The following is a 57,671-nucleotide window of genomic DNA, read 5'->3' as shown; positions in this document are numbered from 1 at the left end:
AGCTGGCTACAATGGTACAACTGCTGGAACGTCCGCGCAAGCTGATGATGCTGGTACCTGCTGGTCAGCCGGTAGATGATGTAATTGAATCCCTCATCCCGCTGCTGGAGCAGGGTGATGTGGTGATAGACGGGGGTAACTCCCATTATACCGACACTTTACGCCGGGTACAGTATCTCCGTGAAAAAGGCATCCACTTTATGGGGATGGGCGTTTCCGGTGGTGAACAGGGTGCCCGTACAGGTCCCAGCATTATGCCGGGCGGCGACCTCGATGCGTATGCCAAGGTGAGACCCATGCTGGAAGCCATTGCGGCCAAGGTGAAAGAAACACCCTGCGTGGCCTACCTCGGTAAAGAAGGCGCCGGTCACTACGTGAAAATGGTGCACAATGGTATTGAATATGCCATTATGCAACTGATCAGTGAAAGTTATGCCCTGTTGCAGAAAGGCGCAGGACTTAATAACGATGAGCTGCACCAGGTATTTACAGACTGGAACAATGGCGCATTGCAGTCATTCCTCGTGGAAATCACCGCAGACATCTTCAAACAGCAGGATGATAAAACATCCGCCCGTTTGCTGGACGTGATCTCCGATAAAGCCGGCTCCAAAGGCACCGGTAAGTGGACTTCACAGGACGCGATGGAACTGCCCGTGGCTGTTCCCGTGATCGATACGGCGGTAGCCATGCGTACCCTCTCCGGTTATAAAGACCAGCGCCTCGAAGCTGAAAAGCTATACACCGCGCCGGACCAGACCATCCACGTAAGCCGGGAAATGTGGATCAAACAGGTGCACGATGCCCTGTATTTCGCCACTATCCTGAGTTATGCACAGGGACTGGCCATGCTGCACGAAGCTTCCCGCGACCTGCAGATGGAAATTCCGCTGCCGGAAGTAGTGAAAGTATGGAGAGGCGGTTGTATCATCCGTTCTTCCCTCCTGGAAGTGTTCACACAGGCCTATCAGCAAGATGCCAACCTGGCCAATATCCTGCTGGACAAAGGCGTAGCTTATCTCGTACAGTCCGTGGAAGCCAACACGCGCGCCGTGGTGGCCCAGGCAGCGCAAGCCGGTATCCAGGCAGCAGGATTTATGTCTGCCCTGTCTTACTTCGACGCTTTCCGTACCGGCAGAATGGCTACCAACCTGATTCAGGCCCAACGCGACTATTTCGGTGCCCATACTTACCAGCGGACAGACATGCCGGGTACTTTCCACACCGAATGGCAGCGTAACAACTAATAAAGTTCATTATTAATTTAATATATGCAGATCCATAAACGCCCTCCTGCTTCCATCCTCTTTATTTTCGGCGGCAGCGGCGATTTAAACTACCGAAAACTAACACCTGCTTTATACAATCTTTTCCTCGACGATTGGATGCCCGAGCAATTCGCTATTGCCGGTTTGGGCCGCAGCCCTTATTCCGACGACGACTACCGCGGTCACCTGCTGGATGGTATCACCAAATTCTCCCGCAGAAAAGGTGAACAAAACGGTCACTGGAAAGATTTCAGTCAACATGTGACATATCTCCAGATGGACGCGGAAGATGCAGCGGCCTATTCCAAACTGGCCGACTTCGTGAAGCAGAAAGAAGAGGAGTGGGGCGTACATCCCAATGTGATCTTTTACCTGGCGGTAGCGCCGCAACTGGTGCCCAATATCGCTACCCGCCTTGGCAATCTCAATCTGTGCAGCGATAAACATTGCACCCGTATCGTGGTCGAAAAACCATTCGGTCATGACCTGCAAAGCGCCCATGAACTGAATGAGCTGCTGGCGTCTAAATTCACTGAAGAACAGATCTTCCGTATAGACCACTACCTGGGCAAGGAAACCATCCAGAATATCCTGGCTTTCCGTTTTGCCAACGCGCTCTTTGAGCCGGTATGGAACCGTAACTTCATCGATAATATCCAGATCACGGCTGCTGAAAGCGTAGGCCTCGAAGGCCGCGGCGGTTACTATGAAAGAGCCGGCGCCCTGCGCGATATGGTGCAGAACCACATCCTGCAAGTGCTCTGCATGATCGGTATGGAACCACCCGTGTCTTTCGATGCCAACGAAATCCGCAATAAAAAAGTGGACGTGCTCAACGCCATCCGCCGTATTACACCGGATAAAGTACACGAATATGCGGTACGCGGTCAATACTCTTCCGGATGGAAAAAAGGTGAGAAAGTAGTGGGTTACCGCGAGGAAAAAGGGGTAGACCCGAAATCCAATGTGGAAACCTATGCTGCGGTGAAATTCTATATCGACAACTGGCGCTGGCAGGGCGTGCCCATTTATGTGCGCACCGGTAAATACCTGAACCAGAAAGCGACCAATATCATCCTGCAATTCAAAGAAGCACCGCATTACGCGTTCCCGCAGGAAGCAGCCCAGACATGGCGCCCCAACAGGCTCACCATCAGCATTCAGCCGGAAATGGATATCCGTATCCGCTTCCAGGCCAAACGTGCCGGTCAGACCATGACACTGGACCCTGTAGATATGACCTTCAATTATGAAGATGCCAACGGCGAACATGCACCGGAAGCATACGAAACCCTGCTGCTCGACGTGATGGAAGGTGATGCCACCCTCTTCATGCGCGGCGATCAGGTGGATGCTGCCTGGAAAGTGATCATGCCGATCCTGGAAACATGGGAAAACCGCACCCCGCAAGATTTCCCGAACTATTCCCCGGATTCATGGGGGCCGGATGATGCGGATGCGCTCATCGCCAGAGATGGACATACATGGATTAACTTACCTTCTAAATAAGTGTCACGCAAAGGCGCAAAGCAGCAAAGACGCAAAGATCTTTTTAATTTTTTAATGGCTCTTTGTGCCTTGCTGCTTTGCGCCTTTGCGTGAAATAATTTACTACACTATGGAATTACACATCGCCAAAGATCCTGCCCAGCTTAGTGAAAATGTGGCTGCATGGATCAGCAACTATATACAGGAAGTATTACAGGACCAGGAAAAGTTCACCTTTGTACTGTCCGGCGGTAGTACTCCCAAACAGTTATACTCGCTGCTGGCAAAACCTCCTTATGCCGAAATTATTCCGTGGGAAAAGATACACTTCTTCTGGGGCGACGAACGCGCCGTTCCTTTTGAAGATGAACGTAACAACGCCCGCATGGCTTTCGATGTGCTGCTGGACAAAGTGCCGGTAAATCCGGACAATATCCACGTGATGCGCACAGACATCGCCCCCGAGCAGTCTGCCCAGGAATATGAGCAGATACTGCGTAAATACTTCAAAGATGAAGAGCTGACTTTTGACCTGGTGTTACTCGGCATGGGCGACGACGGCCATACTTTGTCGCTCTTCCCCGGTATGCCGGTGGTACATGAAGAAGAGGCCTGGGTGAAAGCATTTTTCCTGCCTGCACAGGATATGTATCGCATCACGCTCACCGCCCCGGTGGTGAATGATGCCGCCTGCGTGCTGTTCCTGACTACCGGTGCCAACAAGGCCCTCACCCTGAAGAGCGTGATAGAAGGCACTTACGATGCAGATAAATTTCCTTCTCAGCTGATCCGTCCGCAGGAAGGTGAACTGCACTGGTTTGTGGACGAGGCAGCTGCCTCCGCCATGGAACTGTAACCACGATAAACATGATCATTACTGATTCGCCTGATGGGTCAGGCATTTGAAAATAGTTGTGACTTTGTGACTAACATATGGTAGCAAACAAATTATTTTTTATTCAGTAATTAACCGTTACTTTAATGCGATAAACGCATCAGGCGAATAAGTAGTAATCATGTTATTCACAGTTTTATGTTTGATAAGCCCTTATATGATGCACATCTGCATATTATTGACCCCAGGTATCCTTTGATCCCCAACAACGGATACGTTCCCCCTACCTTTACCGTTGACGATTACCGCGAAAGAGTGGCAGCGCTTCATCTGAATGTAACCGGTGGCGCAGTAGTGTCCGGCTCTTTTCAGGGTTTTGATCAACAATATCTGCTGGCGGCCTTAAGCGCATTGGGGCCGGGTTTTGCAGGTGTTACACAGATCCCTGCCAATACTACCGACGAAGAAATAATAGCGCTTCATCATGCCGGCGTACGGGCGGTGCGCTTTAACATCCAGCGTGGCGGCTCAGAAAGTATTCAGTACCTGGAACAACTGGGAAAGAGAGTGTATGACCTTGTTAAATGGCATGTGGAGTTGTATGTCGACTCCCGGCAACTGCCCGGTATTTCCACCACACTGCATAAGCTCCCTAAGATCGTGATCGATCACCTGGGCTTGTCAAAAGCAGGGTTTAAATACCTGCTGCCATTGGTGGAAAAGGGCGCGATCGTTAAAGCTACCGGCTTTAGCCGCTGCGACTTCGATGTGGTCACTGCCATGCGGCAAATCACCGCCATCAATCCGGCTGCACTGGTATTTGGTACAGACCTGCCATCCACAAGGGCGCCTAAACCCTTTGCACTGGCAGATCTGGAACTGATCACCAAAAATTTCCCATTGCCGCTGGCGGAGAAAATTTGTCGCGATAACGCCCGCGCCCTGTATCATTCATGAATTTCCTGATTTCCTGATTGGAATTTTGGGATATTCACTATATCCCAAAATTCCAGGTGTCTGTTGTCACGGTATCCAGTTGCTCTTTCAGATGAGCAGGCATCTGGCCGTCGAGCAGGAAACCCTGTGGTGTGCTGGGATAGATATCTTCAAAAGTGCGGATCTGGTTCATAAATACCCGGCGGAAAATATGCCGGCGGGTAATTTTATGTGGTTCCGGAAGACCAATGGCTGCTGTCAGTTCCACGGCACTCTCGATGGTGTCGCGGTGATAGTTGGCCACCCGCTGTTTTTTGTCATCCACCACCAGGCCGGCGGCGAGCCATTTGTCCTGCGTAGCAACGCCGGTAGGACAACGGTTAGTATTGCACAGCAATGCCTGTATGCAACCAAGGGCCATCATCATGGCGCGGGCGCTGTTACAGGTGTCTGCTCCCAAAGCCAGTGCCCGAAGCAGGTGGAAACCTGTCAACACTTTACCGGAAGCAATGATTTTGATATGATGGCGTATGTTGAAACCAGTCAGCGTATCATGAACAAACGCCAATCCGTCCATCAGCGGCATGCCCACAGAGTTGGAGAATTCCGGTGGGGCCGCGCCGGTACCGCCTTCTCCACCATCTACCGTAATAAAATCAGGGTAGATATCTGTTTCCATCATCGCTTTACAGATAGCATAAAACTCCCGGTGCTGGCCGATACACAGTTTAAAACCCACCGGTTTCCCATTGCTCAGGTCGCGCAGCTTTTTGATGAAAAGCATCATCTCCCGCGGACTGTTGAATGCTTTATGGAAAGGAGGGGAGTAAACGGTAGTATAGGGTTTCACATGACGGATAGCGGCGATCTCGGGCGTGTTTTTGGCCGCCGGCAGAATGCCGCCATGGCCGGGCTTAGCGCCCTGTGAGAGTTTCAGCTCGATCATTTTTATCTGCGGCAGCACACATTTTTCTGCAAACAGTGTATCCGAGAAATTGCCATCATCATCACGGCAACCGAAATAACCGGTACCTATCTGCCAGATAATATCACCGCCCTGTTTCAGATGGAAGTCGCTGATGCCGCCCTCGCCGGTGTTGTGCGCGAAGTTGCCGATTTTGGCGCCGCCGTTCAAAGCCTCTACGGCATTGGAGCTGAGGGAGCCATAACTCATGGCGCTCACATTGAAGATACTGGCGGAATAAGGCTGCCGGCAATCACGGCCACCAATGATCACCCGTGGATCTTTGTTCATCGTATCAAAATCATGCGGCTGTATAGAGTGGGCCATCCACTCATATCCTTCCGCATATACGTTGAACTGTGTACCGAAAGGCTGTGAATCCAGCTCCCGCTTGGCCCGCTGATAAATAGTGGACCGGTCTACCCGGTTCACCGGACTGCCATCAATATCGCTTTCCACAAAGTACTGGTAGATCTTGGGGCGTAAAGCCTCCATCCAGTAACGCATACGCCCGAAAATGGGGTAGTTGCGGATAATAGCATGTTTGGTCTGCATCATGTCCATCGCCCCCATGATAATGAGCGGCAAGACAAGAATAAGCAACCAGTAAACCCAGGGGAAAAATAAACCAAGACCAATGATCAGAATCAAGCTTGCAATCGAACATCCAATAAACGCTTTTGCCATAAAATAAATCGTTTAATCGTTAGGTTACTAAAGTTAAATAAAATATCCTCAGGACAATGCTGCTATACTGCAATCGATTAACAACCGGAGAAAGGGGATTGTTGCCCCGAAGGGCGCTACGTACGCTTATTTGCATTTGTGACAGATAGGTTTTATATTACACGGATGCTGTGGAGGGTGTTAGACAAGACCGGTACCAATGCCATTTTCATCCACCTGTATTCATAACCATTGTAGCATTCATTTTTATCGTTTTTAATTTATTCAAAACATGATCAGGCATAAGTTTTTAGGGAAACTCATGACAACGGGACTGTTGCTCGCCGGCACCACCGTTTTTGCCCAGAACAAAAAAGCTGCTCCGTTTGACGCTGCCCGCTTGAAAACCAGCTGGGAAGTGGGAGAAAACAACTATCAGGGAAAAGCCAATTTCCTGTCTACGTTCACTTTTGTCAATACCAGCGACAAACCCTTTCCTGCCAAAGGCTGGGAGTTGTATTTCAACTTCGTCCGGACGGTGAAGGCCGGCGTTTTGCCGGGGAATGTAAAAGTGGAAGGCATCAACGGTGACCTGTACCGCCTTACGCCAACAGAAGGTTTTACCGGTATTAAACCGGGAGACTCCCTGAAACTGGGCATCGTAGGTGACGCCTGGGCCGTTAACTTCACGGACGCTCCGGCCGGTCTGTACCTCGTATGGGACGACCAGAAAGAGGTGGGTTTGCCGATAAAGGACTATTCCATCCGCCCTTCTACTACCGCCAAACAACTGATGCGTTATCCCGGTGATAAAACGGCCGTTATAACGCCAACGGATATATTTAAACAGAATGCTGCCGTGAAGGATATTCCTGCATCGCAGCTTCCCCTGATTTTCCCTACACCGGTGTCTGTTACCGCCTCCGGCGGGACGCTGGTGCTGGACGCTCCCCCGGTGATCAAAGCAGATGCCGGCCTGGAAGCTACCGGCAAATTCCTGGAAAATGAATTGACCACCTTACTGGGCAAACGCGCTCCGGGCAAAAAGACCATCACCTTCCAGCTGGATAACAGCCTGGCTGCCAACGCCTATACGCTGAAGGTAAGAGCTGAAGGAGCTGCCATCACCGCCGGTAGCGATGAAGGCGCCTTCTACGCCATCCAGTCCCTGAAATCCCTGATAGCGCCTGCGGCATGGTCTGCCGTGCAGAAATCAGTGAGCATTCCGGGCGTGCAGGTGAGCGATCATCCCCGTTTCAACTACCGCGCATTTATGATCGACGTGGCCCGTAACTATCACAACAAACGTGATCTGCTGCGTATCCTCGATGTGATGTCGCTGTATAAACTCAACGTATTACACTATCACTTCAGTGATGATGAAGGCTGGCGTCTGGAAATCCCTTCCCTGCCGGAATTAACGCAGGTGGGCGCCAAACGTGGCCACAGCACCGACTGGAAAAACATGTTGCCACCGTCTTACGGCTCCGGCCCTGATACCAGCAATGCTGCCGGTACCGGTTACCTCACCCGCGCAGAATTTATCGAGGTGCTGCGTTATGCCACGGAAAGGCATATACGCGTATTACCGGAAATAGAAACACCGGGCCATGCCCGCGCTGCGGTGAAATCCATGGAGTCGCGCTACTACCGCCTCAAAGCGGCTGGTAAAGACAAAGAGGCCACTGAGTATCTGCTCTCTGATCTGGAAGATAAATCCGATTACCGCTCTGTACAAAACTGGAACGACAACGTGATGAACGTGGCCCTGCCTTCTACCTACCGTTTCCTGGAGAAAGTGGTGGACGAGCTGCAGTCTATGTACAAAGAAGCTGGCGCACCGCTCACCGCGATACACATGGGCGGCGATGAAGTGCCTCACGGCGTATTTGAAAAATCTCCCGCTTGTCTGGCCCTCATGCAGCAAGACAAAAGCCTGAAAAATGTCAATGACCTCTGGTACTATTACTATCGCAAAGTAAATGACCTGCTGAAAGCCCGTGGCCTGGAGACTGCCGGCTGGGAAGAAGCCGGCATGCGTAAAACAACCATCGACGGCGAGGCTGCCAGCATCCCTAATCCGGACTTCGCCAACGATAATTTCCAGCTGAATGTATGGAACAACGTTATCGGCGGTGGACAGGAAGATCTGTCTTATCGCCTGGCCAATGCGGGTTACAAGGTGATCCTGTCTGGTGTGAGCAACTTCTACTTTGACATGGCCGCCATGAAATCTTTCGACGAACCAGGATTCTACTGGGGCGGCTTTGTAGATGTGGACAAACCATTCTACTTCATTCCTTTCGATTATTATAAAAACTCCAAGGTGGATGGCAGAGGCAATCCTGTAACACCTGCCATGTTTGTGGGTAAAGACAGGCTGACAGGTTTCGGCCAGTCCAATATCCGCGGTCTTCAGGGCTTGCTGTGGAGCGAAACCGTCACCACTTCCGACCGCATGGAATATATGATGCTGCCTAAACTGCTCGGCCTGGCAGAAAGAGCCTGGGCACAGGACCCGGCCTGGGCTACCGAGAAAGACACTGCTAAAGCCGATGCTATGTATGCACAGGCATGGAGCGTGTTTTCCAACGTCATGGGCAAACGTGAAATGCCAAGACTCGACCACTACAATGGTGGCTACAACTGGCGTATTCCTACTGCCGGCGTATCCGTAGACGAAGGCACGGTAAAAGTGAACGTACAGATGCCGGGACTGGTGATCCGTTACACTACTAACGGTGAAGAACCTACGTTAAAGAGCCCGGTATATAACGGTCCCATTCAGGCTGGTGGTAAAGTAGTGAAAGTAAGAGTATTTAATACCCGCGGCCGCAGCAGCCGTACTACTGCGGTGAAAGTGCCGCAACCGAGCGCACAGCTGAAAAACAACCGTAACTAGTTCACGCAAAGGCGCTAAGCAGCAAAGGCGCTAAGATCCATATAAGCGAACCAGGAAAGCAAAGGGAGGAGATCACATTTGATCTCCTCCCTTTGCTTTCTTATAATTCTTATTTAATTCTTAGCGCCTTTGCTGCTTAGCGCCTTGGCGTGAAATACCAGTCATCCTTTTTTTCTAACGCCGTTTTTCCTTTTTTGTATTTTGTTCGTTCAACCCATAACAACCAAACTGTGCGTATCATTCCACGTGTATTGGGCCTACTGTGCTGCATATCGGTGTCGCTGGCAGTAAAGGCGCAACAACAGAAGAAAAACGAATCATACCATCTGCGGATTAAGAAAGCCACTTCAGCTATAAAGATTGATGGTATCATTGATGAACAAGCCTGGCAGGATGCAGATATTGCCGGCAATTTCCATATGGTGCTACCGATGGATACCAGCGCGGCGCGGCTGCGTACGGATGTCCGCATGACCTATGATCAGCAGCATATTTACCTGCTGGTGGAAAGTTATACCCCGGATGCAGGGCCTTATATGGTGGAGTCGCTCAGGCGGGATTTTGCCTTTCTGAAGAATGATAATTTCCTGCTTTTTATGGACCCTTTCGATGATCAGACCAACGGTTTCTCCTTCGGTGCAAATGCTGCCGGAGCACAGTGGGACGGACTGATGTACGATGGTGGTAAAGTGGACCTGAGCTGGGATAACAAATGGACGTCCGTTGTAAAAAACTATAAAGACAAATGGGTGTTTGAAGCGGCGATTCCGTTTAAAACGATCCGTTATAAAAAAGGCATTACCCACTGGGGGATCAACTTCAGCCGTAATGATCTCAAAACTACTGAGAAATCGGCCTGGGCACCGGTGCCAAGGCAGTTTGCCACGGCATCGCTGGCCTATACCGGTCGCCTCGACTGGGACACCGTTCCGCCCGCCGCAGGCCCTAATATCTCCCTGATACCTTACCTGTTGGGCGGTATCGCCAAAGATTATGAAAAGGGCTCTCCTTCAAAGTTCCGCCGCGACGTAGGCCTCGATGCCAAAGTAGCCATTACCTCTTCCCTGAACCTCGACCTGACGGTGAACCCTGATTTCTCTCAGGTAGATGTGGACAAGCAGGTCACCAACCTGGACCGCTTTGAACTGTTTTTTCCGGAAAAGAGGCAGTTCTTTCTGGAGAACGGGGACCAGTTTTCCAACTTCGGATACAGCACCATTCGGCCTTTCTTCTCGCGACGTATAGGCCTCGGCGTGCCTATTCATTTCGGTGCCCGCCTCAGTGGAAAGTTGAATAAGGACTGGCGTCTCGGCGTGATGAATATGCAAACAGGCAAACAGGAAGAGACCGGGCTGCCGGCGCAGAACTTTACCGTAGCGGCTTTGCAGCGGCGCGTGTTTTCCCGTTCCAATGTGGGCTTTATATTTATCAATAAGGAGTCATTGAATTATGACCCGTCCAAAGTAGAAGATAAACCTGTTTATTCCCGGTACAACCGGAACGTGGGGCTGGAGTACAATCTGGCCTCTTCCAATAACTTCTGGACAGGCAAGGCCATGTTGCTGAAATCATATAGCCCGGGCAAGACCGGCCACGACTTCGCGCATGCCGCCAATCTGCAATATACCAGCAAGGTGTGGAACATCAGCTGGCAGCATGAGTATGTGGGCCGCAACTATAACGCTGAAGTGGGCTACGTGCCACGACAGGGTTATATCAAAGTGATGCCACAGGTGACCCGGCTTTTCTTCCCGCAGTCCGGTGTGGTGCTAAGTCATGGACCGCAGGTAACCACTACCTGGTTTATGGATGAAAACTTCCACCGTACTGATAACGAAACCATGCTGAACTATGGGATCGTTTTCCGTAAGCGCAATACCCTGAATATCTGGGGATCCAACACCTATATACAGCTGCTGAATCCTTTTGATCCGACCAACACCCGCAAGGACAGCCTGAAAACGGGCACCCGGCATAACTGGAATACTATCGGCGCCGATTATGTGTCCAAGCCACAAAGTCTTTTCACCTATGCTTTCTCCGCACGGTACGGCGGTTATTATGAAGGAGGCACCCGGCTCATGACCAACGCGGAACTGGGCTACCGTTTCCAGCCTTATGTGAGCATAGCGGTGAGCGCCAATTATAATGATATCCGGTTGCCGCAACCATGGGGCAATAACTCCTTCTGGCTGGTAGGCCCACGTCTTGATGTAACGATGACGAATACACTGTTTTTTACCGGCTTTATGCAATATAACGAGCAGCAGAAGAACATCAACCTGAATACCCGCTTCCAGTGGCGGTATCGTCCGGCTTCCGATCTGTTTATCGTGTATACCGACAACTATCTGCCGGAGCCGTTCTATGTGAAAAACAGGGCGCTGGTACTGAAACTGGTGTACTGGTTTAATATTTAGTAGTATAACGTAGATGCATACACGCTTTATAAAAAGAATATGTATCGGAAGATGTTGAACTTCTTGTAGGCAATATTTCTTTTCTGAAGCCGGTTGCCGGTGTTGAATGATCACCGGCAATCGGCTCTCCCCCAAAACATATATCCCTGTTATTCAATCGATTTCCTAATAAGTGTCGTAATTACCCCCATTAATACTCCTTTCTGCCGTTTTTTGTTAATAAGCAGATGTTTAGATCTCATTAACATTTCAATTCGCAATTCCATCTATCATTGTGATCGAAAAAACACAATGGCCGCATCCTAAAAAAACTAAAACAGCTCAAAACATCAGAGTTTTCATTTACTATCGTTGTGAATACAACCCCCTGCGGTTTTTACTGTGGGGATTTTTCATGTCCCTAAAATTATCGTGTATGCAAGGTCCCCGAAAACTGTCGCTTTTATTTTCAGTAGGATTCCTGATGATAGTGCAGCAGGCATCCGCGCAGGCGTTGACCACTATTTCCGGTAGGGTAAAAGGTGGCAACGGGCAACCGGTATCGGTTTCATGGTGGAGTGAGCCGGGCGTATCGCCGGCCAAAAGCCAGGACACCTTATTGCAGAAAGATTACTTCTGTTTTCGGCTGCCAACAGAACCGGTAGCGGTCCTGTTCTTTTATCTGGATGCAGGCGGGGCGCGCAATTTCTATGGCACACTGCGGCCAGGCGACAGTTTGATGCTTACCTTTGCTGAAGACACCATGATACTGGCGGGAAGCGGCGCGCCGGCTTGCCGGGCGCAATACCTGTCGCGGAGGGCACAGGAGCGGATATCCCAGCCCGTGAGGGATGATGTGCCTTCCCGGGTAACCTGGTACCGTCAGCAAATGACCGCCGCGGAAGATGTTTTGCAACGTTATCATGATAGCCTCCCTGCTGCTGAATATGCTGTTGTACGGGCCAACGTGCTGGGGGAGACGGCCGCCAAAATGATAGCCTGCCTGTGGCATGCATCGCCGGACGGGATTGCCCAGGCAGAGCAGTCTTCGTTGTACCAACAAGCCATCAGGCCGGCTTTACCGGCCATTGTGCCTTCCGACACTACGGCACTGGCTATACGTTATCTGAATTATCTGCTGCAAAAAGCGGAAGCGGATTATTTCATGCAGCAGCATAGTCAATGTACCGACCGGGAAATCTATGAATGGATCAAATCGCACTATACCGGTATTATGCGGGATAAGTTACTGGCGCATCAGTTGCTGCAAAGCCTTGCTGCCGGCGGGCAACAGGAAGTATTGGCCAATTGTGCACAGGATTATCTGTCTATGGTGCAACATCCGGCGTGTAAACAGGCGATAGCTGCCAAGTATGGCAAGATAAAGAAAGGTATCAGCAAAGGTATGCCTGCACCGGCTTTCAGCTTCCCCGACAGCACCGGCCACCCTGTCAATCTGAACTTTTTTACCGGTAAGGTAGTACTCCTGCATTTCTACGACGCCGATGATCAACTGTTGCCTTCCCTCTCAGAAATCAATACCTGCTTCAATAAAGAGGAGGTGGTATTCATTCATATCAACTGTAACAGCAACGCCTCTCCGAAGTATCCTGGTGTGCAATTGCATGCCGACGGGCAAATGGGCAACGTGCTGGAACAGTATAATATCAGTCGCTATCCTGCACTGATCGTGGTGGGCAAAAACGGTAATATCTACGCTACCAGGCCGCCGGACCCCACTGCTGATCACGGCGCAGCCCTCGCCGACATTATCTATGCAGCATTATTGCAGTAGCCCCATTTTTCTCCTTATATCCAATATTTTATCTGTTCACACGTTAAGAAAAAGTACGCAGAACAACCGCATCAGCGCCATTGACCCGCAGCCGATTTTTAGAGAGAAACCCGTTTAAATCAGTTTACTAATATTTATAATAAAATATATATATGGGAAATCTGGTTTAATCTTAGTTATTATCGTAAATTCAATATATAACCGTTAAGCCCCTCTATGCCACATGCCAAAGCGTTATTTTGATCGACTACAAACCATTGATTACCTAATCTGGATCAAAGGGACCGGTAAACCCGCTCAGTTAGCCAAGCGGCTTCGTATTTCCGAACGAACACTCTATGAATTCCTCAAAATGATGAAGGAGTTAGGTGCTCCCATTGAGTACGACCGGTACAAAGAAAGTTATTACTACTCAGAAAAAGGTGGATTCAACATCCGGTTCTCTAAGAACCTGGTGACCGCCGCTGGTACTGTAATGATGCTCCTCCTGATTAATCTCTGGTAAAAAAGTCGGCGCCCGATTTACCTGCCAGATCACCGGTAAGTAATCACTGCGCTTCAGCCGCCCCCAGTGGGCCTAAGATTTACGCCAGCAGGTCTACCACACCTGTTAGTACGAATCTTTTGTTACATCTTGAAAAAATGGACAGCCAACAGGGACCACATTCCTGTCCTGTCCATTTTTTTATTAAGCTTAAAATCTTTACAAGTGATTAACAAATTCCTGCTTTATTCCTCTCATATTTACTGAGATGAATAATAACCCCGTTAGCTCCCTTAACCGGTTCAAACCGGGGTCTTTTATAAAAAGCCTTTTTTTATAACGCGGTTTAGATTAGATTTTAGATTACACGCAGGTTTCTCTCCAGTCACCTGCTTCTTTCTTATATTCACAGACAATCTTATCGCAAATCGCTACCAAAACAAATCTTATGTCCCGTAATTATTTTACGCTCCGCTGCGGTAACCAGCATGAAAAAATACCGTACGATGAGCTACAATACCTCGAAGTAATGAACGACCACATCCTGCTACACCTGCAGGAAAAGCGCCTCGCTACCGTGGAAACGCTCGAATGGATCATGTCTCAGCTTCCCATGTCGGCATTCCAACGTGTACATCAGTGGTTTGTGGTGTCTTATCGCCACATCACCCAGCTGGGGGAAAATTATCTCATGATCGGCAATATCAAAATTCCGGTGAGCCAGGAAGCGCTTTCTCCACTCTCCGCCGCTATGGCCGGTAAGGTAACGGAAAGCTGAGCTGATCATCAGGATAACTTTAATTACGAATTATGAATTGCGAATTACGAATGGAGGGCCCCCTTCCAGCAAGGTTGTTTTTAGTAACCTTCCTATAAAGGAGCCCTCCATTCGTAATTCGTAATTTGTAATTCGTAATTATTACCGGATAGCAGACAGTATCTTGCCCGCCACACCATTGGCATCTTCATCATAAGCATGCCCGCCGGGCAATACCAGCTTCCGGTAATGCGCTATCGTAAGGTCGGACAGGTTGAAGTCCTTCTCTTCTGCTCCAAACACCAGCAAAACAGGTTTGTCGGTAATACGGTTGATCTCTGCGGTCACGTTCATCCCCTTACTGGACGACCGCCCCAGCATATCGGAGATATGTACTTCCATATCTGTAAAGCGGGAAGGAGATAAAAAAACAACCTGCGTTACCTGAGCGGAAATATTCTCCGGTAACTGATTGTAGATGAAAGGCAACACATCGGCGCCCAGGGAATACCCAATCAGTATCACCCCGTGGTTGCTGCTCCAGGTCGACTGGTAATGCCGGATCAGTTCTGCTACATCGGTAGCGGCCTGTTGAGGCGTCTTTTTATTCCAGAAATATTTCAGTGCATTCAGCGCTACCACCGGGTAGTTGTGTTGCTGAAAAGCATCGATCATGTTAACGGAAAACTTCTTCATCCCGCCATCTCCGGTAATGTAGAGGATAAGCGGGGCGGTACTGCCGGCGCCAGGTGCTTTTACCTGTACGGGCAGTTTGTTCACATTGGTCTGTGCGGGCAACTGTAAAGCGGAACATAGTAGTAATCCTATCAGCCACCATTTGCCAGTCTGTAATAAATCTCTGGTTAGCATATACAAAGATATCTCCTTCCTCCAAATCAAAATCTGTTCCGTACTCAGGGCTGCATCACCTTGCTCAGGGCGGCCGGTAACTGGATCAAATCAAAATCGTGTTCGTAAATAAGGTACTTGTTGGTCCACATAGTGGCATATTTGTCCTTGAACTCCCGCAACCCCTGATAATGCCGGAAGAAGCGGAGTTTTTCATAGGCGTATTTTACCATCTTTTCGGCAGTGTTCTCGGGCTGACTGATACCGGACATCGGTACCATGCCCAGATTGAGGTACTGTAGGCCTTTGGCCTGTGCATCCTGTATCAGCGCAATGATCAGCGCGTCCATCACGCCACCGGGCGCATTGGTGCGCTTGCGGATCAGATCATAGGTACACTCGCCGGGCGCATAGTCCGGGATGATATTGAGGAAGGCGGCAATGTTTCCCTCCGCATCGGTTACCGTGATCACGTCCTGGTCCCGCATGGCATCGGCATCGAAAAGTCCCTGTGAAAACGTCATTTCCTTCACCTCGTACTGCTGCAACCACTCGTCGCTGACCACTTTCAGCGCGGATAACATGGCGGTCGACTGAGGGGCTGTATGCAGCTGCGTCACATAGCCCTTATTAGCCAGACTGTTGAGCGCATTGCGCAGGGATTTTTTGTCCTTGCCGCTCAGCGTAAAGTCGCGGATATCCATAATGGCTTCCTGCCCAATCAACATCTTTTTCTTCTTCAACTGGCTGAAATAATAGGTGCTGTCTTCATCTACCCGGTAAAAGGCGGGCCGCAGGCCCATCTTCTTACATTGTTGCTCAAATTCTTCCAACAGCAGCAGTTTATTGTCTTCGCTGCACACCGGCTCTTCCAGCACAATCGCAAAACTGCTGGCTACGCGATAGGCGATAAACCCTTCATATTGATCAGAGACATACAGGATTTTATCTTCTCCCACCTTAAAGTAGTCCATAGGAGAATCGCCATACTGGCTCAGATAAAACCGTGCTTTCTCCAGTGTAGTGTTGTTATGCTTCGATACATGCAGGTAAGGTCTGATGATGGTATAAAACAGGAAAGCCCAGGAACTGACACCCAGTACCCGGATGGCCGACATAAACTCGCGGGCAAACCGTGTTACAGGCTGCAGTCCGTCGTCTTCCAGCAGCATAAAGCAGTGGAACGCATGGCGCAGCGACTGCTGCCAGGTGAAGTCAATACCAAAGTGCCGTACGTTCAGAAAATAAAAACCGATGGTCCCGAAAAACAATACCAACAGGAAAGTGGCCACCGCTGTCACGACCCCGATGTTCACCAGTTGCGGATTGCTTTTCACGCGGTATTGCCGGGCAGTGACCAACAAGAGGAAACTGGTCACCAGCGCAAGGCTGGCCTCTTCATAGTCCAACGCCTTACCAATGTGGCCAAATACCGATATCAGGGATACGGATAACGCTACGATCCATGCGCTACGCAGCCCCCTGAAAAGAAAAGTGGCTGTCACCAACAGAATAAGCCCGGAAAAGACTACCAGCAGATTGGAGGCATGGATGGACGTGCCGGGGATATACGCCCGCAGCAGATGCATACGGTAGGCTAACGGTGGCGTCAGTACAGAAAATATGTTGACCATCCCCAGGAGGAAAATCAGGATGGGAGGCAGCAGGCGCAGCACCAGATCACGGCCTTTCAGTGCGAAGGCCACCATACCGGCAGCCAGCGGCAACCAGAATTCGAACAGTCGGAATAACAACGTTATCTCCAACGCCTGGAGCGTGCTGTAACCGTAGTTGCTAAGCAGGTAGGCGAGCGACAGCTCGATGGCTCCCAGTCCACGCAGGAAAGGAGAAATAATCAGAAAGATAGTGGCCACGATATAACCCACGCAGGCCGCTTCCAGGGAAGGCGTTACACCCGTGGCCAGCATACTGAGGTAGAGATGTGCCACGCCGGCCACTTCTATCAGTACCGATGCCAGTACGGTGTAGGTAAAGGAGGGCAGCGACAAATGAAAAGTGAACATCTCATCCACCTTATGCGCAGTGGCCGGGAAGTACCTGATCAGCAATTGATAGGCTTTGCCCTTGGTTTGCATAGACCGCACCAGCCATACCACCAGCGCCAGCAACACGCAGATGGCTGCAAGGCCCCAGCCGGCATCTTTCATGCTTCCGGTGTGTAACATGGCATACATCACCACCGGGATGCCTACCAGAAAAACAGACAGGATTCCGATGAAACCATAGATACCGGAAGCCTGATGTATCTGTTGTTTGTGCAACTGCTCCCGCCGCAGGCTTTGCGGCACATAGGCCAGTGAACTGATACCGCCGGCAGGCAGGAATACGGACAACAGATTACGTTTCAGAAAAAGTTCGGTGCCCAGGTAAGTGCTCAGTCTGGAGCCTACCGCCCGAAAACTGAATACATACATCAGCGCCTGTAACAGTATATAGATACCCGTTACCGCAATGCCCATCATCACCCAAACCCGGTCGGCCCTTTCAATAGCCGGCACCAGTGACTTCAATTCGTGACGTTGGGAACGGAAAAAATAAATCGCTAACAGAATAAATAACAGGGCTAACATCTCCTTCCAGTGGAGCTTACGCAGAAAAGCCGCAGACAGAAACTTTTTTTCAAGAGGCATGGCAAATGGTTATACTTGATTTTGTTGTCAACCCACAAAGTTAACCCACACCTTTGGTGTAAGACGTGCGTAGTAAAGAGTTTAAGCGTATTTTAATATCTGCTTTATTCCATTAATACGATTTTTTCTGTATGTATAGTTTGCCCATTCTCATCCAGGAACTGTAGGAAGTAAATCCCCCTGGCCAGATAAGAAGGGATGTCCAGTTCGTAATAATTGCGCGTAGGCAGCGGTTGTTGATATTCCTGCGTGAGGATGCGTCTGCCGGGAACATCCAGCAGGGCGATGGCTTTCACATGGATGCCTGCGCCATAGTAGATATGGACTACACGACCGCGGACAGGGTTGGGCCAGACAGTAATATCCCCTTTCGCATTTTTGCCTTTCACCAAACGAACAGGCCCATAGAAGAAGCTGCCATCGGTCATGATAACTTTCAGCCGATAGAAAATAAATTGATCATTAGGTTGATAATCAGTGCCGGGGTAGCCAACCGGAAAATAGCTGATGCCACCGGGGGCGCTGCTTTTCACGAACCCGATAGAGTCGAAGTTGGCAGTGCCGGCATATTTACGCTCAATGGTAAAGCCGGCGCAGAAATATTCCCGGCCGGTAATCCAACGCAGCAGCACGCTGTCGGCATCGGTGCTGCTGCGGTTGGCTTCAAAGTATTGAAGCGTAGTTCTCTCCGGACTGTTAACGGTTTCTGCCACCAGGCTGGTGAAGTAATTAGTGGTGGCCAGGTGTTGAAATGATCTCACGCCATAGGCTGCCTGGTTGTCTGGCCCGGCGGTGGAAAAAATACTCGGTGATACGGGTGCGGCCCGCTGGGCGGCCACATCCCAGCCGGAGGGAAGGTAACGGGCCAGGTAACTGGTGTTGCGGTTAGCTTCATATACCGGACCTTCATCGCCGAAACCATGCACCAGCCAGAGATTGACAGATGCGTCCGGCCGGGACACATCTATCTGCCAGGTTTTATTGATGCTGGTAAGTAACAAGTTACGACCGGTGGTAAGGAAAAAGAAGGTACTATCAGTGACGCCTACACGAAAATCTGATGTGGCGCCTTTGTTAGCAATAGCAGCGGGTGTAAAGGAGGATGGCCGGGTGCCGACAGGGAATACTATGGTACCATCGGTGGTAGCCATCTGTTTACGGTACAGGAAGCCGCCACCGGTGACGATAAACCGTTGCGGGGAATAATGCCGGATATCTCCCGGCGTATGATGTCCTACTACCAGGTTCCATCCATTGAGAAAAACATGTCCTTTTCGTATATCCAGCACGTTGACCACCTTCAGATCACTGAGGTCGTCGAGTATCACACCTGGCGAGGTTTCCACGCTGAGGTTGGGGAAGCTGGTCCCGGTATTCATGACAGCGCTGAAGCCGCCGGTAATATGTTGGTACAGCGCCGGATCGGACTGCACGAAGCGGAATAGTCCGCCGGCAGCGCTGAAGCCGTCAGGGCTTTCATCATGGATATCGGCGTTGTTGCTGTTACGCCAGCGGAACCCGAAGAAGTTCACCACTGAGCCGGTGGTAGAGAGGATATTGCCTTCATTGACCATATCTCCGAAGATGCTGATGGTGTCTTTGCCGAAGATGCCTATCCGCGCATCGGCGTGTAGCCACGTAGCTGACTGTCCCGCTATGGTAGCGGGAAGCAACAGAAGAAGCGATATGTACAACAGGTACCGGATATAAATTTTTTTTAGGCCGGCTAATAACCGATGACCGTGAGAAAGACTTTATGTGTTTTATCAGTGTCTTGTGCCATCCCGTTGAGTATCGTTAATCCGGCGTTGCCGCGGACAATGACGATGTTGACGGTTGTCAGCGTGTAACTGGTCACAATGGGAATGGGCGCATCTGAAACGCCACTGCCGGTGCCTCCCAGGCCGGTAGCCTGAATGCTCAGGATATTGGTGAAGCCGGCATTGGAGATACTGGCCGTGACCGAGCCGCCGCCTGCGTTGTACAGTGTGTCTGACCATATTTTGATGGTATTGGTCAGTGGCGTCGATGAGCTTTTGTTGTAAAACAACGGCGCGGTAGCGGTGCGTACCACATTACCGGAAGCATCCACGCCGATGCCGGCGGCGCTGGCCGTTACCGGGGAAGCGCTGGTAAGGTTTTGCAGCAACACGCCCGAGCTGTTGGCCACACCGCTGGTGACGTGCAGGGTGGCAGCAGGCGAGGATGTGCCGATACCAACATTACCGGTGGATGAGATAGCGACTCTTTTGGTATTGTTGGTCCGCAATACAAGTCCGGTAGCATCAGTCGTGCCGATGAATTTCGTGAGCGTATCCGTGCCGGCGTTGCCGGTCAGTTTCCAGCTACTACCGGTCACGGCTGTACTATCCGCCAGCCGCGACCAGCTGCCGTTGCGCCGTATCATCACGCTGCTGGCAGGGATATAGTAAATCAGCATGCCATCGGGGGAAGCCGAGAGCGGCGACACGGTGGTGTCCTGTATGCGGGGAAGCAACAGGCCCTGTGTCTTCGCTCTGATTTCCAGCAATGCTGATTTGGTGGTGGCAGCCACGGTATCGCTCAGCAGCAGCTGTTGTGCCTGTAGCCCCTGCCACAGCAGCAACAGCGCGCAGGTGAGCGCGCAGCCATGCAATATGTTTTTCAGCATAATAACAGTTTAGCACCTGTAATGGGGTTGTCTATTTCTTGATGACCCACCAGTTGGTGCCGTCTGTCTGAATGGTTACATAAGTGTAATTGTTGTAGATGGTGTAGTTGCTACCGCCTTCTATCTGTCCGCTGGAAGGTTGGATGATCACGCTGTTGTCGATACTACCGCCGGTTTTTTTGATGGTGTATACCCGGCCAACGATGTTGGTGCCCGGCGGGAGCGTAATGGTAACGGAGCCGGTGGAGGCATTGACCAGTACGGTGTTGTCTGTTTCGGTGAGACTGCCGGAGCTGTTAACGGAACGGATATTCATCGACATGGACCCGCTCACCTGCAAGGTGGAGTTGGCGCTGGCAGCGCTGCCGATATTGGCGCCTTTGCCTACCGCCAGGGAATCGCGCAGTGTTTTGTTACCCGCAAAGGTCTGGGTAGAATCATTGACTACTCCGCGTGCGGTGGTACTGGCGTCCGGCACGTTGATGGTGATGCGGTTGGTGACAGAGGTGCTGTCGATGTTAACGTCTGTACCGTTTTTACCGGAGAGGAAGGAGATGGCCGGACCGGTTTGTCCGTTGATCTGCCGGATGCCCACGGAGAAAGCGGTGGAGTCTACCAACCTGTTTTCGATAGCGCCGGTAGTGGGATTACGAAACAGGACACTGGTAGTGGCGGTGCTTACATTGGGAGGCGCGGTGGCGAGGGTGACGTTTCCGGTGATGTTGGCGCCGCCGGCGGTGATACGCAGCCCGTTGCCTACAGTGGCTGCGCCGGTTACCCCGAGGTTGCCGGCCATGCTGGCGCTGTCGCGGAATGTTTTTACGCCGGCGAAGGTTTGGCTGGTCACGGACACGCCCCCGGGATTGGTAGCATCAGCGGCCACTAGTTGGAGCGTGCCTGTAGCCGGGTCCAGGGCGAGGCCGTTGGCATTGGTGGGTGTGTTTACGAATGCGCCGATGGTGATGGCCTGTTGTTTACTGCTGAATTTAGCCCAGTCGGCATAGGTGAGCAGCCCCGTTTTCTGCGTAGTACCGTTCACGATAGGTACGTTCATGGTGATGGTACTATCGGCGGCGGTGGTAGTAACGCCGTAGGCCGCGTTGGCGGTATCTGCTTTGATGGTAAACCCTTGTTTGGCTACGCCGTTGAGGGTGCGGATCGCGTCATTAAAAGCAGCGGCGGAGAGGTTACGCTGATTGACGGTGCCGGTAGCCGGATCGATGACGAGGACGCTGATCAGGGAAGTGCTGGTGGGCACCTGTTTAAGGGCCACGTTTTGGTTGGCCGCAATGCTGATGGCTTCGGTGCCGTTTGTCCTGACCGACAGTGGCTGGTTATCGGAGGTACCGATATAATTGGCGGAAGTGGTGCCGGCGTTGCCTTTGAGTTGCCAGCTGCTGCCGGAAACGGCGAGGCTGTCGGCCAGTTTGGCCCAGTATCCGCCGCGGCGTACCATCAGGCTTTGGGTGCCGGTGAAATAGATGATCATCCCATCGGGCGCGGTGGTGAGTGGCGCCAGGGTGGTATCCGGAATTCTGGGAAGGAGCAAACCCTGACGGAGGCTTTCCAGTTCAAGGATAGATGCTTTGTTGATGGTGGCCGGGTTATCTCCGATTTTGAGCTGCGCCCATACGGTCTGGGACGCTAACAGGAATAGGAACAGCGCTGCCAGACGAAAAGTTGTGTAGTTCTTTTTCATGCACAAGGAAATTGAGGGTGAGTGGATAATGGAAACAAAGCGGTATAGGGCCCGGATTTGGGGCTGTGTAGTGGGGCGGATGTACGAGATTTGCAGTAACTAATTCATTATAAATATACGCTTTCCCGTTAGGTTGCCATCAAAAAAAATATCCCGGCCGGAGCCGGGATAGCTGCAACAGGCAGGGCCGTTTGCTGTTGTCTTATCATTGTTGCGTGTTGTCGCCTAGTGCTCTTCTTTGTTGTAGGGTACCACGAGTACGGGTATACGCGCGTGACGGATAATATATTCCGCCGTGCTGCCTACCAGCATGTGGTTGAGGCCGGTGCGCCCATGGGTGCCTACCACCAGGATGGCGCTTTCTCCATTGTGAGCCTCATCAAGTGTTTCATTTTTTGGATTGCCGGTCGTTACACGGATGTTGATATTGGCAGCCGGGTATTTGTCTTTGTAAGACTGTAAAATGTCTTCTGCTTCTTTAATCCTGCCTTGTATGTCATCGGTAAATACGGGACCAGCTTCCGGCAGGCCGAGGCCTATGCCGATTTCGATCACGGTGAACAACGTAACGGAAGCCTGCATTTTTTCGGCCAGTTCAACGCCTGTGTTGATCACCTGTTCGGAGAATGGGCTGAGGTCGACTGCGATCAGAATTTCTGCCATATGCGGTGTATTTAATTGTGAATAATTATTCATCTATAGTGTCTATCAGGCTTTGATGGCGTCCCAACAGAGGTCGAAAGTAATGCTCATCCGGTTTTTGGTGAGTGCGGTGCCGCTGTAGTGGATCTGTTTTACCAACTCATTCATGGAGCCGATGATCACGGTGATCAGCAGGTCCTTTTCCACGTTTTTGATCAGTTGTTCCGCCTGGCCTCTTGCCATCAGCGCATAAAACGGTTCCGCCAGCTCTCTGGCCTTTTCCCGCGTGGCTGCGGTGATGTAAGGGGAGTGGTAACACTGCTCCAGAAAAATGAACTCTTCAAAATGCTGCAGCCGGTAACGGAGTATGTTCATCCAGATACTGCGGAAGCCGGGTTTGAACGGTTGCCGGGCATCATATCCCCGGAAGGACACGGTCACCGAGTTCTCCCGGCAGGCAGCAAAAAGCGCATTGATCAGCGCATCCTTGTTGTCGAAATATACATACAGGGTACCGGTGGCAATCCCGGCCTCTTTGGAAATATCCCCCATGGTCATGCCTGCCAGGCCCTTTTTGGCCACCAGCTTCAGCACGGCCCTGAAAATACGGGCATACTTCTTATCGTCTTTCAATTTCACAATACAAATATAAGTGAATATTTATTCACCATAAAAAAGCAGCACGGGATGTTTGTATTACCTGTCACGAAAAGAAAATGGGGATGTTTTCTGTTCAAAAAAATATATCAGGGAAAACATCAGGGGAAAGGAGATCGTCCGTAAAACAGCGGAAAAATAACCGTTAAGCAACCCGTTGTGATAAACCCCCGTAGTGTATACAAACGGGGGTATTGTTGTCTGTTGATTAAATCAGGCCTTGAAAAAGCGTTGGTTTAATCAGCATATTAAAATTAGTCAACCATTGATTAGAAAAATCCAACTGGCCTGGACAAGCCGATTGGGGTTTAGCTGAGATATTTGTTAGATGTATGCATTTCATTTGTTACTTTTTTTCATAACGCAGTGTTAGTACCGTAATATTACTGGCAATCCCCGCTGGTTTAGTTAATAGAATCTAAACGCCTCCGGATTAACAATTGGAAATCCTGTTGAGATTGGCTGAAACCCTTTGTGAATAAGGGTTGTTGGATTTTAGGTATTTATCCACACTTATTAACAGGTATCCACACACGTTATTCACATAGATGTTGATAACTGATGTAATCCTTGTCTGTGTTGATGATGGTATTGTTGGTTGACCATCAGCCGCCGGGAAATATCCGGTTTATCCACAAACGTTATCCACATACCCCTGCTGCCCGCGCTGAAAATGCAGTCTGACGGTAATTTGTTTTTTCCCTTTTGGAAGAAAACCCGGCAAATGCCTCACAGGAAGGCATCGCCGGCCATCCGGATACGGGGATGTCGTTGAAAAGGTGGTCTGTGGACCATCAACGCCCTCCCATACGGACACGCATCTCCGAAAGGTATTCACCGGCAGCGAATCGGAGTTGCCCTGTAGCCGCTTCCCGGGGAAAGCCCCGCCAGAAGGCAGTCGACGCCCGGTATACGGTCACGCACCTACGGACCGCCTGCGGAAACCAGACCGGCATGCATTCACGGAATCGATCAACCGGTGAGTGATAATTTGCTGCTGTCAGTTCCGGAAATAAACCTACTGTATAACTGACGCCCGGAAAAACGGTACCAGGGGCTGCGCAAACTGTTAGTAATTTCCTGCGGACGTATCAGACATTCCGCCTGGCTCCCCGCAACTGCAGCCCTATGGCATTGAGGAATCCCGGAAGAAGATGATTGCGGAGCATATGATGATTTAAAATGAGACAAAAAGCCCTTATTTTTAAACAGAACAGCAAACACGGTTTATGATGGACAGCGGCCGCGGGACAGACGACGTCAGCCGGAAGCGGCATATAGTGAAGACCAGGGAACGCGGAACGAATGCGCACAGCGATTCCCGGGTGCCGGCAAATACATTTAAAACAACATCACAAAATGACCAGAGAAGAATTGATTGAATTGGTGAAAAAAATAGCTGCTGCAGCGGGTACGGAAGAAGAGATCGACAACATGCTGAGTTTACTGGCAGAGCAGGTGTCTGACCCCCACGTCAGCGACTACATTTATTGGGAGGACCTGACAGCTGAAGAAGTGGTGGACAAAGCACTGAAACACAAGCCTATACAGCTTTAACGGCTATCGGACCATCCATTACTGCCTGGAAAATAATGCGTGGTGAGCCGGGTACTGCCATGATATCTCAGTAAAGGTGGGCATCTATATAAAACAAGCCATTACTGCAAAAAAAATACCCTTGCTGTGACAATGCAGCAAGGGCTTTAAAAACATTCACATGTCATCTGCAGAAAGATAAGCTACTGACAGATGTTGATAATCAAAATTGAAGCCTAGTAATATGTTGAATAAGATGATACTAACATTGGGAAGTTATCATGCAGGAGGCAAAAAGGATAACTTCTGGTATCGAAGATAGATATTACATTTTGTAAAATTGGTTAACCATTCGTTAACGTAAGCGTGTAGCCCTCCATGGTATCATTTCTTGTACCATTTTCCCTTTCCCTGATAGCATTTTCCAGCCGCTTGCACAAGCCACGGCTTATGTATATTTTTTGACCGGTGCTATAAAAAATCCAACGTTATGAAACGACTTGTACTGTTGTTATGGACGGTATGTTTATATCCTGCCCTTTTCGCTCAGGACATGCCCGATATGTGGACTAAATCAGGCGGTAACAATGCAGCCCATCCGGGCCTGAAATGGTTTACCGGCGCGAAGTTCGGACTTTTTATACACTGGGGACTGTATTCCAAACTGGGTGGCCGCTGGAAAGACAGCAGCTACTACGGCAGCGGTGAATGGATCATGAACCGGGCAAAAGCCCCCGCGAAAGAATATGCAGCCGTCGCCAAGACATTCAACCCACAAGGGTTTAACGCGGAGGAATGGGCCAATACCGCCCGCGAAGCCGGCGTAAAATATCTCGTGATCACGGCCAAACATCATGAAGGATTCAGCATGTACGATTCCAAAGTGACCGACTTCGATATCGTAGATGCGTCCCCGTATGGTAAAGATCCCATGAAAGCCCTTTCCAAAGCCTGTCGTGATAAAGGCATTCAGTTTGGCTTCTATTACTCCCAGTTCCTCGACTGGCACGAACCGAACGGTGGCGGCAATAGCTGGGACTTCAACACAAAAGAGAAAGACTACCAGCAGTATTATCGCACCAAGTCTGTTCCGCAGCTGAAAGAACTGCTGACCAACTACGGTCAGCTGGGATTGGTATGGTTCGATATGCCGGGGGGCCTCACACCGGAACAGACCAAACAGATGATCGACAGTCTGCGCCTGCTGCAACCCAACTGCCTGTTCAGCAGCAGAGTAGGCCATGGTCTTGGTGATTACCGCGACTTTGGCGATTCAGAAGTGCCGCCTGTCCCCATCACAGGCGCATGGGAATCTATCTACACCCACAACGATTCCTGGGGATATATTCAACACGATCTCAATTTTAAATCTCCCAAAGAAATCATACAACTCCTTTCCAATGTAGCCTCCAAAGGGGGCAACCTCATGCTCAATGTAGGTCCGGACGGCGAGGGTAAATGGCCTCAGTATTCCATCGATTATCTGAAAGCCACCGGTAAATGGTTGAAGCAATATGGAGAGAGTATCTACGGTACTACCTATGGACTGATACCAGCGCAACCGTGGGGCGTTACCACCAGCAAGCCCGGTAAACTGTTCCTGCATGTATGGGAGATGCCCGCCGACCGCCAGTTGCGGATTCCCGGTGTGGATGCCCGGGTGAAATCCGTTAAGGTACTGGGTACCGGCACTGCGCTGACGTTCAAACAACAGCCGAACGAAACCACCATACAACTGCCGGTAACGTTGCCGGATACACGTAATACGGTGCTGGTGATGGAATACAGCGGCAACCAGTCTGACCGCTCCCAGCTGCGCACACAAACTGTCAGCAGCCAGTACGCACAGGCGGAAATACCCACCGTATGGGCTGTTTATAATGGTGCGGCGAAAAACAAACTGTTTACCTGGTCGCATTATTTCGGTGACTGGAAGCATGATAACCTGGCGTATGATATGACTACGCCGGAGGATGCGCTGGTGTTCCCGCTCGATATACAGGATGCAGGAGATTATAAGATCATGCTGGAGTATGCCTGTGAAAAATCCAGCGCGTCGCAACAGGGGGTGGTAACACTTAACGGGCAACAGCTGCCTTTCCTGACACTGTTTACCGGTCAGTTCGATAGCCATCAGCCGATGATATTTATCCGGCATGCTATCGGTATCCTGCACGTGGATAAGCCCGGCATCAACAACCTGACCGTCAAACCCGTGTCAGGCAATAAAAAGGAATTGTTCCGGCTGCGCAAGGTCATCCTGCAGCCGGTGAAATAAGGACTGCTAAATTTATAGTGACAAATGAAAAAAAAGACACCCCTGCTATTGACCGCAGGCTTGTATGCCGCACTGGCAACGGCGCAGCCGAAGATGCCGGTCCGTGACTGGCTGATAGACCCGCAAGGGTTTACGGCCACGGCCACGGAAAAAGGAAAAGAAATTGTGCTCAGCAATGGTTTGTTGAGCCGCAGTTTTCGTACGGCCCCCAACGTTATTTGTACGGATTTCCGTAATCTGGTGAGCGGAGAGCAATTGCTGCGTGCGATAAAGCCGGAAGCACGCCTCTTGATCAACGGCCGCGCTTATCAGGTGGGCGGCGCCACGGGACAGCGCCAGAACGCTTATCTGTTGCCCGCCTGGCTCGACAACCTGCAGGCTGGCGCGCATGATTTTGTATATGCCGGCCATCAGATTGCAGACATACAACCGGCGCTCAACTGGAAAGCCGGCCGCTGGTGTGCCAACCCCCGGCAGGCTACCGGCAAAGCGGTGATCTTTGCGTATAAAGCCCAGGCACCGGAATTGCAGGGGGTAACCGTAAAAGTGCACTACGAAGTTTTTGATGGTATCCCGTTGCTGTCCAAATGGCTGGAGGTGACTAACGGTACCGGGCAAACGATGAAGCTGGACCAGGTGGTCAATGAAATACTGGCCACACCGGAAGAAGAGTCTACCGTGGTGGGAAGTCCGGACCAGATAAGGACACCGCATGGCATTTATGTGGAAAGCAACTACACTTTCAACAACTCCATGACGGCCAGGCTCAGCGATCAGACCACTCACTGGAAAACAGACAGCACCTATACTTCACAGGTGAACTATGATCTGTTGACGCCCTGTGTGCTGGAGGTACATCCCAAAGTGCCGGTAGGTATAATGTTGGCGGCGGGGGAACATTTTGAATCCATCCGTACTTACGAACTGCTGCTCGATGGTTATGACCGGGAACGCAACGGGCTGGCCAAACGCCGCATGTACCGCGTGCTGGCGCCATGGACCACCGAAAACCCCATCTTCATGCACCTCGTCAGCACCGATCCGGTGAAGGTGAAAAACATCATCGATCAATGTGCGGCCACCGGCTATGAAGGCGTGATCCTGAGTTTTGGCAGCGGCCTCAATATGGAAGACACCAGTGCGGCCAATATCGCGAAATATAAAGCACTGGCTGACTATGCCCATCGTAAAAAAGTAATGCTGGGCGGATACTCCCTGTTTTCAAGCAGGCGTATCAGTGATGAAGATGATGTGATCAATCCTGCTACCGGAAAGCCCGGCGGCGCTTTCTTCGGCAACGCCCCCTGTCTGGGCAGCAAATGGGGCCTCGGTTATCTCGATAAACTGAAACACTTCATTACCGCTACCGGCTTCGATATTTTTGAGAATGACGGGCCTTATCCCGGTGATGTCTGCGCTTCCACCACCCATCCGGGTCATAGCGGGAAAGATGATTCCCAGTGGAAACAAATGCAGCTGCAAAAAGGACTGTATCGTTTCCTGAATGCCAAAGGCGTTTATATCAATGCGCCTGACTGGTATTTCATGGACGGTACCAACAAAATCAGTTTGGGTTACCGGGAGGTGAATTTCTCGCTGCCAAGAGCTGAACAGCTGATCCTCAACCGGCAGAATATTTTTGACGGTACCTGGGAGAAAACACCTTCCATGAGCTGGGGTTTTGTGCCGCTGAGCGAATACCATGGCGGCGGCGCAGATGCTACGCTGGAGCCGCTGAAAGACCACCTCGATACTTATGAGCAACTGATGATGCAATACTACGGCGCCGGCGTTCAGGCTTGCTATCGTGGCCCGCGGTTGTACGATACCGATGCCACACACCAGCTGGTGCAGCAGGTAGTGGGCTGGTATAAAAAGTACCGTGATATCCTTAATACCGATGTACTGCATCTCCGCCGCCCTGATGGCCGCGACTGGGACGGTATCATGCACATCAGTTCCGTGCTGCCACAAAAGGCAATGGTGATGTTGTACAACCCCACCGCCACGCCCATTACCCGGGAAGTGGCGTTGCCACTGTATTATACCGGTCTTACCCAGACCGTGAAGATAAGAGAGAAAGAAGGCGCACTAAAAACGTATCGTCTTGACCGTCAGTATACCGCTCACGTGAAAGTGACGATTCCGGCCTCCGGATACACCTGGCTGGTAGCAGAGTAAACATCCATCATGAAAAATTTATCATTACGATTTATGAAGAAGCTGACACTCGCCGTTATGACCCTGTTATGCTGTTTGCAGATACAGGTGCAGGCACAACAGAAAAAAATCTTCAACGAAACACCGGAGCAAATGGAAAAGCGCCTGTCCTGGTGGGTGCACGACCGCTTCGGCATGTTTATCCACTGGGGCTTGTATTCCCTGCCTGCCCGCCACGAGTGGATCAAGAACTATGAGCGCATGACAGACAGCGCATATCAGAAATATTTTGACAACTTCGATCCGGACCTGTACAATCCGCGCGAATGGGCCCGTATGGCCAAAGCAGCGGGCATGAAATATGCCGTGATCACCACCAAACATCACGAAGGTTTCTGTTTGTTTGATTCCAAATACACTGATTATAAATCCACGAAGACGGCCATCAAAAAAGACCTGGTCAAAGAATGGGTGGACGCTTTCAGGGCAGAAGGACTGAAGGTGGGATTTTATTATTCGCTGATCGACTGGCATCATCCGGACTTTACCATTGACAGGGTGCATCCGCAGCGTGTCAATGACCCGAAGGAATACGAAAGGCTCAATAAAGGCCGTGATATGGAAAAGTACCGTACTTATCTGTTTAACCAGGTACGGGAACTGATGACCAATTATGGAAAAATTGATATGCTATGGACAGATTTCTCTTATCCGGGAGCCAATGGAAAAGATCATAACGACTGGAACTCGCTGGCGTTGATTAAAATGGTGCGGAAGCTACAGCCCGGCATCATCATCAATGATCGCCTGGACCTGGGTGAATACGATGATGGCGGCGATTTTGCGACACCGGAACAATACAAGGTGTCTGAATGGCCTACCCGTAACGGCAAGCGGATACACTGGGAAACCTGTCAGACTTTCTCTGGTTCCTGGGGTTACTATCGTGATGAGACTTCCTGGAAGGACAACAAGCAGCTGCTGGTGCTGCTGATCGAGTCTGTCAGCAAAGGCGGTAATCTGTTGCTCAATGTGGGACCCACTTCCCGTGGCCTCTTTGATGCCCGTGCGCAGGAACGTTTGCAGGGAATGGGTGATTGGATGAAGGTCAACGGACGTTCCATTTACGGCTGTACAGAGGCGCCTGCCGGTATTCAGCGGCCGGATAATACCCTGCTTACCTACAATCCCGACACGAAGCGGTTGTATGTGCATCTGCTCGATTATCCGTTGCAGCGCATTGAACTGCCGGGGCTGAAGGGCAAGGTAAAATATGCCCAGTTCCTGCATGATGGTTCAGAGCTGAAAATGAAAGACACTGATAAAGGCGCATTGGCCATAGATGTGCCGGTACGCAAGCCGGAGGTGGAAATTCCGGTAATCGAGCTGATACTGGAGTAGTTCCGGATCAACTGATGCAATGAACAGGAAAACGTAAAAAGCGGAAGGGTGTAATGCGCCTTCCGCTTTTTGCGTTTTTTCACCTATTAGAAAAAAGACTTCTTTTTGTGAGAAAAGGTATTATTTTTATTGTACCATTTCTTTTTTGTTAAACATTCGGAATGAAGCTATTAGTCAGAATTAAGCATATAAAGACACAACCGATATCTTAATCAGCTTCAGGATGCCGGCTACTCCGGAGTATCCCAATGTCATCAATCCAGTGATGGAGCAACCATATCCGTTTTACCAGCAGCTGTGTATAACAGGGCCATCAGGTATATACCGTTAGTAACGGGCATGTATATACCGGATTACCGGAATGAACAGCGGCGAAACACTAAAACCATTAAAACCATATTTTCCCCGGGGATAAGCCATCAGTCGGTAGCCGGGGGCCGAAGAAGTAAAAAGTATTCAACACTGTAAGGTTGTCAGAGAAGTTCATCAACCAGACGGAACAGCAGCAATGGTAGAAGCAAAAAGAAACCCTATTGTTTTCCCGGGCGTACATCCACCTATGTTGGAAAACCGAATTTGAAAAAATAAATAAGGAAGTAGAAAAACGCGCAGAAATGGTTAAAATATAATATATATGATTAAATATAATTTGTTAGAATTGCAAAAATAGCCGGCTTTCAAAAAGCTGAAAACTAGTTGATTGTAATTCAGTTAATCCTTAATTTATTGATTTATACCACGTTAGTAGTTAGTTTTTACTCTAATATTGAACAAATTGTATATTAATATTTATTGAAAAACCATATACGTATCCGATTGACTACTGATAGTAATTGTTTCAAATTTGTTTGGGGTATGGAAACCGTGTGAACTTTCCATTATGCAAAATATTCAGCCATACCAGCTTCCAGACTTACAGTTAAAAATGGAAGATTTTCATACGAAATATACATAACCCAAAAGGAATAATATGAAAAAAGTGGGGCCTATAAATGCTGGTCATTTAGTAGAAGGGGAGGTTTATGAAGTGGCGGCATTGCATAGCGAATCAACGAATATGTTACAACAATTAGCTAAAGATATCTGTAACCTTGTTTTTATGGATATAGAGATACCTGGATTGACTGCGATAGAGGCTGCCAGTATTGTAAAAGCTGCGTATCCCGATATAAATGTGATTTTGCTGACTTTAAATGAGAAAGGTAAATCCCTGACAGAGATGCCTGTCCGCGAGGAGGGGTTGGCGGTAGACCACATCCCGCCTGTATCCCTGACAGAGTTCATATCGCAAGTCTACGAAACCGCGCTGCAATCTAATATGGTGGCAGTGAACAAGGTGTTGGCGTTTTTCCGGAAAGAACGCGGAAATAGTCATGATCCCTATGGGTTATCACCCCGTGAAAAAGAAATCCTGCGTTGCCTGGTAAATGGTGATACCTATAAACAGATTGCCGAACACTGTCACATCAGTGTGGGAACAGTGCGATCGCATATCATGAACATCTACCGCAAACTTGACGTGAATTCCCGTTCCAATGCCATTGTGAAAGCCATGAAAGAAAGGCTGGTGTAAACTTTTTCGGTTAATGATGACCTGTGCCACGAAAGAACAACTGGTGTAATTCTGGCGCCTGTGCCTGAAGCCCTCAATGGAAACCGATGTTAATGCCAACCTGGTATGCTGGCGAAGTACATAGCCACATACGGGCAACCTAATCCTTTTCAATGAAAGACATGTGTCAACAACCATGTGACAAAACGGACAGCCTGCGCGCTTACGCCGACAGGATAAATTTTTGCCTGCACGGATGACCATGGGAATTCATCACTGAACAAGTGAAAAGGCTTACGGGCAGGTACCGCCCGGCTATGTTATGGCCGGGGATGGCAGTGCCTGTATCGGTAGTCCATTTTGGTCGCCATCAGTGTGTCCGATGACTGCTGATCTCCGCCCATAGGCGATTCGGCCGTATCAATGGGCAGCACGGTTTAAAAAAATACCGATAAAAGACAAAATAATAGTGAAAGTTATGCAACCGTTTGCATAACTTTCACTATTCTATTTTAGGCCTGCTGCCAAACACGTTATGAGAGAAAAAACAGCAGCCGGGAAATAGTGTCAACAACCAGATTCAGGATCGCTTTGGGAACACCGTGATACAATGAACCGCCATGATAATGGCGGTAGCGGCGTTGCTTTTGTCCAACAATTTTTGACCAACAACGACATATGAAAAGAACAGGATTTTGGTGGCTGTTAGGGTGCCTGTTGGCAGGCAGTTACTTTTGTCAGGCGCAACAATCAACCCGCCTCACCCAACACTGGGAATATCTCCGTGGAGACCTCGGCGGTATCTGGGAAGCGGTAAGACCCGCTGCAGAAGGCAGCCCGGAGTCGGTACCCCTGTGGCAACCGGTAAGCCTGCCACACTGCTTCAACGCTACAGACGCGGTGAGCCCGGAAGAAAACTACTACGAAGGGCCCGGCTGGTACCGTTCCCTGCTGGACATTAAAAATCCCTATACCGATGGCCGTACACTGCTCCACTTTGAAGGCGCCGGGCAAAAAACCGCGGTATATATATACACCACCAAAGTAGCCGCCCATACCGGCGGCTACGATGAATGGACGGCTGATATCACCGAAGCGGTGCGGCAGTTCCTGCAATCGCCGGAAGCCAAACGCTTCAAAGGAAAAGTGCCGGTATCCATCCGTTGTGATAATACCCGCGACCTGGAAATGATTCCCTCCAACATGTCGGACTTTAATGTGTACGGTGGATTGTACCGCTATGTCAATCTCGTATATGCGCCGGCGTTATCGTTTGAAACGCTGCATATACAGGCCGTGACAGATGCTGCCGGTAGCAATGGAACATTGACCGTCCACGCTGTTTTCCGTAACCCCGGCCACATCAGTCGCGGCACCCTGGAATTACGGGTACTCGATCCACAAAATAAAGTGGTGAAAGAAATCCGGCAGGACATCGATATACAAGCCGGTGAGCAACAACTGGCAGGCATCTCCCTGAAAAAAACCATGTTATGGTCTCCCGACCAACCCCGCCTCTATACGGTGGAAGCCCGCCTCATGACTCCTGTCGGTACCACCGAATGGAAAGATCATACCGGCTTCCGTCACTTTGAATTTGTAGACCACGGGCCTTTCCTGCTCAACGGTAAAAGGCTGCTGCTGCAAGGTACCCATCGTCATGAAGACCACGCCGGCGTTGCCGCCGCCATGACCGAAGACATGATCCGGAAAGAAATGCTGCTCATTAAAAGCATGGGCGCCAATTTCATCCGTCTCGGGCACTATCAGCAATCCCGCATCGTGTTGCAATTGTGCGACAGTCTCGGCATCCTCGTATGGGAAGAAATTCCCTGGTGCAGGGGTGGTCTCGGTGGTGATACCTACAAAGAACAGGCGCGCCGGATGCTGACCAATATGATCAGCCAGCACCGTAACCATCCGGCGGTGATCCTCTGGGGACTGGGCAATGAAAACGACTGGCCCGGCGATTTCCCGGAATTCGATAAAGAGAAAATCCGCGCGTTCATGTCGGAACTGAATACCATGGCGCATCAGCAGGACAGTACCCGCAAAACCACTATCCGGCGTTGCGACTTCTGTAAGGATATCGTAGACGTGTACTCGCCCTCTATCTGGGCCGGCTGGTACCGCGGCCGCTATACGGAATACAAATCTGAAAGCCTGAAAGAAATAGCCCGTGTGCCACATTTTTTCCATGCGGAATGGGGCGCCGATAGTCACCAGGGCCGCTTTGCGGAAGAGCCGGAACAGTTCATTAAACAAATCGCTACCGGCAAAGGCGCTGATGAACGCACCGGTGATTTCGCACTCACCGGCGGCAATGCCAGGGCCTCTAAAGATGGCGACTGGTCTGAATCCTATGCGGTGAACCTCGTGGACTGGCACCTGAAAGAACAAGAGACCATGCCACAGCTGACGGGTACAGCTTACTGGGTATTTAAAGATTTTTCCACACCACTGCGACCGGAAAATCCTGTGCCTTATGTAAATCAGAAAGGTATTGTAGCCCGTGACCTCACCCCTAAAGAAATATACTACGTGTTCCAGTCGTACTGGACCAAAGCACCGATGGCGCATATCTATGGCCACGGATGGCCGGTCCGCTGGGGCAGGGAAGGAGAAACCAAAGAAATACGCGTGTATTCCAATTGCGCAGAAGCAGAACTGTTTGTGAATGGCAACAGCGCTGGTGTCAGAAAACGCAACAGTCAGGATTTTCCCGCAGCAGGCCTGCGCTGGCAGGTGCCGTTACAAACGGGCGCCAACCAGATAAAAGTAGTGGCCCGTCAGGGAAAAGAGAGCATCACTGACGAAGTGAGCTGGCAATACCAGACGGCTGTCTGGTCCAAACCGGTGAGGCTGATACTGGAGGAAGACAAATCCATTACCGGCAATAATCTCCGTAAGGTGCGCGTAAAAGCGGTAGATGAAAAAGGGGTGTTGTGCCTCGACGCGGCTAACGAAATCACTTTCTCATTGGCAGGAGATGGTGAGCTGATCATCGACCAGGGCACTGCCAGCGGCTCCCGTAAAGTACAGCTGGCTAACGGTCAGGGCTGTATTTTTCTGCGTACCGCTCATAACGCCGGCACTGCTGTAGTGGCGGCCACTGCTAAAGGAATGACCACCGGCATCACTACCATTACCTATTAACTGTATTCAAACACGATGTGCTCATGAAAAAAATTTTTTCCGGAATAGGGCTGCTGATTTTTTCGTGGCAAGCCCATGCTGCTACCCCGCCCGATTCCCTGCTGAAGCTCTGGTATAAACAACCTGCCCGGCAATGGGTAGAAGCCCTGCCCGTGGGCAACGGCCGCATTGGCGCCATGGTCTTCGGTGGCGTACAAAAAGAAGAACTGCAGCTCAACGAAGGTTTCCTTTGGTCCGGCACGCCGCGCAATGGTGATAACCCGCTTGCCAAAGAAACACTGCCACAGATGCGGCAACTGCTCAACGAAGGCAAATACAAAGAAGCTGATAAGCTGGCCAAAAAAATGATGGGGACCTACAGCGCGCGTTACATCACACTGGGCAGCCTTTTTATTGAAAATGATGTGCCGCAGCAGGCGGATAATTATCGTCGTGAGCTAGACCTTAACCGCGGCGTCAACAAAGTTTCCTACACCGCTGATGGCGTGCAATACACACGGGAAGTATTCTCCAGCTATCCCGCACAGCTGCTGGTTGTCCGCTACACCGCCAGTAAACCGGGGATGTTGCGTTTCCACACCAGCTTCGCTAACCCGATGCCCCATACGAACAAAGCGCTCAATCACCACTACCTCGTGATGAAAGGCCGTTGCCCGGAATATGTGGCCTCCCGCCCTTACGAAGCGAAACAAATCGTTTATGGCGATAAAGGCATCCGCTATGAAGTGCATATGGATGCCCGCACTGACGGCGGAAAAATAACGACTGATACTACCGGTATCAATGTTAGCGGTGCTACCGAAGCCCTGCTGCTGGTGTCTATCGGTACCAGCTATAAAAGCCCGGAAGACTGGGCCGGCGATCCTGCGGTAGCAGCAGCGGCCGCGCTGAAGAAAGCACAGGGCGTTTCGTATGCTGCGCTGCTGAATACGCACCTGGCAGATTATCAACGGCTGTTCGGTAAAGTAATGCTCAACCTTGGTACGGACGGTGGTGAACAACTGCCTACTGATGAACGGCTGAAAGCCTATACCACGGCCGGCGGCAACCGCGACCCGCAGCTGACCACCTTGTTATATCAATACGGTCGTTATCTCATGATCGCAGGCTCCCGCAAGGGAGGCCCGGCGCTCTCCCTGCAAGGCTTGTGGAACAAAGAGATGCAGCCGCCATGGGGTTCCAACTACACGATCAATATCAATACAGAAATGAACTACTGGCCGTCCGAAACGGCGAACCTGTCGGAATGCGGCCAGCCATTGTTTGACTTCATCCATAAAATGGCTAAACGTGGACGTGTAACCGCTGCCGTTAATTACGGCGCTTCCGGTTGGACAGCCCATCATAACACCGATATATGGGCGATGACCAACCCGGCCGGTGGCCTTGATTTCAGCGATCCCAACGGCAATCCCAAGTGGGCGATATGGCCAATGGGCGGAGCGTGGCTGAGCCGCCATCTCTGGGAACATTATCTGTTTACCGGTGATAAACAACAGCTGGCGCAGATGTATCCCGACCTGAAAGGCGCTGCCGAATTTATGCTCGACTGGCTCGTTAAAAACGAAAATGGTCAGTGGGTAACCAATCCTTCCACTACGCCCGAAAACAATTTCCTTATAGATGGCAAAAGGGAAGGCTCTGTGAGCATCGCTTCCACCATGGATTTATCCATCATCCACGATCTGTTTACCAATACCATGCGCGCTGCCACAGTGCTGGGTAAGGATGCAGACCTGGTGGCCAGGATAAAAGACAGAATGAAAGACATTTATCCATTTCATGCCGGGCAATATGGTCAACTGCAAGAGTGGTATAAAGACTGGGACGACCCGAAAGATACTCACCGGCACGTATCTCACGTGTATGGCCTCTTTCCGGGCAACTTCATCAACCCTCGTCGGGATGCGGTACTCGCAGCAGCGGCTAAACGCAGCCTGCTGCTGCGCGGCGATGGGGGCACCGGATGGTCCAAATCATGGAAGATCAACTGGTGGGCACGCCTGGAAGATGGCAACCACGCCTATACGATGCTGAATAAACAACTATTCCTCGCCGGTGGACAGGAAGTGAGCGTAGCCGATAATAGCGGCGGTTCTTATCCCAACCTGTTCGATGCCCATCCGCCGTTTCAGATAGACGGCAACTTCGGCGTTACTTCCGGTATCACCGAAATGTTGCTGCAGAGCCATGACGGCGTAATACATCTGCTGCCCGCTCTGCCTGACGCATGGCCCTCCGGCAGCGTGAAAGGTTTAAAAGCACGTGGCGGCTTTGAAGTAGACATGGAATGGAAAAACGGTCAGCTCATGCACGCCATAGTCCGTTCTGCGCTGGGCGGCAACCTGCGCATACGCACCAGCAAACCGGTACAGATCAATGGTGTTGCGGCAAAGCAGGCCTCTGGCATCAATACCAATCCTTTTTACCCCTTGCCCATACCGGTAAAGACGGAAGTGAAAGATGCCTCCAAGCTGGCGGAGTTGTCACTGAAACAGGTGTATGAATACGACGTGCCCACCGCGGCCGGTAAAACCTATGACATACGATGAGTTTTAAAAAGACGATATTAAGTATAGCCGTTGGCGTTATATCTGCTACTACCCTGGCGCAGGTAAAAGGCGATGATGATGGCATCCTTGCCCAGAAAGCTGCCAGTCGTGATAAAGCGGCCATCGATTCGGCTGTCAACGGGTGGTGGACTGCCTCCATGAAGAACCACGATGAGCGCATCGCCTGGTGGCGGGAAGCACGTTTTGGGTGCTTTATTCACTGGGGCGTATATTCTGTGCCAGGCGGCGAATGGAACGGTAAAAAAGTGGAGGGCTACGCCGAACACCTGATGCGGAAAGAGAAAATCAATCGTCAGGAGTATGCACAAAAACTGATACAGCATTTTAATCCGGAACACTTCGATGCCGATACCTGGGTGAAAATGATCCGTGACGCCGGCATGCGTTATCTGATCATCACCGCCAAACACCATGATGGCGTGGCCATGTATCCCACTGCTATCGGCGATTACAGCATCGGCCAGTCGTCTTTTAAGCAGGACCCGATGGCGGCGCTGTCTGCCGCCTGCAAGCGATACGGCATCCGTTTCGGCTTCTATTATTCACATGCTTTTGACTGGGAGCATCCGGATGCGCCGGGCAACGACTGGGACTATGATAATCCCGGTGGTGATAAAAACCTGCATGGCGGCGGCAACTGGTACGATGCACATCCGGAGCTGTTGCCTAAAGCAGTGAAATATGTCAATGAAAAATCTATTCCACAGATACAGGAACTATTGCGTAAATACCATCCGGACATCCTGTGGTTTGACACGCCGCATAAGCTGCCGCTGAGCGAGAATATCCGTATCCTGCAAGCTATTCGGGCGGTGGATAAAAATGTGGTGGTGAACGGAAGACTGGCCCGCACAGGTAACATCTCCTTTGGAGATTATAAAAACACTTCCGACAGGCCGGCCGAGTTTTATCCTGTTGCCGGCGACTGGGAAGCGATCCCCACGACCAACGAATCGTACGGCTATTCCCGTTATGACAGCAGTCATAAACCGGTAGGCTTCTTTATCCGCCTGATGGCCAAAGCCGCGGCCAAAGGAGGCAATCTGCTGATGAATATCGGTCCCGAAGGCGATGGTACCATCGATCCGCGGGATACTGTTATTCTTCATGGTATTGGCACCTGGATGCAGCAGAACAACGAAAGTATCTATGGTACTACCGCCACACCATTGCCTGCGCAACCCTGGGGAGAAAGTACCCGAAAAGGCAATAAACTGTACCTCCATGTATTTCAATGGGGCGGTCCGTTATACGTTGGCGGGCTGTATGGAAAAGTGGAAAATGCCTATCTGTTGGCGAACAAACAGCCGGTAAAAGTAACCCGCGTGAACCCGAAAGACCTGAGCATCGCTCTGCCGGAAATAGCGCCGGATAGTGTTAACAGCGTGATCGTCCTCGAAATGAAAGATATGAAGGGCGATAGCGTACGCGTGCTGGATACCCGCCGGACCACCAATGTATTGCGGGCGTTCGATGCCACACAACATGGCAAAGGTTTCTCCTTTGGTGATGGTAAAAAGGCGGCTTATTTTGTACAGGGCTGGAAAAGCATGGACCAGTACGTGAGCTGGAAAGTGCGGACTACCCGCGACGCCGTGTTTAATATTGGCATCAAATACGCTACGGATCAACCTCCGGGCAATGTTTACGAGATACGCATCGGCAAAAATGTAATCAGCGCGGAAGTGAAATCGGCTAAAAAAACGGAGATCGTTACGCAGGCCCTGCAGGAAATAAGGCTGCCCGCCGGAGAATACGAGATCACCATTAAACCTGCGCAGATCAGCGGGCCGGAGTTAATGAAACTATTTGAAATCACTATGCAACCAAAATCATGATCGTTATGAAAAGACAATCCCTGATATTGACGGGCTGTTTACTGCTGGGCCAGCTGTTGGCCAGGGCAGGAGAAACAGACCAGTTTATAAAATCACTGAAAGCCAGTCCCACTACTGTTTACCAGTCGGGTGGCGCTGTAGCGCCGACTACGGTGAAGGTAGTACGCAACTGGTCGGGAGAGCTATGCGATATTCGTGTAGTCAATACCGGTAGCCAGCCCGTTAGACTGAAAGAAGTGGTGTTAGGCGCTGTAGGTAAGGTGTTAGCGTCCTCCACGCCGTTCTATGCGGAAGGCTTCCAGATGCTGACGCAATCTGCCGGTACACTGGCCGAACCCAAAACGCTGGGTAATTATACCGATGAAGGGCACTATAAGATACCCAAACCGGACGGCTATCTGGCGGTGTACAACCTGCTGCGCCTGTATCCCGCAAAGGATGCGCAGCTGTTGCTGGGATATACGTCCAGCAACCGTTTTGTGGGGAAGTTTTACCTGTCTGCCGATACCATTAAGGCAGTGGTAGACCTGGAAGATCTGGAGCTGGCGCCAGGTAAGGAGTTTAAGCTGGAAGAGCTGATGGTGCTCAGCGGTAAGGACGGCAATCACCTGCTGGACCGCTTCGCTGACCGCATTCATCATTTTCATCCGCGGTTGGACTTCAAGGCGCCGCCTACCGGTTGGTGCTCCTGGTATTGTTTCGGTCCGAAAGTAACTGCACAGAATATTTACGATAACCTGGATTATATCAAAACGAATATTCCCGCGCTGAAATACATCCAGCTGGATGACGGTTATCAGCCGCATATGGGAGATTGGCTGGAAGTAGGCAATTCTTTCGGCGGCAACGTGCAGCAGGTGCTGCATACCATCCGTGACAAAGGATTTGAGCCGGCTATCTGGGTGGCGCCTTTTATCTGCGACAGCAATTCCACCATTTTTAAACAACATCCGGACTGGCTGGTGAAAGACAAAAGTGGAAAGCCACTGCGCAGCGACCTCGTGACTTTCGGCGGTTGGCGTCTGAAACCATGGTATGTACTGGATGGTACGCATCCGGAGGTGCAGCGGCATTTTGAGCAATTGTTCCGTACCATGCGCAACGATTGGGGCGTGACCTACTTCAAGCTGGACGCCAATTTCTGGGGAGCTATCCATGGCGGTGTTTATTATGATAAGCAGGCTACCCGGGTAGAAGCTTACCGTCGTGGAATGGCCGCGATTATCAAAGGCACACGTGATGCGTTTATCCTTGGTTGTAACCATCCGCTGTGGCCCTCGCTGGGACTGGTACACGGTTCCCGCAGCAGCATGGATATCAAACGTACCTGGACGGTATTTGAAAAATCGGGTCGGGAAAACCTCTACCGCTCCTGGCAGAATGGCCGTCTGTGGTGGAATGATCCGGACTGTCTGGTGTTGACCGGCAATATGCCTGATCATGAATTTAATTTCCATGCCGCGCTGATATATGCTACCGGTGGTATGTTGCTCAGTGGTGACGACCTTACCAAAATAACCCCGGAGCGTCTGAATATGCTGCGCAAAGCGGTGCCTCCTACCGCTAAAGCTGCTGCGTTCACCGATACCAGTTTCGAAGTAGGGGAGGTCAACACACCCACCGGAAAAAATATTATCTTTCTCAACTGGCAGACATCTCCCAAAAAACTAACCGTAAAACTGGATAAACCTTGTGAGGTGCTGGACTACTGGACAGGGAAAAGTTATGGCAGGCATACCGGCAGTTTTACCATGGAAGTGGGCGGGCATGACGGAAAAGTATTCACACTCACGCTCACGCAAAGGCGCTAAGCAGCATAAGCAGCAAAGGAGCGAAGACCGCCCTTTGCTGCTTATACTTTTCTTGTATCTTTCTTTTCTTATTTTTTCTTATTTTTCTTAGCGCCTTTGCTGCTTAGCGCCTTTGCGTGACTTTTTTTGTTTCTTATTTTATGCGGTACGTTATATTCTTTTTATTGTTGTTTGCGGGACAAACACAAGCGCAGTCGCCCCTGCTGAAAAAGGTGTTGCAGGACACCAAACCGGCTATTATAGAGCGGGCGGCCTGGGCCCTGCAACAAACGCCGCTGACGATCACTGCGTTTAGCTGTGACCGTAGTGCGGGTGGCAAACATGATTTTTATTCCGAAGGAGACTATTGGTGGCCTAATCCTGCGAATGCTGACAGCCCGTATGTACAGCGCGACGGGCAAAGCAACCCGGATAATTTTGTGGAGCACCGTCAGGTGATGATCCGTTTCAGCCGTATCATGGGCGCCCTGGCGGCGGGTTATGTGGCCACTAAAGACAAGACGTACCTGCAACATGCGTTGGTGCATGCCCGTGCCTGGTTTGAAGATGATGCCACCCGGATGAATCCCGGTCTGCTCTACGCGCAGGCCATTAAAGGCAGGGCTACCGGCAGGGGCATCGGTATTATTGATACCATCCACCTGCTGGAAGTGGTGCAGGCGCTGCGGATCATGGAAAAGGCCGGGATGATACCACCCTCGGACCTGGCGGCCTTTAAAAGCTGGTTTACGGCCTATCTTACCTGGATGACCACGCATCCGTACGGTAAAGACGAGATGAATGCGAAAAACAACCATGGTACCTGCTGGGTGATGCAGGTGGCCGCTTTTGCAAAATTCACCGGCAACCAGAAATGGACAGATTTCTGTATTAACCGCTATAAGACGGTGCTGTTGCCCGCACAGATGGCAGAAGACGGTAGTTTCCCCCAGGAACTGCGGCGTACTAAACCTTACGGCTACTCGTTGTTTAATCTGGATGCCATGAGCACTATCTGCCAGCTGCTCAGCGACAAAAAGAATGACCTGTGGCGGTATACATCGGAGCAGCGCAATATGGCCAAAGGCATAGCTTTCCTGTATCCTTATGTAAAAGATAAAAGCACGTGGCCGTATCCCAAAGATGTGATGTACTGGAGTGAGTGGCCGGTGGCCCAGCCTTTCCTGTTGTTTGGCGCTGCGGCTTTCAACAACACCGATTACTACCGGCTCTGGCTGATGTTAAACCACGACCCTGAGGTGGAAGAAGTGCTGCGAAACCTGCCTATTCGTAACCCTGTGATTTATTTGTGATTTAGGATTTTTTTTAATATCTTTAGGTTCCTATGAAATAAAAACTTTAGAGGTATGAGTTGGATGAACGACTTGTATGTTATTTACCAGAAACTGGATGCCAACAGTTGTGAAGCGGTAAAAAATGACATTCTTAAAGCCCAGATAGATGGCTGCAGCAGAGGTGAAATTTATTTTCTGGTGCTGCAACAGTTGTTGCAGATAAAAAAGGAAAAAGCGCCTGTATATGAGTTGATTAAAGACGAAGTGGAAAGCTTTATCCATTACAGTAGTAATCCGTATAGGTTATCCGCCTAGTTCTTCTATCAGCTTCTGCACTTTGATATAATTGGGAGCCTGGGATGGTATTTTCAATAGCCAGTCCAGACATTCCTGCTTGTGTCCTTCCTTAAGATAGCTCAGTCCCATATAAAAAGCAGCTTCGTATTTAAGGTCGCTGCTTTGTTGGTATACCTGTACCAGATCTGCCCTGGCCGGCTCCAGCTGGTTCAGGTCAACCTTGCTTACGCCCCGGTAGTAGCGGGCGTAGAGGTTATTGGGATGTTGTTGCAGTACCTGGTCGAGTATGGTGATGGCTTCTCCGAAATGGCCGCGGTTGAATTTTTCGATGGCTTCCCGCGGTAGGCGGAGGCTGTCGGTGTCCGGGGTGAGCATTTCGGTGGAAGCAAACTGACGGTAGATGTTTTTCCGCCAGGGGCTGACATAAAGCATGATAGCAACACCGGCGGCGAAGAGGGCAATGAGGATAACGGTATTGCGGATAGGCGTGGGCGTGCTTTCTTTCGGCGCAAACCAGGCATTGCGACGGGAGAACAGCTGATGCAGAATCGCTTCGCGGGAAGGGTCTTTACAGATGCGCTGTGCCAGCAGCCGGCGGAACAGTTCAAACCGTCTCACCTGCTGGTTAAGGGTGGTATCTGTTTTCAGCCGGGCTTCGAACAGTTTCTTTTCTGCGTCGGGCATCTGGCCTGAGAGGAAACGATCGGCGGCCGCAAGGTCTTCTGCCGCCATACCACCGGATTTCAGTTTGCTATCGAGATCTCTGAACAGAGAGAGATAACAGGTTTGTCTGTTGGCCGGTAGTTCCTGTACCGGTATTTTGGTGGCCACGGCAATGTCTTCCTGAAGGCAGTCGGTGAGCGACCAGCTCAGCAGTTCCTTACAGGAATCATTGAGTTGGAGGTATTGATTGTAAGCGAGTCTTCTTTTTTCGCCTTCTTTCAGCACATCTTCTATATCGATCATATCATCGCGGGTGAGGGCGGCGTTTTCTTCCGCTTCCATACCGGCGATGCGTTGGCCGCGCTTCTCCAGTTCCCGCTCCCAGATACGTTTGCAGAGCAGCTGCAGGAAGGGCTCAAACGAACTTACCTGCAACGGATGACGCCGTGCATAGTAGTAGATGTCCATCAATGCTTCTTCAAAAATATGGGCTGCGTCTTTGACAGTGCCGCTCTTCTGCAGTATGAAACGTTTCTCTTTGGAGGCGAAACGCTGGTAGATATCATCAATAATTTCCGGGGTATGATGCAGCAAGCCCTCAATGTAGTCCTGGTCGTAGTGTATTTCGGGTGACATACCTATCGTTTTTGCCATTTCTGTCTGTATTAAAAATATTAAACCTTCCCGAGGTGGCCTAATTATTTATTCTGTGCGCCGGCTTTTGTATCTTGCCGGTTATACCAGTTTCCCAGCCACAGGACAGTAATTTTTTGCACCTATGCCAGCTATTGATGAGCTGATTATACGTTTTATCCAATCTCCGCACGATCCGGCGTTACAGGAGGCTATCGCGGCTTTTGTCGCCGAAAGCCCCGGGCAGGCCCGCTATGTGGAGCAAAAGCTGGAAGCATGGCTGACAGCTTCGAATACACCTGTTGTTGCCACCACTGCGGTGAAAACAACAGCATTGCCGGCTTTTCTGTATGCTGTTAAAACATGGGTGGCAGCTGCGGTGCTCATCGTGGTGGCAGTACTGCTATTATGTTTCCGTCAGACAGCAGTGCCCCGCAAAATGTTTTCTCATGTCAACAATACCGGCCGGATAGATTCGTTACGCCTTCCGGGAGGTTATATCATACTGAACAAAAACGCGGCCATTTCGTTCGATAGCAGTGACCGGCGATCTGTTTATGCCGTGGTGTCCAAAGGAGATGTGTTTTTTGATCTCCACGACAATACTGCGTGTACGGTGCTGGTTCCCGGAGACTATCGGTTGGAAACGGCTGCAGGCGCCTTTCATGTGCACGCGTCTGCCAAAGGGGCGAAAGTATTTGTGACCCGTGGCCAGATCGGCGTTTCGGGGAAAAGGCCGGACACCATGCTCCTCAGTGCCAGCATGCAGGGAATATTGGACCGTCAGAAAGCGCCTGCCCGGAAAATGCTGGCCAGCCAGGCTCCGCTGGCATGGAAGACAAAACAGCTATCATTCCGCAATGTGCCGGCAGCGGAAATACTGGATGCCGTTTGCAGTTTTTATGATATTCAGATCACGGTCCCCCCTTCAGCAGAAAGCCGTTGTGCTAAAAAACTCACCATCAACCTGAACAAAAAAACAGAAAAGGAGACCATTGCGCTGTTACAACAGAGCCTGTCGGCCCACCTGGTAAAAGACAGCGTAGACACCTATTATCTCACGCTTAAATAAAGGCAATAAATAGCCGTTAGCGCCGGAAAGCCGGGCTGTGATGGGGTGGGTTAAAAGCTGTTGGAATGCGTACAGTACAGGGGGTTATGGTAGTGTTACAGGTTCAGGCCTGCGTGCAGGCGCAGGAGTACCTGTTTTAAGGAGGCGATGTCTTCTTCTCCTACGACTTCAACGTAGCTTGTTTCGATTTCTTTGATAGATTCTGAGGCTTCTATCAGCAGCATTTTCCCCATATCGGTGAGGAAGATAAGGCTGGCGCGATTGTCGGTGTCATGCTTGCGGGTAGCGATGTAGCCTTCTGCCTCCAGGCTTTTGACTACTTTGCTCATCGCCTGTTTGCTGATGCGGGCTTTCTTGGCCAGTTCATTGTTGATCGTACCGGCATCATCGATGTTGATCAGGACCACCATGTCGCCAGGGCGGAAGTTTTTGTAGCCTCGCTCCAGCAACTTTTCTGTCAGCCGCTGATCGAGGTCTTTTTTCACGAGGCTGAGCAGACGGCCCAGACTGGACTTTCTCCTGGCCAGGGAAGCCTCGTATCTTTCTTCTGTTGTACTCATAAATACTGTGGTAGGTTTGGTATGTTGAAACAGCGAAGGGCTGACACGGCGTCAACCCTTCGATCAATATGATTATGGTAAAGAACAGTGCTGTTTGTACACGTAATCAGCCATTACGGTATGGTCTCAAATATGCTTTCTGCTCTGGCGTAGCATCTCAGTCCGACGATGGTATTGCTTATCCCCACCCTTACTCTTTGTGCAGACCTGATGCTGGTAGATGTCAGTCAATCAGAGCCTAAAGCCCCCGCGATGCCCATTTCCAGGCCTCTCAGCTCTGCCAGCCCGCGCAGGCGGCCGATAGCGCTGTAACCCGGATTGGTTTTTTTCTGCAGATCGTCCAGCATCTGATGCCCATGGTCCGGCCGCATAGGAATGGAAACATTGCGGCGTTTCATGGTGAGCAGGATGTTTTTCACCACGGCAAACATATCTACGTCGCCTTCGAGGTGATTGGCTTCGTGGAAGTTGCCCTGCGCATCCCGTTGGGTGCTGCGCAGATGGATGAAGTGGATATGATCGCCCAGTCGTTCTATCATGCCTGGCAGATCGTTGTCGGCGCGTACGCCGTAGGAGCCGGTGCAGAAGCACAGCCCGTTGGAGGTGTAAGGAGCAGCGATCAGCAGCTCTTTAGCATCCTGCTCGGTGCTCACGATACGAGGCAATCCAAAAATCGGGAACGGAGGATCATCCGGATGGATGGCCAGTTTCACGCCCACCTCTTCGGCTACCGGTGCTATCTGTTGCAGGAAATAGAACAGGTGCAGCTTCAGCTGGGTGGCGTCAATGCCTTTGTATTTGTCGAGTGCTGCCTGGAACAGTTCCAGGGTAAAGCTCTCTTCAGAGCCGGGCAGCCCGGCGATAATATTTTTCTGTAACAGCTGTTTGGACGCTTCCGTCATGCTGTCGAAATGTTCTTTGGCGCGGGAGACCTCCTCCAGGGTATAATCTTTTTCCGCGTCAGGACGTTTCAGCATGAACAGGTCGAACGCCATGAAAGCTGCTTTTTCAAAGCGCAATGCTTTGGAACCATCGGCCACTTCGTAACTGAGGTCGGTACGGGTCCAGTCCAGTACCGGCATAAAATTGTAAGTCACCACGTGGATACCGGCAGCAGCCAGGTTACGGATAGACTGCTGGTAATTGGTAATATATTCCCGGAAATTACCGCTCTGCGTTTTAATATCTTCATGAACAGGGATACTCTCTACTACAGACCAGCTAAGGCCTGCGGCTTCGATCTCCGATTTACGCTTTAAAATTTCTTCAGTCGTCCACACTACTCCATTGGGTACATGGTGCAATGCTGTTACGATGCCGGTAGCACCGGCCTGTTTTATATCAGACAGGCTAACCGGATCATTGGGCCCGAACCATCGCCATGTCTGTTCCATTCTCAGCATAATGCAATATTAGTTTTAGTAAAATCCAGAACTTGTGAATCAAACCCCAAAAATAGAATCTATCAGCAGATAATCAAAGTTTAAATAACAAAAGCTGCCCGCTTATTCCGGTGTTTAGGTGATCAATACGATCATGAGGTCCATCACATTGGTTTGTGTAGGCCCTGTAATCAGCAACCCGCCTGCTTTTGAGAAGAATGTCCAGGCATCCTGCTGTTGCAGAAAACCGGAGGCGTGGAGTTGCAGCGCATGTGCTTTTTCCAGCGTATGGTTATCAACGATAGCGCCGGCGGCGTTAGTAGGCCCGTCGGTACCATCTGTGCCGGCACTCAGCAGCGTGATGCCTTCATGGCCGGCGAGCATAATAGCGGCCGCCAACGCCAGCTGTTGATTGCGGCCGCCTTTCCCTTTGCCTGTTACCTGTACGGTAGTTTCCCCGCCAGCGAGCAAACAACCGGGGCGAGGTCCCTGCCAGGCGATGGCGGCTGCTACCAGCCAGTCGGCCACCGTATGGGCGTCGCCGGTAGTGTCTGACGCCAGTACCTGCGGATGGTATCCCAGGCTGCGGGCTTTATCTGCCGCGGCTTGCAGGGCAATATGATTAGTGCCGGCCAGGTAGTGATGTACCTGCTTAAAAAAATTACTGCCTGCCTTGGGCGTGTCCGGAATAATACCGGCAACGCCATTGTCAAGATAACGGCGTAACGCCGGCGGCAGTTGAGCCAGTAACCGGTATTTCTCCAGGATGGCCATGGTGTCGGCAAAAGTAGACGGGTCGGGCACTGCCGGCCCGGAGCCGATCACACTCAGGTCGTCGCCTACCACATCGCTCAGCACCAGGGCACATAACGTGGCCGGGTATATGTTTTGTGCCAGCCATCCGCCCTTTATTTTAGAGAGATGCTTACGCACGATGTTCATTTCGTGAATGCCTGCACCACTGTTCAGCAACAGCGTGAACAGCTGTTGTACGTCTTCCAGCGAGCTGCCTTCCGGCACATCGGCCAGCAGGGCAGAAGCGCCACCCGACAGCAGCAGAACCACCAGATCGTGCTCACCGGCGGTAGCAGCTATTTCCAGGAAACGCCGGGAAGCTCCCAGGCTGTTCTGATCAGGCACGGGGTGACCGGCTTCCAGCAAGGTAAGATGTTGGAGCGGCAGCGCATGCCCGTGTTTGGTGACGATCAGTCCCTCCGGGCGCATATGCCCTTCCAGTACCCGTTCCAGCTCCTGCGCCATAGCAGCCGACGCCTTGCCTGCTCCCAGCACGATCAGTCGCCCGTGTGGGGGCAAAATATATTCATCTCCCGAAATAACAAGGGTAGAAGGGGCTTTTATCTGCACATGACGGCGTATCAGCTGCACCGGATGTACAGCGGATACTGCCTGCATAAAAATAGTTTGTATGTCGCCGGTAGCTGAAATGATAATACCTTTTGGTTATGGACGCGTAGCCTGTTTGCGTTGTCTTTTCTTTTCCATCTTTTCTTCCAGATGCTCTTTTTTGCTCATTTCCCAGTCGTTCCATTTCTTATACTGAGCAGCGGAGAGCACGTTTTTGAAACGCTGGCTGCGTTCTGTTTCCAGGGCTTTGAACTGTTGCATCCGGTCCTTTTTGGAAAGTGCGGTATTGGCGCGGATGGCGTCCATACGACGGATAATGTCGGTGTTGATAACGTAAATCTGCTGGTACTGGTCCCGGTTCAGACCTACCTTTCTGGATATTTTGTCGCTGATTTTGTCGGCCCTGCCTTCTACGCCCCAGCGCCCACTATTATTGGTACTGTCCCGGGTTTGTGCAGCGGTGGTCAGCCGGATGCCTGTCAGCAGGCAACACAGCAGCAGGACCGTGGGAAGCGAAAATATCTTCATAGTCACCAAGTATTATATGAAATTTAGACAAACTTAATGGGTAAACCTTTGTCAAATTATCCCTTTTTCGTGTTAATGCAAAAACTATTCGCCGCTACCACTCATAAAAAAAAGCGATAATTACTAACACCTCGGTCAATCATTTATTACATTTAAGACCAGCAACTGAAAATCTGAATCGTAAAAAAACCGAACATGAAAAGAGCTTTTGAGAAACCCGGGAGAGCCCTGCTTTCCCGCGGCGTCGCCTATGCCCTGAACCGGCACCGCAGTAAGCTGTTGGTGTTCTCGCTACTGTTGGCAGGCTCCTATGCCCATGCACAGGAGACCTTTCCGGTGAACGGAATTGCGGACCCTAAAGAAAGGTGTTTCGCTTTCACCCACGCTACCATCGTTAAAGATGCGCAAACAACCCTCCGCAACGCTACGCTGGTGATCCGTGACGGCAAAATCATAGATGCCGGTCCCGGTGCTGCCATCCCTAAAGACGCGGTGGTGGTGGATTGCAATGGGAAGTTTATCTATCCTTCTTTTGTGGACATCTTCAGCAGCTATGGCCAGGCTGAAGCAAAACGCCCTGGCGGCGGCTGGAATGCGCCACCACAGTTCCTCTCCAACACCAAAGGTGCTTATGGCTGGAATCAGGCCATCAGGAGTGAGATCAATGCGGTAGACCAGTTCAGCACCGATGAGTCCAAAGCGGCTACCCTGCGCGAAGCCGGCTTCGGCACCGTCGCTACCCAGCAAATGGACGGCGTGGCCCGCGGTACTGCCGCACTGGTGACGCTCGCGGGCGACAAAGAAAACAAAGTGATCGTTCGCGAGAAAGTGGCTGCGGGTTACTCTTTCGATAAAGGCAGTTCCACCCAGAACTATCCCAACTCACAAATGGGTTATATCGCCCTGCTGCGCCAGACTTACCTCGATGCGCAATGGTATAAGTCACAACCCGCCAAAGAAGGGGTGAACCTCAGCCTCCAGGCCTGGAACGCCAATCAACAGCTGCCCCAGATCTTTGAAGTGAAAGATAAATGGGACGCCCTTCGGGCAGACAAAATAGGCGATGAATTTGGCGTACAGTATATCATCAAAGCTGGTGGCAACGAATATCAGCGTATCTCCGAAATTGCGGCTACCAAGGCTACTTTTATCCTGTCGCTTAACTTCCCCGGCGCTATCGATGTGGAAGATCCCAATGATACCCGTTTTGTATCCCTGACGGAGATGAAACACTGGGAGATGGCGCCCTCACAGCCGGCCGCTTTTGAGAAAGCCAATATCCCGTTCTGCCTCACGGCTGCCGATCTGAAAGACGTGAAGTCATTCCTGAGCAGCGTACGCAAAGCCATCGAATATGGTTTGAGTGAACAGAAAGCCCTCGACGCACTCACCAAAACACCTGCCAACACCCTGAAAGTGTATGATAAAGTAGGCAGCCTCGAAGCAGGTAAACTGGCCAACTTCCTTATTACTTCCGGTCCGGTGTTCAAAGAAAATACCATCATCCTTCAGAACTGGGTACAGGGCAACCGCTACCTCGTAAAACAAGACGGATGGAACGATATCCGTGGTATCTATACCGTTACCCTTTCTCCCGGCAATAGCATCACCGTGGATGTAAAAGGCACTGCCACCGCACCTTTGGTGGCGGTATTGCAGAAAGATACCATCCCCGGCCGCATTGATGTGAATGGGAAGTTAGTGACCCTGTCGCTGCCGCTTACCAAAAATGGCCGTAGCAGCGTTAGGCTCAGTGGCCTGATCGGTGAAAGCAGCTGGTCAGGCACCGGTGTGGACACCAGCGGCACCACTGTAAGATGGAACGCCGTGTTTGCCCGTACGGCCCCCGCCAAAAGCGATTCCACCTGGAGAAGCAACCCTGTGGACGTAGGCCAGCCGTATTATCCGTTTAGCGGTTATGGTTGGGATAAACTGCCGCAACAGCAGGATATCCTCATCAAAAATGCGACGGTATGGACCAACGAAAAAGATGGTAAACTGGAAAATACCGACGTACTGGTACGCGGTGGTAAAATCGCACAGATCGGTAAAAACCTGTCTGCCGGCAACGCCCGCGTCATTGACGGTACGGGCAAGCACCTGTCGGCCGGCATCATCGATGAACACTCCCACATCGCTATCTCCAACGGGGTGAATGAATCTTCACAGGCTGTTACCGCTGAAGTGCGTATCGGCGATGTGCTTAATCCCGATGATGTGAATATCTACCGCCAGCTGAGCGGCGGCGTTACCGCCTCCCATCTGCTGCATGGCAGCGCCAACCCCATCGGCGGACAGTCACAGCTCATTAAACTGCGCTGGGGCCAGGATGCGGAAGGATTGAAGGTAACCAACTGGGACCCCTTCATCAAATTCGCACTGGGTGAAAACGTGAAGCAGTCCAACTGGGGCGAACGCAACACCGTCCGCTTTCCGCAAACCAGAATGGGCGTGGAGCAGGTATATGTAGATGCGTTTACCCGTGCCCGTGACTACGAAAAGCAGGGTGCCGGCAAACGGCGCGACCTGGAGCTGGATGCGCTCCTGGAGATCCTCCAGGCCAAACGTTTTATTACCTGTCACTCTTACGTACAGAGCGAAATCAATATGCTGATGCATGTGGCCGACAGCTTCCATTTCCGTGTCAACACTTTCACTCACATCCTCGAAGGGTATAAAGTGGCGGATAAAATGAAAGCCCATGGCGCCGGCGCCGGTACTTTCGCCGATTGGTGGGCCTACAAAATGGAAGTACAGGACGCGATCCCGTACAATGCTGCCATCATGCATAAAGTGGGCGTAGTCACCGCCATCAACTCTGATGATGCGGAGATGGCCCGCCGCCTGAACCAGGAAGCCGGCAAGATCGTGAAATATGGTGGTGTGCCGGAAGAAGAAGCCCTCAAAATGGTGACGCTCAACCCCGCACGCCTGCTGCATGTAGATAACCGCATGGGCAGTGTCAAAGTAGGGAAAGATGCTGACCTGGTGCTGTGGAGCGACAATCCGCTGAGCATCTACGCCAAAGCAGAAAAAACAATCGTGGACGGTATCGTGGAATTTGACCGCGACTATGACCTGCAGCTGCGCCAGCGCATCGCTGCAGAGCGCAACCGCCTCGTGCAAAAACTGCTGGGCGAAAAGAAAAAAGGCACGCCTACACAGAAAGCCGCTTTCACACCGGATGAAATGTACCACTGCGAAGATTTACACGCTGGTCATCAGGAAGGCCTCGGATTAACTACCGGCGCCGGGTTCTAAAAAACTGAAACATCATGAAAAGAAGCATATATCTACTGGCCCTGGCTTTTGGCGTAAGTTCCGCCTATGCGCAGGAGACCATTTTGCCGGCCCGCCCGCAGGACAAGCCGGTATATCTTACCAACGCTGTTATCCATGTTGGCAACGGCCAGGTGATCGAAAACGGTACCATCGCTTTTGCCAAAGGGAAAATAACAGCTGTCGGCCCCAGCGTGTCTGCCTCCGGCGACGCTACCGTACTGGATATGAAAGGACAGCATGTGTATCCCGGCATCATTGCGCCGGACACCAAACTGGGGCTGGTGGAATTTGAAAGCGTGAGAGCTACCATCGATGAGCGGGAAGTAGGGGAGATCAACCCTTCCATCCGCTCCATCATCTCTTATAATACCGATTCCAAGGTGATCAACACGCTGCGGTCCAACGGTATCCTGCTGGCACAGGTAACACCCGAAGGCGGTATCGTCAGCGGTACCTCCTCAGTGGTGCAGCTGGATGCGTGGAACTGGGAAGATGCCGCTTATAAAACAGATAATGCGCTCCATTTCTTTATGCCCCGCCTGGTGAGCATCGGCTCCGGCCGCGGTCCCAGAGGCCCGCAGGCGAAAGACCCGGTAAAGGAAGGCCAGGAGAAAATTGAAACAGTGAGGGTGTTTTTCCGGGAGGCGAAAGCCTACCTGCAGGAAAACAAACATGCTGCTACCAATATCAAATTTGAATCGATGCGCAAGCTGTTCAACCGTGAACAGAAACTGTTCATCCACTGCGAGCTGGTAAAGGAAATGCTGATCGCCATTGATTTTGCCAAAGAGTTTAATGTGGACGTGGTCATCGTTGGCGGCGCCGACTCCTGGCAGATAGCAGATCTCCTGAAACAAAACAACATCGCGGTAGTGCTCACCCAGCCGCATAGTTTGCCACTGACACAGGACGATGATATTGACCAGCCCTATAAAACAGCCGCCCAGCTGCAGAAAGCGGGTGTGTTGTTCTGCCTGAGCAATGAAGGTTTCTGGCAACAGCGCAACCTCGGCTTTGAAGCCGGTACAGCCAGCGCTTTCGGCCTGAGCCGCGAAGAGGCACTGTCCGCAGTGACACTGAATGCCGCTAAAATACTGGGCGTTGATAAAATTACCGGTTCACTGGAAGCCGGTAAAGATGCCAATATTGCTGTTAGTACCGGCGATATGCTGGATATGAAGTCCAGCGTGATCACCCGTGCTTTTATTCAGGGCCGGGAAGTGAACTTGGACAACAAACAGCATCAGCTGTATGAAAAATATCAACAGAAATACGGTATCAAATAATATTATTGGTATCAACATAAAAAAAGGGAAGATCAAGGATGATCTTCCCTTTTTTATTGCGGTAGTATTTTGATTACACTGCTTTCACGAGGAAATAGTTCTTCCCTTTCTGGAGCAGGATATATTTATCCCTGAGCAGGGAGCTGGTGTTGATCACCATGTCGATGCCGGGGACTTTTACTTTGTTGACACTCACACCGCCGCCCTGCACGGTTTTACGGGCTTCTCCCTTGCTGGGGAAAATACCTGTTTCCGCGAGGAAACTAACGATGTCTTTACCAGCTTCCAGATCGGTTTTGGCAATTTCGTGCTGGGGAAGTTTAGAGGTGATATCAACCAGATCTTCTTCCGATAAAGCCAGCAGTGCTTCTGCCGTGTTTTTGTTATACAGGATAGAAGATGTTTCCACTGCGCCATTATAGGCTTCTTCACCGTGGATGAAGGTGGTCACTTCCTGTGCGAGCCTTCTTTGTAGAATACGTTTACCCGTATCTTGTCTGTGTTCTTCAATCAACGCGTCCACTTCTTCTTTTTCGAGGAAGGTGAAGATTTTGATATAGCTTTCGGCATCTATATCGCTGGTGTTGAACCAGAACTGGTAAAACGCGTAAGGGGACGTCCTTTTCGGGTCCAGCCATACGGTGCCTTGTTCTGTTTTACCGAATTTGGTGCCGTCCGCTTTTTTGATCAGCGGGCAGGTGAAGGCGAAGGCCTGGCCTTGTGCCTTACGGCGGATCAGTTCCGTGCCGGTCACGATATTGCCCCATTGATCGGAGCCGCCCATCTGCAGTTTACAGTTTTTGGCGGTATACAGGTGAAAGAAGTCGTATCCCTGAATGAGCTGATAGGTAAATTCGGTGAAAGACATCCCGCTATCTCCTTCGATTCTTTTTTTCACAGAATCTTTGGCCATCATATAGTTAACGGTGATGTGCTTACCCGTATCGCGGATAAAGTCGAGGAAGGAAATGTGCTGAAACCAATCATAGTTATTCACCATTTCCGCCGCATTAGGTTTGGCAGGATCAAAGTCCAGGAAGCGCTCCAGCTGTTTCCTGATACCGTCCACATTTTTCCGGAGGGTTTCGTCGTCGAGCATCTTCCTTTCTTCTGCCTTGAATGAGGGGTCGCCCACCATACCGGTAGCGCCACCTACTAACGCCAGGGGCTTATGTCCTGCCTTTTGCAGGTGCACCAGCAACAGGATGGGTACCAGGCTACCGATGTGCAATGACTCTGCAGTAGGATCAAAACCAATGTAAGCAGTGGTCATCTCCTTTTGCAGTTGCTCTTCCGTGCCAGGCATCATATCCTGTAGCATACCCCGCCAGCGCAGTTCTTCTATCAGATTCATGATTCAATAACAATTTTTGCAAACCTACACAAAAATGTCTGAACAGGGGAGATAAGCTGTAAAGCACTGTTTTTTCGGCAGCTTACAGAAATGCCTTATTTTTAACCGGAAGCCACGACCTGGCGGACCACAATCGTATTTATACACCCTGTTATATATTATCTCCAAAATTTATCTGTTATGAAAAAAGGATGGTGTTTTATCCTGATGTTACTATTGGCCGGATCATTATCAGCGCAGGATTGTGCCGGTTATTACTACCTGCTCAACAATGCGCAGGTGGAAATGACCATGTATGACGGGAGCAATGCCCCGGTTGGCAAAACCATTTACAAAGTAAATAATGTGCACAAGGAGGCCACCGGCACCACCTCCAATTTTACGGCAACGGTATATGATAAGACCGAGAATATGATCACCACCAGCCAGGGCACCTTCAAATGCAGTGGTGACGGGATTGCGCTGGACATGAAAGTAGGCATGCCTTCTTTCTCCCAGCTGAAAGACCTGAAAATGGAAGCTAAAACCACCAATGCCTTCCTGAACTATCCGGCTAATATGCAGGTAGGACAGGACCTGAAAGGGGGCACGTTTGAGATGGCCGGTAATATGGGCGGCATGGAGATCGGCATCGCTTATACAGTGAACAACCGGAAAGTAGTGGGGAAAGAGAAAGTCACCACACCTGCCGGCACCTGGAACTGTTATAAAATCAATTATAACCTGTCGTTTAAAATGCAGATGATGGGAAATACGGTGCCTATAGACCTTACCGCAACCGAATGGTTTGCGCCGGGATTCGGCATGGTGAAGACAGTATCTTATAAGGAAGGAAAAGAGGCGGGTTCAACGATGATCACCAGCTTCAAAAAATAATAAAATCCGTAAATCAAAAAATTCCTACATGAAACGGCCTTGTATCACTACAAGGCCGTTTTTTATTTACATCCTTTGGAGGCATTTCACCAGACTGTCTCGCCAGTAGGGAATGTGTATACCAAAGGTGGTTTTTATTTTTTCTTTATTCAGGACGCTATAGGCAGGTCTTGCAGCAGCTGTCTTGTATTTATCGGAAGTAACCGGCAACACCTTCGTGGTCGCTGCGGTGAGTTCTTTGATCGTCACGGCAAAATCGTACCAGCTGGTCACGCCTTCGTTGCTATAGTGATAAACGCCGCCCAGCGCTGCTTCGGGATGATCAGCCTTGTATTGCAGCATCTCCAGCAAGGCAGCAGCGAGGTCGCCTGCATAGGTAGGGGTGCCCGCCTGATCAAACACCACGCTGAGTTCTTCTCTTTCCCGCATCAGTTCCTGCATGCGTTTCACGAAGTTGACCGCATACTCGGAATACAGCCAGGAAGTACGCACCACGATGGTATCGGGGTTGTATCCGGTGGCCGCTGCTTCTCCGCGCAGTTTGGACGCGCCGTAGATGCTCTGCGGATCGGTATCGTCTTCCTCGGTATAAGGCACGTTCTGTTTGCCGTTGAACACATAATCGGTGGAGATGTGTATCAGCTGTGTGTTATGCTGTGCGCATATTTCGGCCAGGGATAAAACAGCCTGGAAGTTGAGCAGAAACGCATTTTCTTCATCCGCTTCTGCTTTGTCTACCGCCGTATAGGCGGCACAGTTAATACAGGCATCTATCTGGTTGGCACTGAAATAAGCGGCCAGTGAGTCGGCACTGGTGATATCCAGTTCACTGGCATCGGTAAAGAGCAGGTTGAACTGTGGATAGGCTGCAGACACTTTTTTCAGGGACTGCCCCAGCTGGCCGTTTCCGCCGGTAATAAGAATGTTTTTCATGACAAATAGCTGCTGTTAAAAGACAAAATTATGGGTCACCTCTGCCAGTTTGGGCAGCACAAGATCTTTTTCTGACACCAGCGCATGCTGAAGGTCAATGCCCCAATCGATGTCCAGTGCCGGATCATTAAAGATAATTCCGCCTTCACTGCCTTTGTGATAGAAATTATCACATTTATACATCACTTCGGCGGTTTCGCTGATAACGGCATAGCCGTG

At 50.7% G+C, this 57,671-nt stretch carries 40 protein-coding genes (2 of these 40 cut by a window edge); 24 read left to right on the top strand and 16 right to left on the bottom strand.

What is annotated here, in order from left to right:
* From gndA to ICL55_RS19850, 4 genes are all read left to right on the top strand, one after another.
* Positions 1 to 1,247, top strand: the 3' portion of a protein-coding gene (gene gndA, locus ICL55_RS19865; RefSeq protein ID WP_188100410.1) for an NADP-dependent phosphogluconate dehydrogenase. 175 nt of this gene lie to the left of the window's left edge; only the last 1,247 of its 1,422 coding nucleotides appear in the window; the start codon falls outside the window, past its left edge; the stop codon is at positions 1,245 to 1,247.
* A gap of 24 nt (positions 1,248 to 1,271) precedes the next feature.
* Positions 1,272 to 2,777 carry a glucose-6-phosphate dehydrogenase gene (zwf, locus tag ICL55_RS19860; protein ID WP_188100408.1) on the top strand — a complete coding sequence of 502 codons (1,506 nt, stop codon included), beginning with the start codon at positions 1,272 to 1,274 and terminating at the stop codon, positions 2,775 to 2,777.
* Positions 2,778 to 2,886: 109 nt separating this feature from the next.
* Positions 2,887 to 3,612: a 6-phosphogluconolactonase gene (gene pgl, locus ICL55_RS19855; protein WP_188100406.1), complete on the top strand. Its 726-nt coding sequence runs from the start codon at positions 2,887 to 2,889 to the stop codon at positions 3,610 to 3,612.
* 177 nt (positions 3,613 to 3,789) lie between these two features.
* Positions 3,790 to 4,548, top strand: coding sequence for an amidohydrolase family protein (locus tag ICL55_RS19850; RefSeq protein WP_188100404.1), 759 nt, complete (start codon positions 3,790 to 3,792; stop codon positions 4,546 to 4,548).
* Between the two features lie 37 nt (positions 4,549 to 4,585).
* Here the strand turns inward: ICL55_RS19850 and ICL55_RS19845 are convergent, their stop codons facing one another.
* Positions 4,586 to 6,055, bottom strand: a complete 1,470-nt coding sequence (locus tag ICL55_RS19845) for an FMN-binding glutamate synthase family protein (RefSeq protein ID WP_246496436.1) — start codon at positions 6,053 to 6,055, stop codon at positions 4,586 to 4,588.
* 394 nt (positions 6,056 to 6,449) lie between these two features.
* Between ICL55_RS19845 and ICL55_RS19840 the strand changes: the two genes are divergently transcribed.
* The 5 genes from ICL55_RS19840 (at position 6,450) to ICL55_RS19820 (ending at position 14,515) form a co-directional block, all read left to right on the top strand.
* On the top strand, positions 6,450 to 9,059 hold the full coding sequence (locus ICL55_RS19840; RefSeq protein WP_246496435.1) for a family 20 glycosylhydrolase: 2,610 nt from the start codon (positions 6,450 to 6,452) through the stop codon (positions 9,057 to 9,059).
* A gap of 230 nt (positions 9,060 to 9,289) precedes the next feature.
* Positions 9,290 to 11,479 carry a DUF5916 domain-containing protein gene (locus ICL55_RS19835; RefSeq protein ID WP_343067828.1) on the top strand — a complete coding sequence of 730 codons (2,190 nt, stop codon included), beginning with the start codon at positions 9,290 to 9,292 and terminating at the stop codon, positions 11,477 to 11,479.
* Between the two features lie 415 nt (positions 11,480 to 11,894).
* Positions 11,895 to 13,253 (top strand): peroxiredoxin family protein, encoded by a 1,359-nt coding sequence (locus ICL55_RS19830; RefSeq protein ID WP_188100399.1) that lies wholly within the window; start codon positions 11,895 to 11,897, stop codon positions 13,251 to 13,253.
* 352 nt (positions 13,254 to 13,605) lie between these two features.
* Complete coding sequence (locus ICL55_RS35650; RefSeq protein WP_240976050.1) at positions 13,606 to 13,758, top strand: hypothetical protein; 153 nt, start codon at positions 13,606 to 13,608, stop codon at positions 13,756 to 13,758.
* A 427-nt stretch (positions 13,759 to 14,185) separates the two neighbouring features.
* A complete protein-coding gene (locus ICL55_RS19820; protein WP_188100395.1) occupies positions 14,186 to 14,515 on the top strand; it encodes a LytTR family DNA-binding domain-containing protein in 330 nt (109 codons plus the stop codon).
* 141 nt (positions 14,516 to 14,656) lie between these two features.
* On the opposite strand, the gene ICL55_RS19815 is transcribed toward ICL55_RS19820, so the two are convergent.
* The 7 genes from ICL55_RS19815 to ICL55_RS19785 form a co-directional block, all read right to left on the bottom strand.
* On the bottom strand, positions 14,657 to 15,364 hold the full coding sequence (locus ICL55_RS19815) for an AcvB/VirJ family lysyl-phosphatidylglycerol hydrolase (protein WP_188100393.1): 708 nt from the start codon (positions 15,362 to 15,364) through the stop codon (positions 14,657 to 14,659).
* Positions 15,365 to 15,408: 44 nt separating this feature from the next.
* Positions 15,409 to 17,994, bottom strand: coding sequence for a phosphatidylglycerol lysyltransferase domain-containing protein (locus ICL55_RS19810; protein WP_188100391.1), 2,586 nt, complete (start codon positions 17,992 to 17,994; stop codon positions 15,409 to 15,411).
* A 104-nt stretch (positions 17,995 to 18,098) separates the two neighbouring features.
* Entirely contained in the window at positions 18,099 to 19,688 is a 1,590-nt protein-coding gene (locus ICL55_RS19805) for a T9SS type A sorting domain-containing protein (protein WP_188100389.1), read from the bottom strand.
* Positions 19,689 to 19,720: 32 nt separating this feature from the next.
* On the bottom strand, positions 19,721 to 20,644 hold the full coding sequence (locus ICL55_RS19800; RefSeq protein WP_188100387.1) for a hypothetical protein: 924 nt from the start codon (positions 20,642 to 20,644) through the stop codon (positions 19,721 to 19,723).
* A gap of 31 nt (positions 20,645 to 20,675) precedes the next feature.
* Positions 20,676 to 22,343, bottom strand: a complete 1,668-nt coding sequence (locus ICL55_RS19795; RefSeq protein WP_188100385.1) for an autotransporter outer membrane beta-barrel domain-containing protein — start codon at positions 22,341 to 22,343, stop codon at positions 20,676 to 20,678.
* Between the two features lie 225 nt (positions 22,344 to 22,568).
* Positions 22,569 to 23,006, bottom strand: coding sequence for a universal stress protein (locus ICL55_RS19790; RefSeq protein ID WP_188100383.1), 438 nt, complete (start codon positions 23,004 to 23,006; stop codon positions 22,569 to 22,571).
* Positions 23,007 to 23,051: 45 nt separating this feature from the next.
* On the bottom strand, positions 23,052 to 23,624 hold the full coding sequence (locus ICL55_RS19785; protein ID WP_188100381.1) for a TetR family transcriptional regulator: 573 nt from the start codon (positions 23,622 to 23,624) through the stop codon (positions 23,052 to 23,054).
* 1,377 nt (positions 23,625 to 25,001) lie between these two features.
* Between ICL55_RS19785 and ICL55_RS19780 the strand changes: the two genes are divergently transcribed.
* The 11 genes from ICL55_RS19780 to ICL55_RS19730 all read left to right on the top strand — a co-directional run bounded on the left by ICL55_RS19780 (position 25,002) and on the right by ICL55_RS19730 (position 43,536).
* The gene (locus ICL55_RS19780; protein WP_188100379.1) at positions 25,002 to 25,199 is read left to right on the top strand and encodes a hypothetical protein; all 198 of its coding nucleotides are present in this window, start codon (positions 25,002 to 25,004) and stop codon (positions 25,197 to 25,199) included.
* Positions 25,200 to 25,668: 469 nt separating this feature from the next.
* Complete coding sequence (locus tag ICL55_RS19775) at positions 25,669 to 27,456, top strand: alpha-L-fucosidase (RefSeq protein WP_188100376.1); 1,788 nt, start codon at positions 25,669 to 25,671, stop codon at positions 27,454 to 27,456.
* Between the two features lie 24 nt (positions 27,457 to 27,480).
* Positions 27,481 to 29,637: an alpha-galactosidase gene (locus ICL55_RS19770; protein WP_188100374.1), complete on the top strand. Its 2,157-nt coding sequence runs from the start codon at positions 27,481 to 27,483 to the stop codon at positions 29,635 to 29,637.
* Positions 29,638 to 29,646: 9 nt separating this feature from the next.
* Positions 29,647 to 31,017 (top strand): alpha-L-fucosidase, encoded by a 1,371-nt coding sequence (locus ICL55_RS19765; RefSeq protein ID WP_246496434.1) that lies wholly within the window; start codon positions 29,647 to 29,649, stop codon positions 31,015 to 31,017.
* A gap of 970 nt (positions 31,018 to 31,987) precedes the next feature.
* A complete protein-coding gene (locus tag ICL55_RS19760; protein WP_188100372.1) occupies positions 31,988 to 32,590 on the top strand; it encodes a response regulator transcription factor in 603 nt (200 codons plus the stop codon).
* Positions 32,591 to 33,247: 657 nt separating this feature from the next.
* Positions 33,248 to 35,725, top strand: coding sequence for a glycoside hydrolase family 2 protein (locus ICL55_RS19755; RefSeq protein WP_188100371.1), 2,478 nt, complete (start codon positions 33,248 to 33,250; stop codon positions 35,723 to 35,725).
* A 23-nt stretch (positions 35,726 to 35,748) separates the two neighbouring features.
* Positions 35,749 to 38,277, top strand: a complete 2,529-nt coding sequence (locus ICL55_RS19750) for a glycoside hydrolase family 95 protein (protein ID WP_188100368.1) — start codon at positions 35,749 to 35,751, stop codon at positions 38,275 to 38,277.
* On the top strand, positions 38,274 to 40,136 hold the full coding sequence (locus tag ICL55_RS19745) for an alpha-L-fucosidase (RefSeq protein ID WP_188100366.1): 1,863 nt from the start codon (positions 38,274 to 38,276) through the stop codon (positions 40,134 to 40,136). The genes ICL55_RS19750 and ICL55_RS19745 overlap by 4 nt, the downstream gene beginning before the upstream one ends.
* Before the next feature lie 5 nt (positions 40,137 to 40,141).
* Positions 40,142 to 41,947 carry a glycoside hydrolase family 36 protein gene (locus ICL55_RS19740; RefSeq protein WP_188100364.1) on the top strand — a complete coding sequence of 602 codons (1,806 nt, stop codon included), beginning with the start codon at positions 40,142 to 40,144 and terminating at the stop codon, positions 41,945 to 41,947.
* 140 nt (positions 41,948 to 42,087) lie between these two features.
* The gene (locus tag ICL55_RS19735) at positions 42,088 to 43,239 is read left to right on the top strand and encodes an alginate lyase family protein (RefSeq protein WP_188100362.1); all 1,152 of its coding nucleotides are present in this window, start codon (positions 42,088 to 42,090) and stop codon (positions 43,237 to 43,239) included.
* A 54-nt stretch (positions 43,240 to 43,293) separates the two neighbouring features.
* The gene (locus ICL55_RS19730; protein ID WP_188100359.1) at positions 43,294 to 43,536 is read left to right on the top strand and encodes a dsRNA-binding motif domain-containing protein; all 243 of its coding nucleotides are present in this window, start codon (positions 43,294 to 43,296) and stop codon (positions 43,534 to 43,536) included.
* Here ICL55_RS19730 and ICL55_RS19725 read toward each other — a convergent pair.
* Positions 43,525 to 44,817 (bottom strand): hypothetical protein, encoded by a 1,293-nt coding sequence (locus tag ICL55_RS19725; protein WP_188100357.1) that lies wholly within the window; start codon positions 44,815 to 44,817, stop codon positions 43,525 to 43,527. The two genes, ICL55_RS19730 and ICL55_RS19725, sit on opposite strands and share 12 nt — an antisense overlap.
* Positions 44,818 to 44,959: 142 nt before the next feature.
* Between ICL55_RS19725 and ICL55_RS19720 the strand changes: the two genes are divergently transcribed.
* A complete protein-coding gene (locus tag ICL55_RS19720; RefSeq protein WP_188100355.1) occupies positions 44,960 to 45,886 on the top strand; it encodes a FecR family protein in 927 nt (308 codons plus the stop codon).
* Between the two features lie 95 nt (positions 45,887 to 45,981).
* Here the strand turns inward: ICL55_RS19720 and ICL55_RS19715 are convergent, their stop codons facing one another.
* From ICL55_RS19715 to ICL55_RS19700, 4 genes are all read right to left on the bottom strand, one after another.
* Positions 45,982 to 46,446, bottom strand: coding sequence for a MarR family winged helix-turn-helix transcriptional regulator (locus ICL55_RS19715; protein ID WP_188100353.1), 465 nt, complete (start codon positions 46,444 to 46,446; stop codon positions 45,982 to 45,984).
* A gap of 227 nt (positions 46,447 to 46,673) precedes the next feature.
* Positions 46,674 to 47,849, bottom strand: a complete 1,176-nt coding sequence (gene uxuA, locus ICL55_RS19710) for a mannonate dehydratase (protein ID WP_188100351.1) — start codon at positions 47,847 to 47,849, stop codon at positions 46,674 to 46,676.
* Positions 47,850 to 47,963: 114 nt separating this feature from the next.
* On the bottom strand, positions 47,964 to 49,247 hold the full coding sequence (locus ICL55_RS35600) for a glycerate kinase type-2 family protein (protein ID WP_343067834.1): 1,284 nt from the start codon (positions 49,245 to 49,247) through the stop codon (positions 47,964 to 47,966).
* A 42-nt stretch (positions 49,248 to 49,289) separates the two neighbouring features.
* Positions 49,290 to 49,721, bottom strand: a complete 432-nt coding sequence (locus ICL55_RS19700) for a hypothetical protein (RefSeq protein ID WP_188100347.1) — start codon at positions 49,719 to 49,721, stop codon at positions 49,290 to 49,292.
* 195 nt (positions 49,722 to 49,916) lie between these two features.
* Here ICL55_RS19700 and ICL55_RS19695 point away from each other — a divergent pair, with 195 nt between their 5' ends.
* Together ICL55_RS19695 and ICL55_RS19690 are read left to right on the top strand one after the other, a co-directional pair.
* Positions 49,917 to 52,982, top strand: coding sequence for an amidohydrolase family protein (locus tag ICL55_RS19695; protein WP_188100345.1), 3,066 nt, complete (start codon positions 49,917 to 49,919; stop codon positions 52,980 to 52,982).
* A gap of 14 nt (positions 52,983 to 52,996) precedes the next feature.
* Positions 52,997 to 54,289, top strand: coding sequence for an amidohydrolase family protein (locus ICL55_RS19690; RefSeq protein WP_188100343.1), 1,293 nt, complete (start codon positions 52,997 to 52,999; stop codon positions 54,287 to 54,289).
* Between the two features lie 73 nt (positions 54,290 to 54,362).
* On the opposite strand, the gene tyrS is transcribed toward ICL55_RS19690, so the two are convergent.
* On the bottom strand, positions 54,363 to 55,643 hold the full coding sequence (tyrS, locus tag ICL55_RS19685) for a tyrosine--tRNA ligase (RefSeq protein ID WP_188100341.1): 1,281 nt from the start codon (positions 55,641 to 55,643) through the stop codon (positions 54,363 to 54,365).
* 180 nt (positions 55,644 to 55,823) lie between these two features.
* Here tyrS and ICL55_RS19680 point away from each other — a divergent pair, with 180 nt between their 5' ends.
* On the top strand, positions 55,824 to 56,519 hold the full coding sequence (locus ICL55_RS19680; protein ID WP_188100339.1) for a TapB family protein: 696 nt from the start codon (positions 55,824 to 55,826) through the stop codon (positions 56,517 to 56,519).
* A gap of 66 nt (positions 56,520 to 56,585) precedes the next feature.
* On the opposite strand, the gene rfbD is transcribed toward ICL55_RS19680, so the two are convergent.
* Together rfbD and rfbC are read right to left on the bottom strand one after the other, a co-directional pair.
* On the bottom strand, positions 56,586 to 57,452 hold the full coding sequence (gene rfbD, locus ICL55_RS19675; RefSeq protein WP_188100337.1) for a dTDP-4-dehydrorhamnose reductase: 867 nt from the start codon (positions 57,450 to 57,452) through the stop codon (positions 56,586 to 56,588).
* 15 nt (positions 57,453 to 57,467) lie between these two features.
* Positions 57,468 to 57,671, bottom strand: partial view of a dTDP-4-dehydrorhamnose 3,5-epimerase gene (rfbC, locus tag ICL55_RS19670; RefSeq protein WP_188100335.1) — the end only. It continues 351 nt past the right edge of the window; the window shows 204 of its 555 coding nt (coding positions 352-555); its start codon lies beyond the right edge, outside the window — the gene reads right to left on this strand; it ends in the stop codon at positions 57,468 to 57,470.

The organism is Chitinophaga varians, from assembly GCF_014529945.1.
GTDB lineage: Bacteria > Bacteroidota > Bacteroidia > Chitinophagales > Chitinophagaceae > Chitinophaga > Chitinophaga varians.
The sequence above is the reverse complement of the archived record's forward strand: the minus strand, read 5'-3'. Positions and strand labels throughout refer to the sequence as shown.

What these genes read in the sequence shown, in the direction of transcription:
- ICL55_RS19755 (WP_188100371.1), top strand. Translation starts at nt 33,248, where the DNA reads ATGAAAAGAACAGGATTTTGGTGGCTGTTAGGGTGCCTGTTGGCAGGC.
- zwf (WP_188100408.1), top strand. Translation starts at nt 1,272, where the DNA reads ATGCAGATCCATAAACGCCCTCCTGCTTCCATCCTCTTTATTTTCGGC.
- ICL55_RS19810 (WP_188100391.1), bottom strand. Translation starts at nt 17,994, where the DNA reads ATGCCTCTTGAAAAAAAGTTTCTGTCTGCGGCTTTTCTGCGTAAGCTC.
- ICL55_RS19720 (WP_188100355.1), top strand. Translation starts at nt 44,960, where the DNA reads ATGCCAGCTATTGATGAGCTGATTATACGTTTTATCCAATCTCCGCAC.
- ICL55_RS19840 (WP_246496435.1), top strand. Translation starts at nt 6,450, where the DNA reads ATGATCAGGCATAAGTTTTTAGGGAAACTCATGACAACGGGACTGTTG.
- ICL55_RS19690 (WP_188100343.1), top strand. Translation starts at nt 52,997, where the DNA reads ATGAAAAGAAGCATATATCTACTGGCCCTGGCTTTTGGCGTAAGTTCC.
- tyrS (WP_188100341.1), bottom strand. Translation starts at nt 55,643, where the DNA reads ATGAATCTGATAGAAGAACTGCGCTGGCGGGGTATGCTACAGGATATG.
- ICL55_RS19850 (WP_188100404.1), top strand. Translation starts at nt 3,790, where the DNA reads ATGTTTGATAAGCCCTTATATGATGCACATCTGCATATTATTGACCCC.
- ICL55_RS19680 (WP_188100339.1), top strand. Translation starts at nt 55,824, where the DNA reads ATGAAAAAAGGATGGTGTTTTATCCTGATGTTACTATTGGCCGGATCA.
- ICL55_RS19740 (WP_188100364.1), top strand. Translation starts at nt 40,142, where the DNA reads ATGAAAAGACAATCCCTGATATTGACGGGCTGTTTACTGCTGGGCCAG.
- ICL55_RS19735 (WP_188100362.1), top strand. Translation starts at nt 42,088, where the DNA reads ATGCGGTACGTTATATTCTTTTTATTGTTGTTTGCGGGACAAACACAA.
- ICL55_RS19745 (WP_188100366.1), top strand. Translation starts at nt 38,274, where the DNA reads ATGAGTTTTAAAAAGACGATATTAAGTATAGCCGTTGGCGTTATATCT.
- ICL55_RS19700 (WP_188100347.1), bottom strand. Translation starts at nt 49,721, where the DNA reads ATGAAGATATTTTCGCTTCCCACGGTCCTGCTGCTGTGTTGCCTGCTG.
- ICL55_RS19795 (WP_188100385.1), bottom strand. Translation starts at nt 22,343, where the DNA reads ATGAAAAAGAACTACACAACTTTTCGTCTGGCAGCGCTGTTCCTATTC.
- ICL55_RS19830 (WP_188100399.1), top strand. Translation starts at nt 11,895, where the DNA reads ATGCAAGGTCCCCGAAAACTGTCGCTTTTATTTTCAGTAGGATTCCTG.
- ICL55_RS19800 (WP_188100387.1), bottom strand. Translation starts at nt 20,644, where the DNA reads ATGCTGAAAAACATATTGCATGGCTGCGCGCTCACCTGCGCGCTGTTG.
- ICL55_RS19790 (WP_188100383.1), bottom strand. Translation starts at nt 23,006, where the DNA reads ATGGCAGAAATTCTGATCGCAGTCGACCTCAGCCCATTCTCCGAACAG.
- ICL55_RS19770 (WP_188100374.1), top strand. Translation starts at nt 27,481, where the DNA reads ATGAAAAAAAAGACACCCCTGCTATTGACCGCAGGCTTGTATGCCGCA.
- ICL55_RS19775 (WP_188100376.1), top strand. Translation starts at nt 25,669, where the DNA reads ATGAAACGACTTGTACTGTTGTTATGGACGGTATGTTTATATCCTGCC.
- ICL55_RS19815 (WP_188100393.1), bottom strand. Translation starts at nt 15,364, where the DNA reads ATGCTAACCAGAGATTTATTACAGACTGGCAAATGGTGGCTGATAGGA.
- ICL55_RS19765 (WP_246496434.1), top strand. Translation starts at nt 29,647, where the DNA reads ATGAAAAATTTATCATTACGATTTATGAAGAAGCTGACACTCGCCGTT.
- ICL55_RS19760 (WP_188100372.1), top strand. Translation starts at nt 31,988, where the DNA reads ATGAAAAAAGTGGGGCCTATAAATGCTGGTCATTTAGTAGAAGGGGAG.
- uxuA (WP_188100351.1), bottom strand. Translation starts at nt 47,849, where the DNA reads ATGCTGAGAATGGAACAGACATGGCGATGGTTCGGGCCCAATGATCCG.
- ICL55_RS19780 (WP_188100379.1), top strand. Translation starts at nt 25,002, where the DNA reads ATGACCAGAGAAGAATTGATTGAATTGGTGAAAAAAATAGCTGCTGCA.
- ICL55_RS19750 (WP_188100368.1), top strand. Translation starts at nt 35,749, where the DNA reads ATGAAAAAAATTTTTTCCGGAATAGGGCTGCTGATTTTTTCGTGGCAA.
- ICL55_RS19715 (WP_188100353.1), bottom strand. Translation starts at nt 46,446, where the DNA reads ATGAGTACAACAGAAGAAAGATACGAGGCTTCCCTGGCCAGGAGAAAG.
- ICL55_RS19845 (WP_246496436.1), bottom strand. Translation starts at nt 6,055, where the DNA reads ATGGACATGATGCAGACCAAACATGCTATTATCCGCAACTACCCCATT.
- ICL55_RS19695 (WP_188100345.1), top strand. Translation starts at nt 49,917, where the DNA reads ATGAAAAGAGCTTTTGAGAAACCCGGGAGAGCCCTGCTTTCCCGCGGC.
- ICL55_RS19820 (WP_188100395.1), top strand. Translation starts at nt 14,186, where the DNA reads ATGTCCCGTAATTATTTTACGCTCCGCTGCGGTAACCAGCATGAAAAA.
- ICL55_RS35650 (WP_240976050.1), top strand. Translation starts at nt 13,606, where the DNA reads ATGATGAAGGAGTTAGGTGCTCCCATTGAGTACGACCGGTACAAAGAA.
- ICL55_RS19725 (WP_188100357.1), bottom strand. Translation starts at nt 44,817, where the DNA reads ATGTCACCCGAAATACACTACGACCAGGACTACATTGAGGGCTTGCTG.
- ICL55_RS19730 (WP_188100359.1), top strand. Translation starts at nt 43,294, where the DNA reads ATGAGTTGGATGAACGACTTGTATGTTATTTACCAGAAACTGGATGCC.
- rfbD (WP_188100337.1), bottom strand. Translation starts at nt 57,452, where the DNA reads ATGAAAAACATTCTTATTACCGGCGGAAACGGCCAGCTGGGGCAGTCC.
- pgl (WP_188100406.1), top strand. Translation starts at nt 2,887, where the DNA reads ATGGAATTACACATCGCCAAAGATCCTGCCCAGCTTAGTGAAAATGTG.